General features: G+C 66.4%; 39 protein-coding genes and 1 other RNA gene (2 of these 40 running past the window's edge). 22 read left to right on the top strand and 18 right to left on the bottom strand.

Annotation, left to right across the window (positions count from 1 at the left end; genetic code table 11):
• The 3 genes in view from pheA to gyrA are tightly spaced (each overlapping or abutting the next) and all read right to left on the bottom strand, a layout consistent with a single transcriptional unit that may run on beyond the window.
• Nucleotides 1–682, bottom strand: partial view of a prephenate dehydratase gene (gene pheA / locus AC6CR5_RS27905; protein ID WP_020924595.1) — the 5' portion only. It extends 404 nt beyond the left edge of the window; only the first 682 of its 1,086 coding nucleotides appear in the window; it begins with the start codon at nt 680–682; its stop codon lies beyond the left edge, outside the window.
• Nucleotides 675–1,805: a 3-phosphoserine/phosphohydroxythreonine transaminase gene (gene serC / locus AC6CR5_RS27900; protein WP_498085096.1), complete on the bottom strand. Its 1,131-nt coding sequence runs from the start codon at nt 1,803–1,805 to the stop codon at nt 675–677. The genes pheA and serC overlap by 8 nt, the downstream gene beginning before the upstream one ends.
• Nucleotides 1,805–4,474 (bottom strand): DNA gyrase subunit A, encoded by a 2,670-nt coding sequence (gene gyrA / locus AC6CR5_RS27895; RefSeq protein ID WP_006388256.1) that lies wholly within the window; start codon nt 4,472–4,474, stop codon nt 1,805–1,807. The genes serC and gyrA overlap by 1 nt, the downstream gene beginning before the upstream one ends.
• Before the next feature lie 413 nt (nt 4,475–4,887).
• On the opposite strand from gyrA, the gene ompA reads away from it, so the two are divergent.
• The 5 genes from ompA (at nt 4,888) to ssrA (ending at nt 9,107) form a co-directional block, all read left to right on the top strand.
• Entirely contained in the window at nt 4,888–5,481 is a 594-nt protein-coding gene (ompA, locus tag AC6CR5_RS27890; protein WP_006388255.1) for an outer membrane protein OmpA, read from the top strand.
• 146 nt (nt 5,482–5,627) lie between these two features.
• Nucleotides 5,628–6,356 carry a bifunctional 2-polyprenyl-6-hydroxyphenol methylase/3-demethylubiquinol 3-O-methyltransferase UbiG gene (gene ubiG, locus AC6CR5_RS27885; protein WP_006388254.1) on the top strand — a complete coding sequence of 243 codons (729 nt, stop codon included), beginning with the start codon at nt 5,628–5,630 and terminating at the stop codon, nt 6,354–6,356.
• Entirely contained in the window at nt 6,353–7,027 is a 675-nt protein-coding gene (locus AC6CR5_RS27880; RefSeq protein WP_006388253.1) for an HAD-IA family hydrolase, read from the top strand. Before ubiG ends, AC6CR5_RS27880 begins: the two co-directional genes overlap by 4 nt.
• Before the next feature lie 380 nt (nt 7,028–7,407).
• Nucleotides 7,408–8,583 carry an MFS transporter gene (locus tag AC6CR5_RS27875; RefSeq protein ID WP_006388252.1) on the top strand — a complete coding sequence of 392 codons (1,176 nt, stop codon included), beginning with the start codon at nt 7,408–7,410 and terminating at the stop codon, nt 8,581–8,583.
• Between the two features lie 135 nt (nt 8,584–8,718).
• Nucleotides 8,719–9,107, top strand: a transfer-messenger RNA (tmRNA) gene (gene ssrA / locus AC6CR5_RS27870).
• A 61-nt stretch (nt 9,108–9,168) separates the two neighbouring features.
• On the opposite strand, the gene AC6CR5_RS27865 is transcribed toward ssrA, so the two are convergent.
• On the bottom strand, nt 9,169–10,062 hold the full coding sequence (locus AC6CR5_RS27865) for a cation diffusion facilitator family transporter (RefSeq protein ID WP_498085095.1): 894 nt from the start codon (nt 10,060–10,062) through the stop codon (nt 9,169–9,171).
• Between the two features lie 488 nt (nt 10,063–10,550).
• Between AC6CR5_RS27865 and wecB the strand changes: the two genes are divergently transcribed.
• From wecB to AC6CR5_RS27810, 11 genes are read left to right on the top strand one after another with little or no spacing between them, the layout of a single operon-like run.
• Nucleotides 10,551–11,711, top strand: a complete 1,161-nt coding sequence (gene wecB, locus AC6CR5_RS27860; RefSeq protein ID WP_026383728.1) for a non-hydrolyzing UDP-N-acetylglucosamine 2-epimerase — start codon at nt 10,551–10,553, stop codon at nt 11,709–11,711.
• A 32-nt stretch (nt 11,712–11,743) separates the two neighbouring features.
• The gene (locus AC6CR5_RS27855; RefSeq protein WP_448684746.1) at nt 11,744–13,954 is read left to right on the top strand and encodes a hypothetical protein; all 2,211 of its coding nucleotides are present in this window, start codon (nt 11,744–11,746) and stop codon (nt 13,952–13,954) included.
• 18 nt (nt 13,955–13,972) lie between these two features.
• Nucleotides 13,973–15,670 carry a glycosyl transferase family protein gene (locus AC6CR5_RS27850; protein WP_448684745.1) on the top strand — a complete coding sequence of 566 codons (1,698 nt, stop codon included), beginning with the start codon at nt 13,973–13,975 and terminating at the stop codon, nt 15,668–15,670.
• Nucleotides 15,667–18,405 carry an NfrA family protein gene (locus AC6CR5_RS27845; RefSeq protein ID WP_498085094.1) on the top strand — a complete coding sequence of 913 codons (2,739 nt, stop codon included), beginning with the start codon at nt 15,667–15,669 and terminating at the stop codon, nt 18,403–18,405. The genes AC6CR5_RS27850 and AC6CR5_RS27845 overlap by 4 nt, the downstream gene beginning before the upstream one ends.
• Nucleotides 18,406–18,442: 37 nt before the next feature.
• On the top strand, nt 18,443–19,441 hold the full coding sequence (locus tag AC6CR5_RS27840) for an alginate O-acetyltransferase AlgX-related protein (RefSeq protein ID WP_006384425.1): 999 nt from the start codon (nt 18,443–18,445) through the stop codon (nt 19,439–19,441).
• A 4-nt stretch (nt 19,442–19,445) separates the two neighbouring features.
• Nucleotides 19,446–20,546: an alginate O-acetyltransferase AlgX-related protein gene (locus tag AC6CR5_RS27835; RefSeq protein ID WP_269888203.1), complete on the top strand. Its 1,101-nt coding sequence runs from the start codon at nt 19,446–19,448 to the stop codon at nt 20,544–20,546.
• A gap of 6 nt (nt 20,547–20,552) precedes the next feature.
• Nucleotides 20,553–22,133, top strand: a complete 1,581-nt coding sequence (locus tag AC6CR5_RS27830; protein WP_448684743.1) for an MBOAT family O-acyltransferase — start codon at nt 20,553–20,555, stop codon at nt 22,131–22,133.
• A gap of 25 nt (nt 22,134–22,158) precedes the next feature.
• Nucleotides 22,159–22,398, top strand: coding sequence for an acyl carrier protein (locus AC6CR5_RS27825; RefSeq protein WP_054445434.1), 240 nt, complete (start codon nt 22,159–22,161; stop codon nt 22,396–22,398).
• 21 nt (nt 22,399–22,419) lie between these two features.
• Nucleotides 22,420–23,895, top strand: a complete 1,476-nt coding sequence (locus AC6CR5_RS27820; protein WP_049054062.1) for an AMP-binding protein — start codon at nt 22,420–22,422, stop codon at nt 23,893–23,895.
• Nucleotides 23,892–24,572 carry an alginate O-acetyltransferase AlgF gene (locus AC6CR5_RS27815; RefSeq protein WP_054496661.1) on the top strand — a complete coding sequence of 227 codons (681 nt, stop codon included), beginning with the start codon at nt 23,892–23,894 and terminating at the stop codon, nt 24,570–24,572. Before AC6CR5_RS27820 ends, AC6CR5_RS27815 begins: the two co-directional genes overlap by 4 nt.
• Nucleotides 24,573–24,581: 9 nt before the next feature.
• A complete protein-coding gene (locus AC6CR5_RS27810) occupies nt 24,582–25,712 on the top strand; it encodes an acyl-CoA dehydrogenase family protein (protein WP_054471044.1) in 1,131 nt (376 codons plus the stop codon).
• Between the two features lie 12 nt (nt 25,713–25,724).
• On the opposite strand, the gene AC6CR5_RS27805 is transcribed toward AC6CR5_RS27810, so the two are convergent.
• From AC6CR5_RS27805 to AC6CR5_RS27785, 5 genes are all read right to left on the bottom strand, one after another.
• Nucleotides 25,725–26,597 (bottom strand): DUF4434 domain-containing protein, encoded by an 873-nt coding sequence (locus tag AC6CR5_RS27805; RefSeq protein WP_498085760.1) that lies wholly within the window; start codon nt 26,595–26,597, stop codon nt 25,725–25,727.
• Nucleotides 26,598–26,733: 136 nt separating this feature from the next.
• Entirely contained in the window at nt 26,734–27,147 is a 414-nt protein-coding gene (locus AC6CR5_RS27800; RefSeq protein WP_006384432.1) for a YidB family protein, read from the bottom strand.
• A gap of 119 nt (nt 27,148–27,266) precedes the next feature.
• Nucleotides 27,267–28,460, bottom strand: coding sequence for a lytic murein transglycosylase (locus AC6CR5_RS27795; RefSeq protein ID WP_047992251.1), 1,194 nt, complete (start codon nt 28,458–28,460; stop codon nt 27,267–27,269).
• The gene (locus AC6CR5_RS27790) at nt 28,457–29,173 is read right to left on the bottom strand and encodes an MOSC domain-containing protein (protein ID WP_241130972.1); all 717 of its coding nucleotides are present in this window, start codon (nt 29,171–29,173) and stop codon (nt 28,457–28,459) included. Before AC6CR5_RS27790 ends, AC6CR5_RS27795 begins: the two co-directional genes overlap by 4 nt.
• A gap of 4 nt (nt 29,174–29,177) precedes the next feature.
• Nucleotides 29,178–30,020, bottom strand: a complete 843-nt coding sequence (locus tag AC6CR5_RS27785) for a ferritin-like domain-containing protein (RefSeq protein ID WP_006389419.1) — start codon at nt 30,018–30,020, stop codon at nt 29,178–29,180.
• Between the two features lie 119 nt (nt 30,021–30,139).
• Between AC6CR5_RS27785 and AC6CR5_RS27780 the strand changes: the two genes are divergently transcribed.
• On the top strand, nt 30,140–31,279 hold the full coding sequence (locus tag AC6CR5_RS27780; protein WP_053498451.1) for a GNAT family N-acetyltransferase: 1,140 nt from the start codon (nt 30,140–30,142) through the stop codon (nt 31,277–31,279).
• A 4-nt stretch (nt 31,280–31,283) separates the two neighbouring features.
• Here AC6CR5_RS27780 and AC6CR5_RS27775 read toward each other — a convergent pair whose 3' ends face one another.
• Together AC6CR5_RS27775 and AC6CR5_RS27770 are read right to left on the bottom strand one after the other, a co-directional pair.
• A complete protein-coding gene (locus AC6CR5_RS27775; RefSeq protein WP_026383735.1) occupies nt 31,284–31,754 on the bottom strand; it encodes a cyanophycin metabolism-associated DUF1854 family protein in 471 nt (156 codons plus the stop codon).
• Nucleotides 31,755–31,768: 14 nt separating this feature from the next.
• On the bottom strand, nt 31,769–34,054 hold the full coding sequence (locus AC6CR5_RS27770; RefSeq protein ID WP_020924614.1) for a cyanophycin metabolism-associated ABC transporter: 2,286 nt from the start codon (nt 34,052–34,054) through the stop codon (nt 31,769–31,771).
• A gap of 260 nt (nt 34,055–34,314) precedes the next feature.
• Between AC6CR5_RS27770 and cphA (AC6CR5_RS27765) the strand changes: the two genes are divergently transcribed.
• The 5 genes from cphA (AC6CR5_RS27765) (at nt 34,315) to AC6CR5_RS27745 (ending at nt 40,991) form a co-directional block, all read left to right on the top strand.
• Entirely contained in the window at nt 34,315–36,930 is a 2,616-nt protein-coding gene (gene cphA / locus AC6CR5_RS27765; protein ID WP_241116725.1) for a cyanophycin synthetase, read from the top strand.
• Between the two features lie 62 nt (nt 36,931–36,992).
• Nucleotides 36,993–39,563, top strand: coding sequence for a cyanophycin synthetase (cphA, locus tag AC6CR5_RS27760; protein WP_006389414.1), 2,571 nt, complete (start codon nt 36,993–36,995; stop codon nt 39,561–39,563).
• A gap of 620 nt (nt 39,564–40,183) precedes the next feature.
• Nucleotides 40,184–40,384, top strand: coding sequence for a CsbD family protein (locus AC6CR5_RS27755; protein WP_006389412.1), 201 nt, complete (start codon nt 40,184–40,186; stop codon nt 40,382–40,384).
• A 26-nt stretch (nt 40,385–40,410) separates the two neighbouring features.
• Complete coding sequence (locus tag AC6CR5_RS27750) at nt 40,411–40,575, top strand: DUF1328 domain-containing protein (RefSeq protein WP_006389411.1); 165 nt, start codon at nt 40,411–40,413, stop codon at nt 40,573–40,575.
• A gap of 77 nt (nt 40,576–40,652) precedes the next feature.
• On the top strand, nt 40,653–40,991 hold the full coding sequence (locus AC6CR5_RS27745) for a BON domain-containing protein (RefSeq protein ID WP_006389410.1): 339 nt from the start codon (nt 40,653–40,655) through the stop codon (nt 40,989–40,991).
• Between the two features lie 181 nt (nt 40,992–41,172).
• Here the strand turns inward: AC6CR5_RS27745 and AC6CR5_RS27740 are convergent, their stop codons facing one another.
• The 7 genes from AC6CR5_RS27740 to AC6CR5_RS27710 all read right to left on the bottom strand — a co-directional run.
• A complete protein-coding gene (locus tag AC6CR5_RS27740) occupies nt 41,173–42,045 on the bottom strand; it encodes a PhzF family phenazine biosynthesis protein (protein ID WP_020924617.1) in 873 nt (290 codons plus the stop codon).
• A 109-nt stretch (nt 42,046–42,154) separates the two neighbouring features.
• The gene (locus tag AC6CR5_RS27735) at nt 42,155–42,406 is read right to left on the bottom strand and encodes a hypothetical protein (RefSeq protein WP_131727212.1); all 252 of its coding nucleotides are present in this window, start codon (nt 42,404–42,406) and stop codon (nt 42,155–42,157) included.
• Nucleotides 42,407–42,789: 383 nt separating this feature from the next.
• Entirely contained in the window at nt 42,790–43,530 is a 741-nt protein-coding gene (locus AC6CR5_RS27730; protein ID WP_131728060.1) for a hypothetical protein, read from the bottom strand.
• Nucleotides 43,527–53,516 (bottom strand): hemagglutinin repeat-containing protein, encoded by a 9,990-nt coding sequence (locus AC6CR5_RS27725; protein WP_498085093.1) that lies wholly within the window; start codon nt 53,514–53,516, stop codon nt 43,527–43,529. The genes AC6CR5_RS27730 and AC6CR5_RS27725 overlap by 4 nt, the downstream gene beginning before the upstream one ends.
• Nucleotides 53,517–53,541: 25 nt before the next feature.
• Complete coding sequence (locus tag AC6CR5_RS27720; protein ID WP_020924619.1) at nt 53,542–55,263, bottom strand: ShlB/FhaC/HecB family hemolysin secretion/activation protein; 1,722 nt, start codon at nt 55,261–55,263, stop codon at nt 53,542–53,544.
• Between the two features lie 170 nt (nt 55,264–55,433).
• Nucleotides 55,434–56,831, bottom strand: coding sequence for a 4Fe-4S binding protein (locus AC6CR5_RS27715; protein WP_047992323.1), 1,398 nt, complete (start codon nt 56,829–56,831; stop codon nt 55,434–55,436).
• A gap of 48 nt (nt 56,832–56,879) precedes the next feature.
• On the bottom strand, nt 56,880–57,671 hold the 3' portion of the coding sequence (locus AC6CR5_RS27710) for an FTR1 family iron permease (RefSeq protein ID WP_006389403.1). The gene runs 54 nt beyond the window's last position; 792 of the gene's 846 nt are visible here — the last part of the coding sequence; the start codon falls outside the window, past its right edge; it ends in the stop codon at nt 56,880–56,882.

Here is a 57,671-nt window from a genome sequence, read left to right as displayed (position 1 = left end):
CAACGCGCGCGGCCTCGGAATTGCTGGCGGCGGCCACCCGTTCCAGGTCGGGATAGTTGCGCGTCAGCCAGCCCTGGCACTGGGCCAGCGCCTGCGGATGCGCGGAAATCGTCTTGATGCCGTCCATCTTGCCCGACTGCGACATCAGGCAATGGCGGATCACCAGCGAACGCTCGCCCAGGATGCGCAGCGGCGTGTTCAGCAGCAGGTCCAGGCTGCGGTTGACCGCGCCTTCGGTGGAGTTCTCGACCGGCACCATGCCGACGTCGGCCTGCCCAGCCTCGACGGCGCGGAAGACCTCGTCGAACGACACGCACGGCAGCTTCTGCACCGCATGGCCGAAATGCTCCAGCGCGGCCTGCTCGGAAAACGAGCCCTGCGGCCCCAGGTAGGCGACGGTCATGCCGCGCTCCAGGCCGCGGCAGGCCGAGATGATCTCGGTCCAGACCGAGGCCACGCCGGCCGCCGGAAACGGGCCGGGATTGAGTTGTTGCAGCCGGCGGATGACCTCGGCTTCGCGCTCGGGGCGCAACACCGGACCGTCGGCATGGGCGGCATGCTTGGCCTCGCCCACTTCCTGCGCGGCGCGGGCGCGCTGCGAAAGAAGATCCAGGATTTGCGCATCGATGGCGTCGATGCGGTCGCGCAGGGGGCGCAGCTTGCGCTGCAGGTCATCATCCATAGCGGCGCTCGAATTCCTTCAGGTACTCGACCAGCGCGGCCACGGCGGCCAGCGGCACCGCGTTGTAGATCGAGGCGCGCATGCCGCCCACGCTCTTGTGGCCCTTGAGCTGCGTCAGGCCGGCGGCGTCGGCGCCCTGCAGGAAGGCGTCGTTGAGCGATTCGTCGCGCAGCACGAACGGCACGTTCATGCGCGAACGCACGGGGGCGTGGATCGGATTGCGGTAGAAGCTGGTGCTATCGAGGTAGCCGTAGAGCAGTTCGGCCTTGGCCTTGTTGGCCGCTTCCATGCCGGCCACGCCGCCATTGGCCTTGACCCACTTGAACACCAGGCCGGCGATGTAGATCGCGAAGGTCGGCGGGGTGTTGTAGCGCGAATGCTCGGCGGCCACGTTGGCGTAGTCGAACGCCGACGGGCAGATCGGCAGCGCGTGGCCGATCAGGTCGCGGCGGCAGATGGCCATGGTGACGCCGGCCGGGCCAGCGTTCTTCTGGGCGCCCGCGTACATCATGCCGCAGCGGCTCACGTCCATCGGACGCGACAGGAAATGCGAGGAAGCGTCGACCACCAGCGGCACGTCGGGCGCGCCGAGCGCGGCCGTGTCGGGCCAATCCAGGAATTCGACGCCGCCGATGGTTTCGTTGCTGCACAGGTGCAGGTACGCCGATTCCTTGCGCACCTTCCAGGTGTCGACCGACGGCACCCAGGTGTACGGCGCCTGCTCACGGCCGTCCAGCTGCGTCGCCTGGCCGCTGGTGGCCGCGACCTGCGCGTCACCGTAGCGGCAGGCTTCCTTGTGGGAACGCGACGACCAGTGGCCGGTCACGACGAAGTCGGCCGCCGGCGTGCCGCGCCGTCCCATGAGATTCATGGGAACGATGGCGTTCTCCCCGGAACCTCCGCCCTGCATGAACATCACCGCGTAGTCCGGGGACAAGCCGAGCAGATCGCGCAGGTCGCTTTCCGCTTCGTCGCAGATCTGCACAAAGTGCTTGCCGCGATGACTCATTTCCATCACGGACATGCCACTGCCGTGCCAGTCCAGCATTTCCGCAGCGGCTTGCTGCAGTACCACCTCGGGCAAGGCCGAGGGGCCTGCCGAGAAGTTCCAGGGGCGGGCCATTATTGCTCCGTAGGTTCCGTCGAATCCGTTGCACCGGCGTCGCCGTTGCCCTCTTCCTGACCCTCTTCCTGGCCGTCGTCCAGGTCTTCGCTGTCATCGTCGGCATCGCTTTCGACGACGCGGCGCACGCCGGACAGCGAACTGCCGTCATCGACGTTGATGAGGGTGACGCCCTGCGTGGCGCGGCCCATTTCGCGGATTTCCGCGACGCGGGTACGCACCAGCACGCCGCCGGTGGTGATCAGCATGATTTCATCCGAAGGCATCACCAGCACGGCACCGACCACCTTGCCGTTGCGCGAGCTGGTCTGGATGGCGATCATGCCCTTGGTGCCACGGCCGTGGCGCGTGTATTCGGTGATCGGGGTGCGCTTGCCGTAGCCGTTTTCGGTGGCCGTCAGCACGCTCTGCGTTTCATCCCCGGCCACCAGCAACGCGATCACGTTCTGCGTGTCCTCGAGCATCATGCCGCGCACGCCGCGCGCATTGCGGCCCATCGGACGCACGTCGTTCTCGTCGAAGCGCACGGCCTTGCCGGCGTCCGAGAACAGCATGACGTCGTGCTTGCCGTCGGTGAGGTCGGCGCCGATCAGGTAGTCGCCGTCGTCCAGGTCGACCGCGATGATGCCGGCCTTGCGCGGGTTGGAGAAGTCGGACAGCGGGGTCTTCTTGACCGTGCCGCGCGAGGTCGCCATGAAGACATAGTGGTCTTCGCTGAATTCCTTGACCGGCAGCACCACCGTGATCTTCTCGCCCTCGGCCAGCGGGAACATGTTGACGATGGGCTTGCCGCGCGAGTTGCGCGTGCCTTGCGGCACTTCCCAGACCTTGAGCCAGTAGACCCGGCCGCGGTTCGAGAAGCACAGCAGGAAGTCATGGGTGTTGGCGATGAACAGCTGGTCGATCCAGTCGTTTTCCTTCATCGCCGTGGCCTGCTTGCCGCGGCCGCCGCGCTTCTGCGAACGGTACTCGGACAGCGGCTGGCTCTTGATGTAGCCGCCGTGCGACAGCGTCACGACCATGTCGGTGGGCGTGATCAGGTCTTCGGTGTCGAGTTCGGTCGCGTTCAGCTCGATTTCCGAGCGGCGCGTGTCCTTGGCGCCGGTCGAGAACTCGGCCTTGATCGCCTGCAGTTCCTCGCCAATGATGGTGGTGATGCGCTCGGGACGGGCCAGGATGTCCAGCAGGTCGGCGATGGTGGACATGATGTCCTTGTATTCGCCGACGATCTTGTCCTGCTCCAGGCCGGTCAGGCGCTGCAGGCGCATGTTCAGGATTTCCTGGGCCTGGGTATCGCTCAGGCGGTACAGCCCGTCGCCCTGCAGGCCGAACTCGGCGCCCAGGTCGTCCGGACGGAAGGCCGCGCGGCCTCCCGGCGTGTCGCCGTCGGCGCGCGACAGCATTTCGCGCACCAGCGAGGAATCCCACGACTTGGCCATCAGTTCCTGGCGCGCGACGGGAGGCGTCGGCGCGGCCTTGATGATGGCGATGAAGTCGTCGATGTTGGCCAGCGCCACGGCCAGGCCTTCCAGCACGTGGCCGCGTTCGCGGGCCTTGCGCAGCTGGAACACCGTGCGGCGCGTGACCACTTCGCGGCGATGCTGCAGGAAGTAGTCGATCATCTGCTTCAGGTTGAGCAGGCGGGGCTGGCCGTCGACCAGCGCCACCAGGTTCATCCCGAAGGTGTCCTGCAGTTGCGTGTTCTTGTAGAGGTTGTTCAGCACCACCTCGGGCACTTCGCCGCGCTTGAGCTCGATCACCAGGCGCATGCCGTCCTTGTCGGACTCGTCGCGGATGTCGGAGATGCCTTCGATCTTCTTGTCGTTGACCAGCTCGGCGATGCGTTCCTGCAGCGTCTTCTTGTTGACCTGGTAGGGAATCGCGTCGACCACGATGGCCTGGCGGTTGCCCTTTTCCATGTCTTCGAAGTGGGTCTTGGCGCGCATGATGACGCGGCCGCGACCGGTGCGATAGCCTTCGCGCACGCCCGACATGCCGTAGATGACGCCGCCCGTGGGGAAGTCCGGCGCCGGGATGATCTCCATGAGTTCATCGACCGAGCACGCCGGATTGCGCAGGCAGTACAGGCAACCGTCGACCACTTCCTGGAGGTTGTGGGGCGGGATGTTGGTGGCCATGCCGACGGCGATGCCCGAACTGCCGTTGACCAGCAGGTTCGGCAGGCGCGAGGGCAGCAGCAGCGGTTCCTGCTCGCTGCCGTCGTAGTTGGGACCGAAGTCGACCGTTTCCTGGTCGATGTCCGCGAGCAGCTCGTGGGCGATCTTGGCCAGCCGGATTTCGGTGTAGCGCATCGCCGCGGCGTTGTCGCCGTCGATGGAGCCGAAGTTGCCCTGGCCGTCGACCAGCATGTAGCGCATGGAGAAATCCTGCGCCATGCGGACGATGGTGTCGTAGACGGACTGGTCGCCGTGGGGATGGTACTTACCGATGACGTCCCCGACGATACGCGCCGACTTCTTGTAGGCGCGGTTCCAGTCGTTGTTGAGCTCGTGCATCGCGTAGAGCACGCGCCGGTGGACGGGCTTGAGCCCGTCCCGCACATCCGGTAGCGCCCGCCCGACGATCACGCTCATCGCGTAATCGAGGTAACTGCGGCGCATCTCTTCTTCCAGCGATACCGGAAGCGTCTCCTTGGCAAAGGAATCCATATATATAACGACAGAATCGTGTAAGGAGGAACCCGGGCCGGGTAAACAGGAAATTCTATCATTCGATTGGGATCGCGGCCCCAAGGGCCCCGAGCGGCCATCGGCGCGGCCCCGCAACCGGATGTCGGCGGCAAGCGGCACCGACGCGTTCGCCAAGGTCCCGCGAGCCTGTTGTCAAAAACCAACATGGCAAACGGATGGAGCGCGGAAAACGTCATATCCAGCACCAATGCGGCTGTCCAGGGAAGCCAAAGCCCCCCAAATGCCTTAAGATTGTTTCCAGCACGCAGGAAACCCAGTAGCTATTCCTTTGAACCAGCTCTTGGCGTTGCTATACTGGCCCCGTTTTCCTGATATGCGGCGGGGGTTCGCTGCGAGTCACTTATCCAGCTTCAAGCTCAACGAGGAGAAACATGAACAAACCCTCCAAATTCGCTCTGGCGCTCGCCTTCGCCGCCGTCACGGCCTCGGGTGTAGCCTCGGCCCAGACCTATCCCCAGACGGTGGACAACTGGCGCAATCCGTTCGGTAACGTTTGGAAGAACGGTACGAACGAACTGTGCTGGCGCGATGCGTTCTGGACCCCGGCCACCGGCATCCCCGGCTGCGACGGCGTTCCGGTTGCTCAACAAAAGGCGAAGCCGGCCCCGATGGCGGCCAAGGTCGTGTTCAACGCTGACACGTTCTTCGACTTCGACAAGTCGACGCTGAAGCCCGAAGGCCGTCAGCTGCTGGACCAAGTCGCCCAGCAAGCTCGCGGTATCGAGCTGGAAACGATCATCGCCGTTGGCCACACCGACTCGATCGGTACGGACGCCTACAACCAGAAGCTGTCCGAGCGTCGTGCCGCTTCGGTCAAGGCCTACCTGGTCAGCAAGGGCATCGATCCGAACCGTATCTACACGGAAGGCAAGGGTGAAAAGAACCCGATCGCTTCCAACAAGACGAAGGAAGGCCGCGCCCAGAACCGTCGCGTTGAAATCGAAATCGTGGGTAGCCGCAAGTAATTGCCGGACTAGCTACAATAAAGGGCCTCGCATAGCGAGGCCCTTTTTTTCGCCTGGCTTGCACCAATGCGGTGCAATCACCCCGGCGCCCACCGGCGCCGCCGTCCCGCTCTATATATAGAGTGCCGCCTTACGCTGGACCGCCCATGAGCACCCACACCTCCGATACCGCCCAAGCCACCGTCAACGCCGACCAGGCCGAACTGGACAAGTTCGGCGCGCTGGCCAGCCGCTGGTGGGACCCTGAAAGCGAGTTCAAGCCCCTGCATGCCATCAATCCGCTGCGCCTGGAATGGATCCAGGAAAGTGTGGGCAGCCTGGCCGGCAAGAAGGTACTGGACGTCGGCTGCGGCGGCGGCATCCTGTCGGAGGCCATGGCGCGCAGCGGCGCGCAGGTCACCGGCATCGACCTGGCCGACAAGTCGCTCAAGATCGCCAAGTTGCACGGGCTGGAATCGGGCGTGAAAGTCGAGTACCGCAAGGTGCCGGTGGAACAGCTGGCGGCCGAGCAGCCCGGCCAGTACGACGTGGTCACCTGCATGGAGATGCTGGAACACGTGCCGGATCCCGCCTCCATCGTGCGCGCCTGCGCGGCGCTGACCAAGCCGGGCGGCTGGGTGTTCTTCTCGACCCTGAACCGCAACCCCAAGTCGTTCCTGTTCGCCATCATCGGCGCCGAATACGTGCTGCGCCTGCTGCCGCGCGGCACCCACACCTACGACATGTTCATCAAGCCGAGCGAACTGGCCGCCGCCGCCCGCGGCGCCGGCCTGGAACCGGTGGGCATGCGCGGCATGGAATACAACCCGATCACGCAAATCTATTCGCTGACGTCCGACACCTCGGTCAACTACCTGATGGCTACCCGCAAATGAGCGCCTTGATCCTGTTTGACTTCGACGGCACGCTGGCCGACACCGCCCCTGACCTGGCCGCCGCCGCCAACCAGCAGCGTACCCGCCGCGGCCTGGAGCCGCTGCCCTACGAAACGCTGCGTCCGGTTGCCTCGCAGGGCGCGCGCGGCCTGCTGCGCGTGGCGCTCGGCCTGAAGCCGGGCGACGACGAGTACGAACCGACCCGCCTGCAGTTCCTGGAAGACTACGCCGCCAGTTCCACCGTCCACAGCAAGCTGTTCCCCGGCATCGAGGCGCTGCTGGCCGACATCCGCCAGCGCGGCCTGTCGTGGGGCATCGTGACCAACAAGGTCACCTACCTGACGCTGCCGATCGTCGAGCACCTGAACCTGACCCGCGACAGCGCCGTGCTCGTCTGCGGCGACACCACCGCCCACGCCAAGCCGCACCCGCTGCCCCTGCAGCACGCCGCGCGCGAGGCCGGCTTCGCCACCGACCGCTGCGTCTACGTCGGCGACGACCTGCGCGACATCCAGGCCGCGCACGCGGCCGGTATGCCGGCGGTCGCGGCAGCTTACGGCTACGTCGGCGAAGACGACGACATCATCAGCTGGGAAGCGGAAACCTGCGCCAACACGCCGGCCGAGCTGTGGTCCGCGATCGAGCCGCTGCTGCCGCGCGATCTGCGTTGATGTACCGGCATCCGCGCCGACCCCCCGCGACCCGCATCGCCGCCCGTCACGGCGACGCGCGGCCCGGATGACAAGGGTTCGGTCGGATTGGTTGACCTGACCGAACAATTTATCCGGTGCAAAAGGGTTTATCCCTACCCGCCGGTGAATTAAAGTACGTTTCATGCAAGGCAATCCGGGTGCCTCCCGATTGCCTTTCCCGGCCAATGCCGGATGCCGCGTGGCAACGCTCGCACGGCATTTCTCGTTACGCATCGACGGTTTGCCGCCCTCATGCGCCCGCGCGCCGACGTCTCCCCGGCGCGCAACCTAGACCTGTTAGACCATTCATCCGCCCACCGCGCGTTGCCTCACGGCGTCGCGCGCACCTGGAATTGCCTATGCTTTTGCCCATCCTGCTACTTTCTGCCGCCGGTTTCACCATTCTGACCACCGAATTCCTGATTGTCGGCCTGCTGCCCAGCCTGGCCCGCGACCTCGACGTGACGGTATCGCAGGCCGGGCTGCTGGTGTCGCTGTTCGCCTTCACGGTGGCCGCCACCGGTCCGCTGCTGACCGCGCTGATGGCCAACATCGAACGCAAGCGCCTGTTCATCAGCGTGCTGGTGTTGTTCGGCCTGTCCAACGCCCTGGCGGCGGCGGCGCCGAACATCTGGGTCATGGCGGTGGCCCGCTTCGTTCCCGCCCTGGCGTTGCCGGTGTTCTGGTCGCTGGCCAGCGCCACGGCGGTGGAACTTGTCGGGCCGGCCCGCGCCGGACGCGCCATCTCGATGGTGGCGTTCGGCATCGTCGCCGCGACCGTGTTCGGCATTCCCATCGGCGTGCTGATTTCCGATGCGTTTGGTTGGCGCGCGGCCTTCGGCGTGCTCTCGGCGGTGGCATTCGCCAAGGCGCTGTTGCTGCTGCTGGCCTTCCCCAGCACCCGCATCCGCGCCGAGAGCGTCAAGCTGGTGACGCAGCTGCGCATCCTGCGCAACCCGATCGTGGTCGGCCACGTGCTGCTGTCGCTGCTGGTGTTCACCGGCATGTTCACCGCCTACACCTACCTGGCGGACATGCTGGAGCGGTTGGCCGGTTTCAACGGCCAGATCGTCGGCTGGACCATGATGGCATTCGGCGCCGTTGGCCTGGTCGGCAACACGCTGGGCGGCCGCATGGTCGACCGCAGCCCGCTGGGCGCCACCGCGCTGTTTTCGTCGCTGATGGCGGCGGGCCTGGCATTCGTGGGCCCGGTGATGCAGTCGCATGGCCTGCTGGCCGTGGCCTTGACGGTCTGGGGCATCGCCCAGGCGGCGCTCTTCATCGTCTGCCACGTGCGGCTGATGAAGTCGGCCCCCGAGGCGCCCGCCTTTGCCGCCTCGCTCAACATCTCCGGCGCCAACATCGGCATCGGCCTGGGCGCGGTGGTGGGCGGCCACGTGATCGACCAGTACGGCCTGGCATCGCTGGGCTGGGCGGCGGCGGTCATCGTGGCCCTGTCGGTGGCCCTGGCCTTCGCGCTGATGGCGGCCTCGCGCGCGCGGCCTGCCTCCAAGGCGGCCTGCGCCAACGCTTGAAGCGTGGCGCCAGCCACCTGCTCCACCCATGCGCCCTCCCGTGCGGGACGGCGTTGAGGCATCCGCGCCACGCTCGGGCGGGCGGGCGCGGAAAGGCAGCGGACTATCGCGTTTACCAGTACAATAGAAGTTCTTGGGGCCGATCCGGATTCGACGTGGGTCGCGAAACAACTCAGGGCATGCCGAGCACCAGTACGCTCGTTAAACCACTGGAACACTACAAACGCCAACGACGAGCGTTTCGCTCTCGCCGCTTAAGCGGTGAGCCGCTGCACTGATCTGTCCTTGGGTCAGGCGGAGGAAGGCAACTTCCCAGGGGGGCAACCCTCGAACCGCAGCAGCGACATTCACAAGGAATCGGTTTGAACTGGGGTCACACGGTTCAAATTTAAATTACGTGAATCGCTCTGGTCCGGCCTGTCGGTTGGCTAAGTCCAGGGTTAAAACCAAATAGATCGACTACGCATGTAGAACTGGTTGCGGAGGGCTTGCGGACGGGGGTTCAATTCCCCCCGGCTCCACCAAATTTCCGCCATAGCGCCAAATGGCCGACCTTCACGGGTCGGCCATTTTTTTTCGCGTCGCTCAGTGGATGTGTTCCTGCTCGGAACGATCCGAACGTTCGACCTGCAGCGTCGTGTGGTGCAGGTCGAAATCTTCCTGCAGGCGTCGCTCGATCTCCAGGCGGACGGTTTCGCCGTCGGCGCCCGTCGCCAACACCACGTGGCCGGTCAGGAGCGGCTGCTTCTGCGTGATCGCCCACAGGTGAATGTCATGCACGCTGGCGACGCCGTCGGTGCCGGCGATGGCGTCGCGCACCGCGCTCAGGCTCATGCCGGGCGGCACGCCTTCGAGCAGCAGGTTGATGCATTCGCGCAGCAGCACCCAGGTACGGGGAAAGACCATGAAGCCGATGGCCACGGCCAGCGCCGAATCCACCCAGCGCCAGCCCGTCAACCAGATGATCACGGCCCCGGCGATGACGGCGACCGAGCCCAGCATGTCGGCCCAGACTTCGAGGTAGGCGCCCTTCACGTTCAGACTGTCGTCCTTGGAACCGGCCAGCAGCCGCATCGACACCAGGTTGATCGCCAACCCCGCGATGGCCACGCCCAGCATGCCGGCGGACTGGATATCCGGCGGCGCCTCCAGACGGCGCCAGGCTTCGTACAGGATGTAGAAGGCCACGCCCAGCAGCACCAATGCATTGATCGCGGCAGCCAGGATCTCGAAGCGGGCATAGCCGTAGGTGCGCATCAGATCGGCGGCCTTGCGGCCAGCGCGGATCGCGATCAGCGCCAGCAGCAGCGCGATGGCGTCCGTCATCATGTGCATGGCATCGGAGATGAGCGCCAGGCTGCCGGTCCAGAGACCTCCGACGATCTCGATCACCATGAACGTGCCGGTCAGCGCGAAGGCGATCCAGAGACGCGATTCGGGCAACGCGCGCACGTCACCGTGTTCGTGATTGCCGCTCATGCGCGGCCTCGGCGCCGCGCTGCCGGCGTGGCCGGCATGGCGCGGACATGCGCGCCGCGAGTGCGGCGCTGACCGCCGGCGGATCGTGGTTTCGATGGCTTCATATGACAGGCGCTCCGGGTTGCTGCCGCGCCGGCCAGGAGATGAGGGCGCGCCGGATGTATGTAAAAGCGTGAAGCCGCTACGGGGTCAAGGCATTTTCGACTTCGCCTTCAAGGAATCACGTAGATGCACACGACCTGTCGTGTTCGTAACCAAAGGAAACTCGCAGGGACATGGGGCGATATGTCATAGACAGCATATTGAAAGATGATGTGACCCCATTTTACGGGTCGAGAGAGTGGGCCGCTTTCATCTTCCCCCGGGGCGCTTCGATAAATCACTGTCAGCTGAACGGAAGTCCGGGAAATACTCCGACACATATTACGAATACTTTCAAGACATAATAAACGCAAGAAAATGCCACCGGCTCCGGCCGCTTGATTGCGATGAAGATACTTTCCATATTCGGAACGCGTCCTGAAGCCATCAAGATGGCTCCGCTGGTCGCCGCGTTGCAGGAAGAATCCCAGATCGACAGCGTGGTCTGCGTGACCGGACAGCATCGCCAGATGCTGGACCAGGTGCTCGCACTGTTCGATCTGCGCGCCCGGCATGACCTGGACATCATGGTGCCCAACCAGACCTTGAACGGTCTGTATGCGCGGTTGATCAGCCAAGTGGACGGGGTATTGGAAAAAGAACAACCGGACTACGTGCTGGTGCATGGAGACACCAGCACCGCGTCGGCTTGCGCGCTGGCCGCATTCCATCGCCGGATACGCATCGGCCATGTCGAAGCGGGCTTGCGCACCGGCAACCTGGCCATGCCCTTCCCCGAGGAAATGAACCGCCGCGTGGTCGATGCGATCGGCGACGCGCTGTTCGCCCCGACCGCCGAGTCGCGCGCCAATCTGTTGCGCGAAAACCTAGCCGGGCGCATCACGGTGACCGGCAATACCGTGATCGACGCGCTGGCGCTGACCTGCGCCAAGCTGGCGCCGGACGGGCCGCTGGCGCGCGGACTCGAGGCCCGCTACCACTGGCTCGATGCGCGGCGCCGCCTGATGCTGGTCACCGGCCACCGGCGCGAGAGTTTCGGCGGCGGCTTCAAGAACATCTGCGCCGCGCTGGCGGAACTGGCCAGGCGCGAGGATCTGCAGATCGTCTATCCCGTGCATTTGAATCCGCAAGTGCGCAACGTCGTGATGAAGGACCTGGCGGGACTGGAACGCGTACACCTGATCGACCCATTGGATTACCTGGACTTCGTCTGGTTCATGCAACGCGCCTATTTGATCCTGACCGACTCGGGGGGCGTGCAGGAAGAAGCCCCCTACCTGGGCAAACCCGTGCTGGTGATGCGCGATGTGACCGAACGCCCCGAGGCCGTGCAGGCGGGCACGGTGGCGCTGGTAGGCACCGACACGCAGCGCATCCTGACCGAGGTCAACCGGCTGCTGGACGACCCCGCCCTGCATGCCTCGTTTTCGCGCCGCATCAATCCCTACGGAGACGGCAAGGCCAGCGGGCGCATCGTCGACGCGCTATGCGGCCGGCCGGTTTCGGAATTCGATCCTCATGGCCCGGCCGCCGGCACCGCGGCCTGACGCCCTGCCCTGCATATCCGCCCGGAGTTCCCATGCCAAAACCCTCTTCCTTTTCCGCCCTGACGCTTCGCCGCGCGCTGATGGCCGCCGGCCTGTTGCTGCCGCTGGGGACGCTGGCCAGCCCGGCCGGCGACGCACTGCGCCAGTTGCAGGGCGACGATTGGGTGACGCGCAACACCACGCTGGCCGATCTGGGCATCAGCGAGCCGGTGGTCCTGAGCAACAGCGACGCGCGCCATGAGTTCTACGTGCCGGTGCCGCGCGGCGTGCCGATCGCCGACGCCACGCTGAACTTCGATGCCAAATACACCAAGGGCGAGCCGGGCCGTACCAGCCTGGTGCTGTGGGCCGACGGCGTGCCGCTCAATGCGCAACGCATCGCCGACGGCGACGGCAGCATCGCGCACGGCTACACGGTGGACCCGCGCCGCCGCGAGACCGGCTTCCTGCGGGTGGGCGTGGACTGGCAATCCGAAATCGCGCTGCGCCACTGCGAAAGCAACCGCGCCACCGCCAACGCGCTGACCATCTCGCCGCAGACGCGCCTGACCTACCGCTACGATGCCTCGGCCATCGGCAACCTGGATGATGCCTGGGGCACGCTGCCCGGCAAGCCGACCCTGATCGTGGCCGGCGCCAAGCTGGACCAGCAGGCCTTCGACAGCGCCTGGCGTGTCGGCGTGGCGCTGGAACGCGCCGGCAAGCGCGTCGCGGTGCGCGCCTTCCCCTCGGTGGGCGACGAGATCGACACGCGCGGCCTGCAGGCGCCGGCCGGGCTGGCGCAGGTGCCGGCCTTCGCCGCGCTGGCGGACAACGGCAAGCACAAGATCGCCAATGCCGCCGAGATCGGCGCTTTGCTGGTGATGGGCGCGCCCGCCGTCGCCGGTGACGTGGTGATCGCCGATGCCACGCTGCGCGGCAAGTTGAACGAAGCGCTGGACGCGTTGCAATCGCAGCTGGCCAACGATGCCGACGCCGCGGCGGCCTTCAAGTCCTGGCGCGAGCGGCGCGTGCCGCTGGCCAACGCCGACATGCAGTCCAAGGAAATCCGCCTGGCCGCGATGGGCCGCCAAGCCGTGATCGCATTGGCCGCCGATGCCGGCGCGCAGGGCGCGGGCGCGTTCGACACGGCCTGGCGACGCATCCTGGTGACGCGCCAGGTGCGGGTCAAGGCCGCGATGCCGCCGGAAACCTTCAAGGACGGCGGCCTGCGCCTGACGGCGCTGGGCGGATCGCCCAACAGCTTCAACGTGGTCGCCAGCGGCGACTGGACCACGACGTTCCCATTGGCCGCTGTGTCGGCGGACGGCCGCATGCCCGGCGAATTGGTCATGGACGTCTCGGCCGCGCCCGGCGCCTCGTCGACGCGCCCGGTGGCCTCCGTCTTCTGGAACGGCATCCTGCTGGCCGCCAAACAGCTGGATGCCGACGGTCGCCCCGAGCGTCTGACCGCCCGGGTGCCCGGCTACGTGCTGGGGGTCACCAACGCCGTGCGCGTCACGTTCCAGCGCCAGCCGGTGTCGGTGGACTGCAACGAGATCCCGCAAGGGTATCCGGTGAACGTGCTGCCGACCAGCTACGTCAAGCCGGAAAAGGCCGAACCGGACGGCACCTTCGTCGGCCTGCTGCCGCTGCTTGCCGGCACGCCACAGGTCGTCGTGCCCGACAGCTATCTGGCAAGCGCGCCCGACAACCTCAAGCGCTTGATCGGCATCGCTTCGGCCAGCGGCATTTCGACGACCCGCGCCGAACTGTCCGTGGCCGCCGGCGGCCAGGCCTTCAAGCCGACGCGCCCCTTCCTGGCGATGGAAGTGCCGGTGGAAGGCGCCAAGCCGATGGTGACGGTCACCGATCGCAAGCAACTGCGCGTGGACGGCAAGGACACGACCTGGCTGGACATATCGGGCCTGGAGCAACTGAGCTCGGCCGAGGTGGTCAGCGCCGCGGGCCAGGACGGCGTGTTGTGGCACACCCTGGGGCAACGCGCCGGCATGCTGGACGCGCCGTTCGTGCTGAACCGCGGCAACGTCGCGCTGATTGGCGCCGCCGGCCCGGTGGCCTGGATCGACAGCGCCAACCCCGACGCCAGCCATCCGCCGGGCGCCGGGGAAAGCGCTTTCTTCGAATGGCGTCGCTACATCTCGTGGAGCGTGCCCGCCGTCAGCGTCGGCCTGCTGGTGCTGCTGCTTATCCTGATTGTCGCGATGCGCGTCAGCCGCAGGAAGAACAAGGAAACCCGATAAACCCGGATCGGCCCGCCCATGTCTTCGCTCTACTGGCCCTATCTCATCGCCGACTACTACCGCGGCCTTGAGATCGTGACCGCCGTCGTTGGCGTGATCATCCTGCTTTCGAGCCTGGATGACCTGTTCATCGACGGCTGGTACTGGGTGCGCGAGCTGCGGCGCGCCTTGACGGTCAAGCGCCGCTACGCGCCGTTGACGGCAGCGCAATTGCGCGCCAAGGAAGAACAGCCGCTGGCGATCATGGTGCCCGCCTGGCTCGAGTACGACGTCATCGCCTCGATGCTCGAGACGATGGTGTCGACGCTCGAATACAAGAACTACATGATCTTCGCCGGCACCTACCAGAACGACGAACGCACCATCAAGGAAGTCGAGCGCATGCGGCGGCGCTATCGGCAACTGATACGGGTGGAGGTGCCGCACGATGGCCCGACCTGCAAGGCCGACTGCCTGAACTGGATCGTGCAGGCCATCTTCGCGCAGGACGCCCGCCAGCCCGTGCCGTTCGCCGGCGTCATCCTGCACGACAGCGAGGACGTGCTGCACCCGCTGGAACTGAAGTACTACAACTACCTGCTGCCGCGCATCGACTTCATCCAGCTGCCGGTGACGTCGCTGGAACGCCACTGGTACGAGCTGGTGGCCGGCACCTACATGGACGAGTTCGCGGAATGGCACACCAAGGACCTGGTGGTGCGCGAGAGCCTGTCGAAGATGGTGCCTTCGGCCGGCGTGGGCACCTGCTTCTCGCGACGCGCACTGGTCGAACTGGCCGCCGAGACCGACAACCAGCCCTTCAACACCGACACGCTGACCGAGGACTACGACATCGGCGCGCGGCTGGCGCAGCGCGGCATGCGGCAGATCTTCGGCAAGTTCGGCGTCGAGTACGTGACGCGGCGCCGCGCCTGGTTCGGACTGGGCAAGGAGAAGGTGTCGACCATCCACATGCCGCTTGGGGTGCGGGAGTATTTTCCCAACACCTTCCGCACCGCCTACCGGCAGAAGGCGCGCTGGACGCTGGGCATCGGGCTGCAGGGCTGGCAGCAGGTCGGCTGGACCGGTTCGCTGGCGACCAAATACCTGCTGTTCCGCGACCGCAAGGGCCTGGTGACCTCGTTCATCGCGATCCTGGCATACCTGCTGCTGGCCAACTTCTTCCTGTTCTACCTGGCCGACCTGTTCGGCTGGTGGACCGTGTATTACCCGTCCTACTTCCGCCCGGGCGGCTGGCTGGTGACGCTGATGTGGATCAACGCGGTGGCCTTGCTGCTGCGGGTGGTGCAGCGCGCCTATTTCGTCGGTCGCATGTATGGCTGGGAACACGCGATCCTGTCGATCCCGCGCATGATCGTCGGCAACTTCATCAATGCCATGGCCGCGGCGCGTGCCTGGAAACTGTTCATCGGCCACTTGATCACGGGCAAGCGGCTTGCCTGGGACAAGACCATGCACGATTTCCCGTCCACCGACCAGCTGGCGCAACAGCGCCAGCGCCTGGGCGAGCTGCTGCTGTCCTGGCAGGCGATCGACGAGGACAAGCTGGCGCGGGCGCTGGAGATCCAGTCGCGCGACAAGCGGCCGCTGGGCGAAATCCTGATGGAACAAGGCTGGCTGGACGAAGGCACGCTCAGAGAGGCGATCCACTTCCAGCAAGGCGGCCAGGCCGATATCGCGCCGACGCACGGCGAAAACAAACCCGCGACTCCATGAAGCCATTGACCCGTTCCTTCCTGCTGTCCGCCGCGCTGGCCTGCGCCGGCCACGCCGGGCCCGCCGCCGCGCAGTCGGCGCCGCGCGCCGCCGAGGCGCCGCTGGAGGGCGCCGCCTATCAGTTCGCCGACGAGGGCTACAAGAGCTACGACGCGGGCAACTACGCACAGGCCCAGCAGCAGGCCGAATCGGCCATCGCACTGCGGCCGGACGTGGAGCGGCTGCGCCTGCTCCTGATCTACGCACTGCAGAAGCAGGGCAAGCTGCGGGAGGCGGACAAGGCCGCCGCCGACGCCATCGAGAGCGGCCTCGATACCCCCGCCTTGCGCCAGGCGCGCGCCAATCTGCGACCGCGCACCGCGCCGGCCGCCGCCGCGGGCGGCGGCGCGCCCGGCACCACCGCCGCCTATCGTCGCGGCTTCCCGATAGCCACGCGCGCCTACGCCGACTACAACCGCGGCGACTACGTTGCCGCGCAGCGCGGCGCCGAGCAGGCCTTCCGCATCGACCCCAAGCAGGGGCCGTGGGCCATGTTGTGGCTGGATGCGCTGGAAGCCCAGGGCAAGTACGCCGAGGCGCAGGCCGCCGCGGACAAGGCCATCGCGCTCGGCGCCCCCAACAAGAACGACCTGACCGCGCGCCGCGCCACGATGCAACGCCGCCTGGCCATCAAGCCCGCCGAACAGGGCTACCAGGCGCTGATCGCAAACCGTCCCGGCGACGCGGTGCCGCTGGCGCGCGAGGCCGTGGCGCTGGCCCCGGATACCGCCAGCCACCGTCTGCTGTTGATGACCGCGCTGATGCTGGACAACCAGCTGGGCGCGGCCGAGGACGCCGCCACCGACGCGCTCGGGCAGGATGACGAGAACACGGTGGCGCTGGTGATGCGCGCCTACCTGCGCCAGCGCCAGGGCAAGACCGACGAGGCCAATGCCGATTTCGATGCCGCGCTCAGGCAGGACTGGCTGGACGACGACCAGCGCCGCAATGTGCGCCTGATCGCGGCCGACGCCGCGCTCGCCGGCGGCGAGACCAAGCGCGCGCTGGCGCTGCTGGAGCCGCTCGGGGCCAAGGACGAAGCCGCCGCAGCCCGTATCAAGCGGGCGCGCTCGGCGCCCACCGTGCCGGCTACGCTGACGCTGGCCAACTACCCGGCGCCGCTGCAGGATTGCCGCGATACGCCTTACGGCACGTCCTGCGAACTGCTGCCGTCGGACGCCGCCGGCAGCGGCGGCCCCGCGGCGCTGGCCTACGCCGCCTATGCGCGCGAGGACTACCAGGAAGCCATTGCGCAGGCGCGCAAGGCCGCCGAGCAGGATCCCGCCAACAAGGAATTGCAGCGCCTGCTGACCACCACGCTGGCCGCGGGCAACGCGGCGCAATTGGCCGACGCCGAGAAACGCATGGGCGAAGCGCTGGCCGCGCAGCCCGACGACCCCGCCCTGCTGATGCAGCGCGGCTACCTGCACCAGCGCATGGGCAAACCCCGCCTGGCGCTGGAGGACTTCCAGGCGGCCCGCGCCACCGGCAAGGCGCCGCCGACCGTGATCCTGGACGAGGGCTATGCGTTGTCGGGCGTCGGCGACAAACGCGGCGCCGTGGAGAAACTGAAACAGGCCATCGACGAGGCCGATGCCGGCAAACTGGAACTGACACCGCAACAGCGCTACGACACGCGCAGCGGCATCGCCGGCCTGTCGCGCGAATGGGGCGGCTACGTTTCCGCCGGTTATCGCGGCGCGCGGCCGGCGTCTTCCGGGCTGGGGGGCGCGGCGATCACGGTGCCGGGCGATGCGGTATTCAGCACCGCCGAGATTTTCTGGCGGCCGTCCGACTTCCTCAATTCATCGACACGCACGTTCGAACTGTATGGACGGCTGTCCAATACGCTGTACGACAACGGCAGCCGCACCAAGAGCCAGACCGTCAGGAACCGTTGCGGCGAAGGGGTGATCGATGTCGCGGGCCAGAGCAACGACGGCATCGCCGGCATCCCCACCACCGTCGGCTCGCTCGGCATGCGCTTCACGCCATCCACCGAGGTGGGGCTGACCTTCGGCCTGGAGCGCCAGTTCAACCTCGGAACGGCAACGCGCACCGGCATCCTCACTCCGCGCTCGACCGATACGTTCTGCGGCCTGAACAGCGCCAACCAGACCGCCCACTACAAGGCGGACGCGGGCAGCGGGGGCTGGCTCGCCTACGTCACCTACGGCCTGTACGAAGGCACGACGTTGCGCATCGATCGGCCCGACTGGTTCACGATGGAAGGCTATGTGCAGGCCGGGTATTCCTGGCAGGACATGCCGGCCCGGTTCTGGGTGCGCGACAACGCCACCGGCAAGGACTCGGACAGCGTCCGCGGCAAGCTCAAGCGCGACCAGGCGTTCGGCGCGGGGGAGTTGCGGATCGGGCGCAGTTATCGCCTGGACGCCATCAGCGAAAAGCTGGTGTTCTTTCCCTATGGGGTGATCGGCGCCGACTGGCTGTGGACCAACAACAAGGTGACGGGTGTCCAGCTGGGCGACAGCAGCACCCATCCGCTGCAAGGCAACGGATCGAGCTGGTCGCTGGGCGCGGGCCCCGGCTTCAACCTGCGCTACTGGTTCCGCGAGGATCACTACAACGCGCCACGGTCCTACCTGGACCTGACCACCCAATACCGTTTCAACATCGGCGGCGGCCAGGCCGACCGGGCCAAGGGCCTGTTCATCAACCTGACCCTGTCCTACTGAGCCCCGCCGATCCGTATCCATGAAGGAATCCGCAAACATGACTACCGCTATCCGCCCCCTGCCCCGCCGCCCGCGCCTGGCGTCGGCCCTGTGCGGCTTGCTGCTGGCGCTGGCCGCCGCGGGCGCCCAGGCGCAGCGAGCCTCGTCCATCGTCATCCAGGGCAAGGACAACTGGCTGTTCCCGGGCTGGGGCAGCCTGACCCAGGTGGATACGCGTGGCATCGACGCCGCCACCCAGCTGGTGCGCGAAACCCGCGACGCGCTCGCCGCCAGGGGCGTCCAGCTGGAAGTGCTGGTACTGCCAGACAAAACGCTGTTCTACCAGGACAAGCTGCCGGACGGCACGACGCTGAGCGCCGATGTCAGGAAGCGCTACCAGACCATACAGGACAAGCTCAAGGCCGCCGGCATCTCCACCATCGACGACGAGGCCGTGCTGCGCCGCCTGAAGGATGGCGGCCAGGATGTGTTTTATCGCACGGACCAGCACTGGACCCAGGCCGCCGCCGACGCCACCGCCGAGGCCCTGGCCCAGCGCATCAGGCAGGACGTGAAGACGCTGGCCGGCAAGCCGGGCACCGGCATGGCGCTGGGCAGCGTGGTCAACGAACGCCGCTATGGCGATCTGGCCGAACTGTTCCTGACGCCCGAACAGCGCAAGCAGGCGGGGCGCGAGACCTTCACCGTGCGCCGCCAGGCCGACAACCAGAGCCTGATCGATGACGCGCCCGCCCCGGTGCACGTGACCGGCCACAGCATGGTGCAACCCTACTTCGGCTTTCCGCAGAAGCTGTCCAATCTGCTGGATCGCCCGGTTTCCGTGAATTGGAAGCCCGGCAACGTCGGCCACTGGATCATGCTGCTGGAATACCTGGAGTCGCCCGCCTTCAAGCAGAACAGGCCGCAGGTGCTGGTGTGGCAGATGTTCGAGCCCACCTATGCGCAGGGCCCCGATGCCAAGGGGCTGTGGGACAACGCCTCCATCATGACCGCCGACGCCTGGCGCGGCCGCATGAAGGCGGCGGTGGGGCAATAGCGCCGTGGCGCAACCCGACAAGGCGGCGCCGCCCGAGACGGGCCATCGGCGCAACGCGATCGTGATCGGCGTGCTGCTGGCGCTCGGCCTGGGCTGGGGCGCCTGGTGCCTGGCGCAAGCCAGGCTGGGGGCCGCCGACGTCGCGCCCACGGCCTGGATGAACGGCACCGCGGGGACCGTGCTGAACCAGTCGCTGCGGCTGCCGGCGCAGGGCGCGGTCAACACCTGGAATGCCGCGATCCGCTACCGCCTGCTCGGCGACCTGGGCGAGCAGGTGGCCATGGGCTGCCCGCAATGGCTGTTCTACCGTGACGGCCTGCGGCCGCAACCCGGGGTGCATGTCTTCGATGAGCGCCTGCGCCTGATGCGCCACTGGGTCGAACAACTGCGCCAGCGGCAGGTGCGGCTGCTGGTGGTGGTGGTGCCCGACAAGTCGCGCATCGAGGCCGATCACCTGTGCGGCCAGACCGTCTCGCTGCCGATGCGGCGCACGCTGGACGACTGGAATGCCGCCCTGCATGCGCAGGGCGTGCCGTTCGTCGATCTGCGCGACGCCCTGGCACAGGCCGAAGCGCCGCGCTACTTCCGCACCGACGTGCACATGAACGCCGCCGGCGCGCAGGCCGCGGCCGCGCGCGTGGCGCAGGCCGCCCTGCCGCTGCTGGGCGGCTCCGGCACCCAGGCCTTCAAGGAAGATCCCGCGGGTGCGCCGCAGCCGCGCATGGGCGACCTGATCGTGCTGGCAGGGCTGGAGCAGGCACGACCTGGCTGGCGTCCCGAGCTGGACCTGGCGGCGCCGCAGAAGATCGAACCGGTGCGCGGCGGCGGGCTGCTCGATGACACCCCACCGGTGGAGGTGTTGCTGGCCGGCAGCTCCAACGGCCGCCGCAGCAATTTCGCCGAGCGGCTGGGCATGGGACTGGGGCGCGAGGTCTGGAACCTGAGCCTGGATGGCGGGCAGTTTTCCGGGGCCTTGCTGGTGGCCCTCAAGCAGCGCGAGCAATGGCCCAAGAGCCTGAAGCTGGTGATATGGGAGTTTTCGGAAATGGCGCTGTCGCTGCCGCTGACCGACGACGAGAAATCCGTGCTGGCCCGACTGCCCTGACCGAAGATGCTATTCAACTCCTACCTGTTCCTGCTGATCTTCCTGCCCATCACGCTGGCCGTGTACTACGGCGCGGGCCGCTTCAATCTGCGGTTGGCGGCATTGTGGCTGTGCCTGACCTCGTTCGTCTTCTACGGTTGGTGGAACCCGCAGTTCGTGGTGCTGCTGGCGGGTTCGATCGCCTTCAACTTCCTGGTCAGCCTGCTGATCCTGCACACCGCGGCACGGCCCCGGTTGCAGGGGCTGATCGTGGGACTGGGCGTGGGCGCCGACCTGGCGCTGCTGTTCCACTACAAATACTTCGCGACGCTGCTCAATTTCCTGACCGACCTGGGCATGACCAGTTCGACCATGGACGCGATCATCCTGCCGCTGGGCATTTCGTTCTTCACCTTCACCCAGATCGGCTACCTGCTGGATTGCCGCGCGGGCGTGGTCAAGGAACGCAGCCTGCTCAGCTACGTGCTGTTCGTGACCTTCTTCCCGCATCTGATCGCCGGCCCGATCCTGCATCACAAGGAGATGATGCCGCAGTTCGCGCAGCCCGAGAATTACCGCTTCAAGGCCGAGAACCTGTCGGTGGGCGGCATGCTGTTCGTGATCGGCCTGGCCAAGAAAGTGCTGCTGGCCGATGGCATCGCGCCTTACGCCGATGCCGGTTTCGCCGCGCCTGGCGAACTGCAGTTCTGGGGCTCGTGGGGCGCCAGCCTGTGCTATGCCTTGCAGTTGTATTTCGACTTCTCCGGCTATTCGGACATGGCGCTAGGCCTGGCCAAGATGTTCGGCATCCGCTTCCCGCTGAATTTCAACTCGCCCTACAAGGCGGGCAGCATCATCGAATTCTGGGCGCGTTGGCACATGACACTCACACGCTACCTGACCGCCTATCTCTACTACCCGGTGGCCATGGCCATTTCGAAATGGCGCGCCGATCGCAATCTGCCCGTCGGGGCGCAGGGCGTGGCCACGGTGGGCGGCTTCCTGGCCAGCATCGTCACGCCGACGCTGTTCACGATGGCGCTGGCCGGCGTCTGGCACGGCGCCGGCTTCCAGTTCCTGGTATTCGGCCTGCTGCACGCCATGTACCTGTCGGTGAACCACGCCTGGCGCATCTTCGTGGTGGGCCGCAAGCCCGCCGCCGCGCGCAACCTGAACGTGGTCAAGCGAGCCGCCTGCGTGCTGCTGACCTTTGTCGCGGTGCTGGTGGCGCAAGCGTTCTTCCGCGCCCACGGGGTCGGCGACGCCATGCTGCTGATGCAGGGCATGATCGGCCTGCGCGGCATGGAAACGCTGGACCTCGCCACCCACGTCAGCGGCCTGGCCTGGGGCGATGCCTGGCGCGTGCTGGTCGGCCACCACCTGCAGTTGATCTATGCTGTGGTGCTGCTGGGCATCGCCTGGTTCGCGCCCAATGCGCACCAGATCCTGGGCCGCTACTCGCCGGCGCTGTTCAAGCCGCAGGAAGCGCCTTCGCCCTGGATGCGCTGGCGTCCCAACCTGCCCTGGCTGGCCGCGATGCTGGCCCTGCTGTTCTTCTGCCTGGTCAACCTGCACAAGGAAACCCGGTTCCTCTATTTCCAATTCTGACCGCGGCGCGGTCGCGGAGTACGCTATGGACATCAACGATATCGAAGCCAAGGTGGCCGACCTGATCGAAGGCATCATCCTCACCAAGGTCGATCCCGATACCCTGCTGATCGAATCCGGGCTGGTGGATTCGCTGGCCGCGGTGGACGTGGCGTTGGCGGTGGAACGCCAGTTCGGCTGCAAGATCCCGCCGACCGAGATCGACGTGCACCTGGAGTCGGTGCACACGCTGGCGACCTTCATCGCGGAGCACGCGCGCGCCTGACGTCTTCCTGGGGGCAGCATCATGCGTTTCGATTTCAACGCCTACGATTTCGCCGATACGGCCGTCGCTGCCGACGCCATCGCGGTGGTCGACGCGCAGGGCGCGTTGACCTGGGCAGCGCTGCGCGCCGCCACGCAGGCCTGGGAACAGGACGCGCTGCGCGCCGGGGTCACCGCCGGCGTGCCGCTGGTGATCTCCGGCCACAAGGAAGCCGCCTTCCTGGTGGCGATCCTGGGGTGCCTGCGGCTGCGGGTGCCCTTCGTGCCGGTCGACGTCATCAACCCGCCCGAACGCATCGCCCGCATCGGCGAACTGGTGCGCGCCGGCCTGCGCTACGACGCCCAGGCCAACACCTTCGCCGCCGGTTGCGCCAGCCCCGCGCCGCTGGCCGAGGCCGGACTGGCCTACATCATGTTCACCTCGGGCAGCACCGGCGACCCCAAGGGTGTGCAGATCGGCCGCGAAAGCGTCACCCTCTTCGCAGGCTGGATCCGCGACTGCCTGAACCTCGGCCCGGCGCCCGCGTTCATGGACCAGATGCTGTTCAGCTTCGACTTCTCGCTGTTCAACTGGGTCGGCGCGCTGGAACTGGGCGGCGCCTGCGTGCTGTGCCCGCGCGAGACGATCGCGCAGCGCGACCGCTTCGTGCAATACCTGGCCGACACCGGCATCAACGTCTGGGCCTCGACGCCGTCGTTCGTGCGCCAGCAGCTGTTCAACCCGGATTTCGACCACGCCCACCTGCCGCGGCTGCGCGCCTTCGTATTCGGCGCCGAGTCGCTCACGCCGACGCTGGCCGAGGAACTGTGGCAGCGTTTTCCGGACGTTCGCATCATCAACTCGTACGGCCCCACCGAGGCCACCTGCTCCACTACCTGGGTCGAGATCGACCCCGCCCTGCGTGCCGAAGCGCCCAACCCTTTTCCCATCGGCCGCGCCAAGCCGTATGCCGAGGTCTTCATCGAGAACGGCGAAATCAGCATTGCCGGCGACCACGTCATGCGCGGTTACCTCAATCGCCCGGACCTGAACGCCTCGCGCATGTTCACGCGCAATGGCAAGCGCGGCTATCGCAGCGGCGACCTGGGCGAGATCGATGCGCGCGGCCTGGTGACGTTCCGCGGCCGCATCGACGACCAGATCAAGTTGCACGGCTACCGCATCGAACTGGCCGAGATCGATGCCGCCATCGCCGCCCTGCCCGGCGCGCGCGCGGGCGCCACGGTCGCGCTGCGGCGGCCCGATGGCGCTATCATCCGTCTCATAGGATTCGTCGAACCGGCCGAGCCCGGAGCCGCGGGCCTGCAGCCGCTGCCCGCCGCGCTGGCGGACTGGAAAGCCCTGTTGGGCCGCAAGCTGCCCCCCTACATGATCCCGTCCGAACTGGTGGCCTGCCACCGCTTCCCGACGACCAGCACCGACAAGGCCGACCGCAAGCAGCTCGAGCGCATGTATCTCGACGCCCGCCTCAGCAAGAAACCGGAGCCGCAAGCATGATCCGTCGCACCCATTTCCCCATCCTGGCATTGACGCTGGCGCTGGCCAGCGCCAGCGCCGCCACGCAGGCCGAAGGCGTGCTCGCCCAGCTGTATGCCGCCCGTCCGCCGGCCGGCTCATCGTTCGTGCGGGTCGTCAATCCCGAAACGGGTCCCGTGCGCGTGCAGATCGCCAACGGTCCGTCGCAGGAAATCAGCCCGACCCAGCCCGCCAGCACCTACGCCATCGTCAAGGGCAACCAGCCGTTCAACCTGCTGATCGACGGCAAGCCGGCGGCCAGCCTGCAGGTCAAGCCCGACACCTTCACCACGCTGGTGGTGCGGCGCGACGGCGTCAATGTCAGCTACACGGCCATCGACGACAGCAATGGCGCCCAGGACGCGCTCAAGGCCGAGCTGCGCTTCTACAACCTGGCGGCCGATTGTCCCGGCGCCAAGCTCGAGGTGAGCCCGACCGGCCCCACGCTGTTCCAGGACGTCAAGCCGGGCGCATCGATGGCGCGCGCCATCAACCCCGTCAGCGCCACGCTGGCGGCGGGCTGCGGCACCGTGCTCTCGCCCTCGCTGGCCCTGCCGGCCCTGCAACCCGGCGATCACTACAGCCTGTTCCTGACCGGCAGCGCCACCGCGCCCACCCTGCACGGCCAGGCCAGCGCCACGGACCCCTACGGCAAGTAAGGAGGCCGCATGCGCCGCGTATTCCGGGACGACCACGAACTCTTTCGCGACCAGGTCCGGCGCTTCGTCGCCCAGGAGATCGCGCCGCACTACGCCGAATGGGAAAAGGCCGGCATCGTGCCGCGCTCGCTGTGGCGCCGCGCCGGCGCGGAAGGCCTGCTCAACTGCGCCCTGCCCGAACCCTACGGTGCCGGCGGCGATTTCGGCCATGCCGCCGTCGTGATCGAGGAACTGGCGCGCGCGAATTTCCTCGGCATCGGATTCTCGATCCATTCCGACATGGTGGCGCCGTATCTGGACGCCTTCGGCACCACCGCGCAGAAGGAACGCTGGCTGCCCGCCATGGCGCGCGGCGACATCATAGGCGCGATCGCCCTGACCGAACCGGGCGCGGGCAGCGACCTGAAGGCGGTGCGCACGCGCGCGCGCCGCGACGGCGACCACTACGTCCTGGACGGCCAGAAGACCTTCATCACCAACGGCGTCAATGCCGGCCTGGCGATCGTGCTGGCCAGCACCGATCCCGACCTGGGCGCGCGCGGCCTGTCGCTGTTCTGCGTCGAGGAAGGCCAGCCCGGCTTCACCAAAGGCACGCCGCTGAGCAAGATCGGCCAGCATTGCCAGGACACCTGCGAGCTCTATTTCGACGGGCTGCGCCTGCCCGTCGATTGCCTGCTGGGGCGCGAGAACAACGCCTTCGAATACCTGACCCAGGAACTCGCGCGCGAGCGCCTGGCGATCGCGCTGCGCGCCGGCGCCTCGCTCGAAGGCATGATCGACGAAGCCGCCGAGTACACCCGCAACCGCAAAGTCTTCGGCCGCCGCGTCATCGACTATCAGAACTCGCGCTTCAAGCTGGCCAGCGCCCGCGCGCAGGCCACCATGCTGCGGGTGTTCCTGGACGACTGCCTGGAAATGCACATGGCCGGCGAACTCGACGCCACGCGGGCGGCGATCGCCAAGCTCAATGCCACCGAAATGCAGGGCGCCATCCTGGATGACCTGCTGCAGCTCTATGGCGGCTATGGCTACATGGCCGAATACGGCATCGGCCGCGCCTGGGCCGACGCGCGCGCCCTGCGCCTGTTCGGCGGCACCAGTGAAATCATGCGGGAAATCATCGGCCGCGGCTTCGCCTGAAGCCGCGTGGCGTCAGACGCGCGCGGCCATCCAGGCGTCTATCAACGCGCGGGCCTCCGGCGTGTCGCCGATGACCCAAGGGTCGAGGGTGAATGCCACGATGCGCTTGGCGCCGTAGCCGCGGGCCACGTCCCATTGCTGCCTGACCCGGTTGAAATCGGCCGAGCGCGCCTTGAACGTGGTGCCGTCCGTCTTGCCCGACGGCAATTCCTCGAACAGCTCCATGACCAGGTCGAACGCGGCGCGGCGCTTGAGCAACATGTCGTGCAGCGGCTCCAGCGCCTGGTAGTTGGCCAGGCCCGCCACGCCCACGCCGTCCTGGATCATCGGATGGATGCGCACTTCGTCCAGCACCCGTGACCACAGTTGCATCAACGAGCCGGTGCCGCCGAGCCGGCTATGGTAGGTCGAGACCGACGGGATGCGATGGCAGCTGGCCAGCGAGGCGCGGGTGAAAGCGTCCAGCCATGGCACCAGCAGCGCCTGGCGCTCCGGCCGGGCCCAGTTGTACTGCTCCAGTTCGTACGGCACATACCAACCGCGGAAATTGCGGCGCTCGGGCCAGGCGGCCGCGCGCATGTAGGCAACGCCGCGATCGCGGGTGTGGTCAAGGTAGGCCGCCAGCGCCGCGTCGTCGGGCGCGGCCAGCATGTTCCACCAGCGCTGATCGTAGGGCAGGCCCACATGCACGCCCAGGCCGCTACGGTCGGCTTCGTCGAAGATGGCATCCAGCATCGACCGCGGCGCCATCCAGTCATCTGGCCGGCCGCCTTCCAGGCCGACCCATTGCAGGAAAATCTCGCGGCAACCCAGCCGCCGGTAGATGGCGATACGGCGCCGCCATTCATCGCGCGTCAGGTCGAGATGGCTGAGCCACAGTTGCAGAAAGGTCGCGTTCAGCGAGATCGGCGGCGCGCAGGCCGCCAGGGGCGCAAGCGCGCCCAGCGCCGCCGCCTGCAGCAGGCGGCGGCGCGCCAGCGATTGAAGCCGCGGGCGCGTCAGGGAAAGGCCCCTTGCCGGATCAGCCGCGATTGCCGAACAGGCCGGACAGCGAAGCCAGCAGGTCGGTCGGATTGAAGGACTGGCCCGGCTCGACGGCGCCCTCGGGCGTGGCCTTGTCGACCAGCTGCGGCAGCAGCGCGGACAGCGAGCCCAGCACCGAACCGGTGTCCTGCCCGGTCTTGGCGGCCAGTTCGTTGACCACGCCGGGATCCAGCACCCGGCCAAGCTGATCGGCGCTGACCGGCAGGTTCTGGCCCTTGCCGATCCATGACGCGACGATTTCACCCAGGCCGCCCTGCTGGAAGCTGGCGATCAGGCCGGACAGGCCGCCGGGGTATTTGTTCAGTTGTTCGATCAAGGCCGGCAGCAACGAGGCCGAGCCCCCTTGCTGACCGCCGCCAGCCATCGAGGCCAGGGTATCCAATAGACTCATCGCCGTGCTCCAGGAAAATCGGAAATCCAGTATAGGCCCATGACGCCGCGCATTCCGTCATCCAAAGGATACCGGCCCCGATCTTTGCAAAACTTGTCCTTTGGCGCGCCGGCCGCGCCTCAGGCCGCCTCGCGCAGGGCCCGCAGCGCCTTCTGGCCGGCGCGGCCATCGGCCGGCAGGCCCAGGGCGCGCTGCGCCGCCCGCAGCGCCTCGCGCGTGCGTTCGCCGATCATGCCATCGGGTTCGCCCAATTCATAGCCACGGGCAATCAGCAGCCGTTGCAATTCGCGCCGCTCGGCCCGCGACAGGCCGGGATCGTCCGTCGGCCAGGCCTGCGCCAGCGGCCCGCCGCCGCGCAGGCGGTCCGACAGGTGCGCGATCGCCAGGGCGTAGCTCTCGGCCGCGTTGTACGAGTACAGCGCATCGAAGTTGCGCGTCACCAGGAAGGCCGGCCCCGTGGGCCCGGCCGGCAGCAACAGGCCTGCCGGGGTCTCTCCCGGCGGCAACGGCGTCCCGTCGACCCGCGTCACGCCCTGGCCGCGCCAGGACGACAGCGGCCGCTTGTTCTTGCGCCCGGCGCCGGCCGTGGCCAGGCCCGCGGGCAGCCTGACCTCATAGCCCCAGTCCAGACCGCTGTTCCAACCGGCCCGCTTGAGGAAATTGGCCGTGGACGCCAGCGCGTCCGGCACGCTGTCGATCAGGTCGCGGCGGCCGTCGCCGTCGAAATCCACCGCCAGCCGCAGGTAGGTCGACGGCATGAACTGGGTCTGGCCAAAGGCCCCCGCCCAGGACCCCTTGAGCTTGTCTGGGTCGATGTGCTCGTCCTGGATGATCTTGAGCGTGGCGTAGAACTCGCCGCGGAAGTACGCCTGCCGGCGGCCGAAGCACGACAGCGTCGACAGCGACGTCAGCAGCGGCCGGCCGCCCAGCGTCCGGCCGTAATTGCTCTCGACGCCCCACACCGCCGCGATGGTGGCGGGATCCACGCCATAGCGCGATGCGGCGCGATCGAGTTCGGCGCGCCAGCGCGCGATACCTTCCTTGCCGTCGGCGACGCGCTCGTCGTCGACCAGCGCCGCCATGTAGTCCCAGATCGGCGTCTTGAATTCCGGCTGGGCGTCCAGCAGGCCGATCACGGCCATGTCGGGCGCCAGGTTGGCGGTGTGCGTGGCGAAAGTGGCGCCGGACACGCCGGCCTTGGCCGCGGGCGCGCGCAGGCCGGCCAGGCAGGTCGCGAACGCGTCGGCGGCCTGCGCGGAAGTGGACAGCGTCAGCGCCAGGGCGGCCAGCGACGCGGCGTAGCGGATTTTCATGTCGAAGGAGTTCCCGTGGAAGCGTCGGCCGGGTCGCCCTGCAGGCGCCGCTGCCAGTCTTCGACCTGGCCCAGCCGGGCGCGCTTCTCGAACAGCGCGCGCCAGTTGGGCGACAACGCCGGCAGCGCCGCCAGCTCGGCCAGCGTCGGCACGTCCAGCACCCGGCGGTTGAGAATGTCCTGAATGCGGGCCAGCGACCATTGTGGATGGGGGCGGTCGCGCAGCGACAGCGTATCGCCCGGCGCCAGCCAACCCTCGCGCAGCACGCGGTAGTACCAGCCGGTCTTGCCGCTGGCCTGCACCTGGGCCGACATGCCCGGGTGCGCGAAACGGTGGTTCAGCTTCCAGCATGGCTGGCGTGCCTGGGATACCTGTATCAGCGCCCCGCCCAGCGCGTACGTGTCGCCCACGCAGACGTCTTGTTCGGTCATGCCGTAAGTGGAGAGATTTTCACCGAACGCGCCCGGGGCGCGCAGGACGGCGCGTTCGCCCAGTTCCCGCAGCCATGCGGGATAGTGCTCGCGGGCATAGTGATGCAGCGCCTTCTCCGGGCCGCCGTGAAAGCGGCGGTCCGCCTGTTCGTCACCGCGCAACCCCTCCAGGCCGAGCCACAACGGCCCTTCGACCGGATGCTTGTCGATGCCGCTGTCGCGGCCGGAATCCCCCAGCGGGCGCACCGCCCCCGCCAGCAGCGCGTCGATCACGATTTCCATGCCGTCATCCTCGATCCGCCTGCAGGGCAGCCAGTTCGGCCTCGTCGAAACCCGCGGCGCGGCGCGCCGCCAGGTTGAAGGGGCCGCGCAAGCGCGGCGCGTTGTAGCGGCTGGCCAGTTCGGCGTAACAGGCGACCGGCTCCCTGCCCTGCCGCGCGCACAGCAGCTTGTACCAATGATTGCCGATCGCCACGTGGCCGATCTCGTCGCGCAGGATGATGTCGACGATGGCCGCGCTGCGCGCGTCGCCGGCGCCCGCCAGCTTGTTGCGGATCAGTGGCGAGGCGTCCAGCCCGCGCGCCTCCAGCGTGCGCGGGACCAGCGCCAACCGGGCCAGCAGGTCGTCGCGGGTACGTTCGGCCATTTCCCACAGCCCGTCATGGCCGGGAAAATCGCCGTAGGCGTAGCCCAGGTCGGCCAGGCGCTGGTTCAGCAGCTCGAAGTGGGTGGCCTCTTCGCGCGCCACGCGCAGCCAGTCGCGGTAGAAGGCGTCCGGCATGCCGGCGAAACGCCAGAGGATGTCCAGCGCCAGGTTGACCGCGTTGAATTCGATATGCGCCAGGGCGTGCAGCAGCGCCGCGCGGCCCTCGAGCGTGGCCATGGAACGCTGCGGCACCTCGGACGGCGACACCAGCACGGGCACGGCGGGCCGCCCCGGCAGCGCGCCATGGGCAACGTAGTGGCGCGCGCAATCCAGCGGCGCCTGGTCGCCGATGGCGCGCACCCGCGCCAGCTTGTCGGCCCAGCCGACGGCGGCCAGCGCCTCCAGCGCCGCCGCCCGCAGGCAAGCCATGCCGCCTGCGCGAGGTTCATTGCCGCCCGGGGCGACGATTGAATTGCTATCCATGAAAATTTCCGCCGCGAAACGGCTCGGGGCCGCACGCAAGACCATGACCATACGCAATAACCCTGCGCGCTCATCAGGTGCCGCGCACCGCGCGCCAGTGAAGACTTTATCATTCGTGCATGGATTCGCCGCTACGCCTGACCATCGAGACCGACCTGTCCCGCATCGACGCCCGCCAGTGGGACGCCCTGGCAGGCGACCAGCCGTTCCTGCGGCATGCCTTCCTGCATGCGCTGCACGACAGCGGCTGTGCCGCGCCGCGCACCGGCTGGTCGCCGCACTACCTGATGCTGTGGCGCGGCGATGCGCTGGCGGGCGCCGTGCCGCTCTACCTGAAATCGCATTCGCGCGGCGAGTACGTGTTCGACTACGCCTGGGCCGACGCCTTCGAGCGCCACGGCCTGCGCTACTACCCCAAGCTGCTGGCGGCGGTGCCGTTCACCCCGGTCTCGGGCCCGCGCCTGCTGGCCGCCAGCGACGAGGACCGCGACACGCTGGTGCGCGGGCTGGTCGCCTTCGCCGAAGAAATCCAGGTGTCGTCGCTGCACCTGCTGTTTCCGGCCGCGGACGACCTGCGCGCCCTGCGCGAGGCCGGCTTCATGGTGCGCGAAAGCGTGCAGTTCCACTGGACCAACCCCGGCTACGCCGACTTCGACGCCTTCCTGGCCACCATGAGCCACGACAAGCGCAAGAAGATCCGCCAGGACCGCAAGAAGGTGGCGCAGGCCGGGCTGGCGTTCCGCTGGCTGCGCGGCGCGCAGATCGACACGGCCGAACTGGATTTCTTCCACCAGTGCTATTGCCACACCTACTTCAACCACGGCAATCCGCCCTACCTGAGCCGCGAATTCTTCCTGCGCGCCTATCGCGACCAGCCCGACGCCTTCGTGCTGATCCTGGCCGAACGCGACGGCCAGCCGGTGGCGGCGGCCCTGAACCTGGCGGGCGGCGACACGCTGTACGGAAGGTATTGGGGCGCGACGGAATACGTGCCGGGGCTGCACTTCGAAACCTGCTATATGCAGGCCATCGCCTACTGCATCGCCCACGGCATGGCGCGTTTCGAGGGCGGCGCGCAAGGCGAGCACAAGATGGCGCGCGGTTTGCTGCCCACGCCCACCTGGTCGGCGCACTGGGTCGCCGATCCGCGCTTCGCGGCCGCGATCCAGCACTTTCTCGATGAGGAAACCGCCGCGGTCGACGACTACCTGGGCGAACTCGAGGCCCACACGCCGTTCAAGCGCGCGGCGGCGGATTGACCGCTCAAAGGAAGCGGTCCAGCAGTTTGCGGCTGTGCTTGTCGAGCGACAGGATGTCGCGCACCAGGTAGAAGATGCCGTGGCTGTCGGCAATCAGCAGCGTCTGCGGGTTCAGGCGCCGGATGTCCTCCTCGCCGCGCAGCGTGAAACTGGTGGGGCCCTTGTCGGTCTCCACCTTCCAGACGCTGGGCGTGGCGAAGGTGGACACGCTGGCCAGCTTGCGGATCTCGGGCATGAATTCCCGCCCGGCCAGTTCCTCTTCGATCAGGGCGCGTTCGGCGGCGGGCACGTCGGCCAGCCGCTCGATCCACAGCAGTTCGCGGCCTTCGCCAGTCACCAGCGACAATCCGCGATCGGCCTCGCTGATCGGAAAGGCCCGCACCGGAATCACGCCTTCGTGCGCGACGCCGTCGGCGCCCTGGAACACCAAACGCCCGAACGCATTGCGTCGCAGCTGGAAAACGGGAAGCGTCATGACGGTTATCTCGCTCAGGCCACGGCGGCCATGTCTTCGCTGCCGGAGGCCTGCGCGTCGGCCTCGTTCTGGCGCGCCTGCGCCTGGTACAGCCGGTAGTAGGCGCCTTCACGCGCCATCAGTTCCTCGTGCGGGCCCTGCTCCACGATCTGGCCGCGGTCCAGCACCACCAGCCGGTCGGCCTTGCGCAAGGTGCTCAGGCGGTGGGCGATGGCGATGGTGGTGCGCCCGCGCACCAGATTGTCGAGCGCCTTCTGGATTTCCTTCTCGGTGGTGGTGTCCACCGACGACGTGGCTTCGTCCAGGATCAGGATGCGCGGATCGATCAGCAGCGCGCGCGCGATCGAGATGCGCTGGCGCTCGCCGCCGGACAGCGCCTGGCCGCGTTCGCCGACCAGCGAATCGTAGCCATGCGGCAGCCGCAGGATGAATTCATGGGCATGGGCGGCGCGGGCCGCCGCCACGATCTCGTCGCGGGTGGCGTCCGGCTTGCCGTAGGCGATGTTCTCGGCGATGGTGCCAAAGAACAGGAAGGGTTCCTGCAGCACCAGCCCGATGTTGCGGCGATAGTCGGCCACCCGCACCGAACGGATGTCGGCGCCGTCCACCAGGATCGCGCCTTCCGACACATCATAGAAGCGGCAGATCAGGTTGATCAGGGTGCTCTTGCCCGAGCCGCTGTGGCCCACCAGGCCGATCATCTCGCCGGGCGCGATGCTCAGGTCCAGGCCGCGGATGACCTGGCGGTTGCCGTAGCGGAAACCGACGTCGCGCAATTCGATGCGGCCGTTGATCTGCGGCAGCTTGGCCGGGTTCTGCGGCTCCGGCACGCTCGACACGTGATCCAGGATGTCGAAGATGCGCTTGGCGCCAGCGGCTGCCTTCTGCGTCACCGACACGATGCGGCTCATCGAGTCCAGCCGCGTGTAGAAGCGCCCGATGTACGCCAGGAAGGCCGCCAGCACGCCCACCGTGATCTGCTTCTGCGACACCTGCCAGATGCCGAAGATCCACACCACCAGCAGGCCGACCTCGGTCAGCAAGGTGACCGTGGGCGAGAACAGCGACCAGGTGGTGTTGACGCGGTCGTTCACCTCCAGGTTGCGGTTGTTGGCCTCGCGGAAACGCGCCACTTCGCGCTTTTCCTGGGCAAAGGCCTTGACCACGCGGATGCCGGGAATGGTGTCGGCCAGCACGTTGGTGATCTCCGACCAGATGCGGTCGACCTTCTCGAAGCCATGGCGCAGGCGGTCGCGCACCGCGTGGATCATCCAGATGATGAACGGCAGCGGCACCAGCGTGACCAGCGCCAGCCACGGATTGATCGACACCAGGATCGCCGCGGTCATGGTGATCATCAGGATGTCGTTGGCGAAGTCCAGCAGGTGCAGCGACAGGAACACGCAGATGCGGTCGGTCTCGCTGCCGATGCGGGAAATCAGGTCGCCGGTGCGCTTGCCGCCGAAATACTCCAGCGACAGCTGCTGCAGGTGCTCATAAGTGGTGGTGCGCAGGTCGGCGCCGATGCGCTCGCTGACCCAGGCCAGGATGTAGGTGCGGGCCCAGCCCAGGCCCCACGCCAGGATGGCGGATCCAAGCAGTCCGCCCAGGTACAGGCGCACCTTGCCATAGTCGATCGGCGCGCCGTTCTGGAACGGGATCAGCACGTCGTCCATCAGCGGCATGGTCAGGTACGGCGGCACCAGGGTCGCCGCGGTGCCCAGCAGGGTCAGCAGGAAACCGGCCAGCAACGGCAGGCGGTATGGCCGCGCGAAACGCCACAGGCGCAGCAGCGCCCAGGTGGTGGATGGGGATGCCTGTTCCTGGTTGCAGGTGGGGCATTCGTCCTGGCCGGCGGGAATGACGTTATTGCAGATGGTGCACTGGCGTTCGCCCGGCGCCGCCTCCTGGTGGCCGGACAGGCGGATGGCCTGCTGCGCCTCGAACTGGCCCAGCAGCCGCAGCGCGGCCGGATTGCAGGCCAGGGTGAAGCGCCAGACGCCCAGGCGGGCGCTGTCGTCGTGCAATTCCAGCACGGCGGCGCCGGCGTGGTCGGAAAGATTCAGGGACAGTTGAGGGCCATAGGGCCAGGCTTCCCAGCCGGTATCGGCGGGATTGCGGGCGATCAGGCGGCGGTCGGTCACCGCGACCAGGCCCGGACGGAACTTCAGGCGCTGGTCCAGGTCTATTTCGAGCCAGGCCAGCAGGGTTTCGCCCTCCGCCAGTTCTGCGCGGAATTCATCCCGCCAGCGGGCAGGAAAGGCTTCGGCTAGGCCGGAAAGCAGGTGTGTTTTTTTCATTGGAACGCATACCGGGCCAGGACTCTGCCCTACAAGGCGGCGACGGCTTCCCAACCCCGGGTTGGAAACGTGTCCCTTCCTTACAACACAACGAGTTCACGCCTTTGAAGGCGTCGTATAGTATCAGCCGATTTTTCTAATTAGGAATATCTGGGATCCCCCACTCGTTGGCATTATTCTTAAGGCGCAACCCCAATAAATTCGCGGTCTTGCATAGGGGCGTCCGCGCGTGCCAACCTGCTTCTCAAGTAAATTAAAACATGAAAAAGAAAGACATTGAATTTCTCGATGTCGTGGCTTTGCGCGGCCCGAACATTTGGACGTACCGTCCGGTACTTGAGGCGTGGGTGGACATCGGCGAGCTGGAGGACTACCCCTCCAACACGATCCCCGGCTTCTACGAGCGGCTGACCGCCTGGCTGCCTACCCTGATCGAGCACCGCTGCAGCCCGGGCGTGCGCGGCGGTTTCCTGTCGCGCGTCAAGGAAGGCACCTGGCCCGGCCACATTCTCGAGCATGTCACCCTGGAATTGCAGAACCTCGCCGGCCTGCGCGGCGGTTTCGGCAAGGCCCGTGAAACCTCCACCCGCGGCGTCTACAAGGTCGTCGTGCGCGCCTGGCAGGAACAGGTCACCCGCACCGCCCTGAACGAAGGCCGCGACCTGGTCATGGCCGCCATCGAAGACCGCCCGTTCGATGTGGACGCCGCCGTGGCGCGCCTGCGCCGGCTGGTCGACAAGCACTGCCTGGGTCCCAGCACCGCCTGCATCGTCGATGCCGCCGACGACCGCGACATCCCCTACATCCGCCTGTTCGAGGGCAACCTGGTGCAGTTCGGCTACGGCTCGCGCCAGCGCCGCATCTGGACGGCCGAGACCGACCGCACCAGCGCCATCGCCGAAGGCATTTCGCGCGACAAGGACCTGACCAAGGAACTGCTCTCGACCTGCGGCGTGCCGGTGCCGGAAGGCCGGCTGGTCGACAGCGAGGACGACGCCTGGTCAGCCGCCGAGGACATCGGCCTGCCGGTGGTGGTCAAGCCGTACGACGGCAACCACGGCCGCGGCGTCTTCACCAACCTGACCACCCGCGAAGAAGTGGTTTCCGCCTACCGCGTCGCGGTCGACGAAGGCAGCGGCGTCATCGTCGAACGCTTCGTGCTGGGCAACGAACACCGCCTGCTGGTGGTCGGCAACCGCATGGTGGCCGCCGCCGCCGGCGAGCCGGCCTGGGTCACGGGCGACGGCAAATCCACCATCACCGAACTGATCGACAGCCAGATCAACACCGACCCGCGCCGCGGCCGCACCGAAAACCACCCGCTCAACCCGGTGCGGCTGGATTCGGCCGCGCGCCTCGAGATCGCCCGCCAGGGCCTGTCCGAAGACAGCGTGCCGGCCGATGGCCAGCGCGTGCTGGTGCAGCGCAGCGGCAACGTCGCCTTCGACGTCACCGACCGCGTGCACCCCAGCGTCGCCGCCACCGTGACCCTGGCGGCCCGCGTGGTCGGCCTGGACATCGCGGGCGTCGACCTGGTGGCCGCGGACATCTCACGTCCGCTGGACGAACAGCGCGGCGCCATCGTCGAAGTCAACGCCGGCCCCGGCTTGCTGATGCACCTGAAGCCGGCCGACGGCACCCCGCGCCCGGTCGGCCGCGCCATCGTCGATCACCTGTTTCCCGAAGGCGACGCCGGCCGCATCCCCATCGTCGGCGTCACCGGCACCAACGGCAAGACCGTGGTCGCGCGCCTGGTCGCGCGCCTTCTGCACCTGTCGGGCAAGCGCACTGGCCTGGCCTGCAGCGAAGGCCTGTACCTGGACCGCCGCCTGGTGCAGAAAGGCGACCGCGCCGACTTCGCCTCCGGCACGCGCGTGCTGATGAACCGCAACGTCGATGCCGCCGTCATCGAGAACGACAGCGGCGTGATCCTCGGCCAGGGCCTGGCCTACGACCGCTGCCAGGTCGGCGTGGTCACCAACATCGACGACGCCGACCATCTCGGCGACTTCGACATCAATGAAACGGAACGCATGTTCAACGTGTTCCGCACCCAGGTCGACGTGGTGCTGCCGACGGGCGCCGCCGTGCTCAACGCGCGCGATCCGCGCGTGGTGGAAATGGCCGAGCTGTCCGACGGCGCCGTGATCTTCTTCGGCATCGATCCCGCCCTGCCCGCCATCACCGCCCACCTGCAACAGGAGGGCCGCGCCGTGTTCGTGCGCGACGGCGGCATCGTGCTCGCCCAGGGCGCCCACGAAGAGCGCCTGGCCGACGTCGCCGCGATTCCGCTTACCCATGGCGGCCGCGTCGCCTTCCAGGTCGAGAACGTGCTGGCCGCCGTCGGCGCCGCGTGGGCGCTCGACATTCCGGTCGAACTGATCCGCGCCGGCATCGAGACCTTCGACATCGACCAGGCCGACGCGCCCTGGCAGTTCACGCTGTTCGAGCGCAACGGCAGCACCGTGGTGGTGGACGACGTCCACAACGCCTCCGCGCTGCGCCCGCTCATCGCCGCCATCGACCAATTCCCGTCGACCACGCGCGCCGCCGTCTATTCGGCCGGCGCCGACCGCCGCGACGCGGACCTGATCGAGCAGGGCAGGCTGCTGGGCGACGCCTTCGACCGCGTGGTGCTGTACGACGACGCCACCGTCACCAGCAAGCGTCCCGCCGGCCAGGCGCGCGCGCTGCTGCGCCAGGGACTGGAACAAGGCAGCCGCGTAAAGCAGATCATCGACGAGCCGGACCACGGCAAGGCCATCGAGAGCCAGCTGTCCGGCATCGCCGCGGGCGACTTCGTGCTGCTGCAATCCGACGAAGCCTTCTCCGGCCCCACCATCGATCTCGTCCGCCGCTGGATCCAGCAACACTGACATCATCGCGCGCGCCACGGCCATCGCCGCCGGCGCGCGCAAGCTAGACAGGAATACCTGCCATGGAAGTTTCCCGTATCCGAGCGCTGCGCGGCCCCAACCTGTGGAGCAAGAACACGGCGATCGAAGCCATCGTGTCGTGCGCCGACGCCGAATGCTCCATCGACAACCTGCCCGATTTCGAAGCGCGCCTGCGCGCGCGGCTGCCGCAGACCGGCCTGCTGCGTCCCGAGGGCCACCAGGGCGCCGTCTCGATCGCGCATGTGCTGCAGATCGTCGCCCTGACGCTGCAGGCCTACGCCGGCTGCCCCGTCACCTTCGGCCGCACCTCATCCACCATCGAGCCCGGCGTGTTCCAGGTGGTGGTGGAATACAGCGAGGAAGAAGTCGGCCGCCTGGCCATGGACCTGGCGCAGCAGCTGGTGCAGGCGGCGCTGGACGATGCGCCGTTCGACCTGGCCGACGCCCTCAAGCGCCTGCGCGAGCTGGACGAGGACGTGCGCCTGGGCCCCAGCACCGGCTCCATCGTCAACGCCGCCACCGCCCGCAACATTCCCTACCGCCGCCTGACGCAAGGCAGCATGGTGCAGTTCGGCTGGGGCAGCAAGCAGCGCCGCATCCAGGCCGCCGAAACCGACCTGACCAGCGCCATCTCCGAATCGATCGCGCAGGACAAGGACCTGACCAAGATGCTGCTGGACGCGGCCGGCGTGCCCGTGCCGCTGGGCCGCTCGGTCACCACGGCCGAAGACGCCTGGGCCGCGGCCCAGGAGCTGGGCGGCCCGGTGGTGGTCAAGCCGCGCGACGGCAGCCAGGGCCGCGGCGTGGCGGTCAACATCGAGACGCGCGAGCGCGTGATCCAGGCTTTCGAAGTGGCCGAGGAGATCAGCTCCGAAGTCATCGTCGAGCGCTACATCCCCGGCCACGACTTCCGCCTGCTGGTGGTGGGCGGCGCGCTGGTCGCGGCCTCGCGCCGCGATCCGCCGCAGGTGACCGGCGACGGCGTGCACACCATCCGCCAACTGGTCGACCAGGTCAACGCCGACCCGCTGCGCGGCGACGGCCACGCCACGTCGCTCACCAAGATCCGCTTCGACGACATCGCGCTGGCCACGCTGAAAAAGCAGGGCTTCGACGCCGATTCGGTGCCCGCCCCGGGCACCCTGATCTTCCTGCGCAACAACGCCAACCTCAGCACCGGCGGCTCGGCCACCGACGTGACCGACGAAGTGCACCCCGAGATGGCGGCGCGCGCGGTCTCCGCGGCCCGCATGATCGGCCTGGACATCTGCGGCGTCGACGTGGTGGCCGAAAGCGTGCACTACCCGCTCGAAGACCAGAACGGCGGCGTGGTGGAAGTGAACGCCGCGCCCGGCCTGCGCATGCACCTGAACCCCTCCTTCGGCAAGGGCCGCGCCGTGGGCGAAGCCATCATCGCCAACATGTACGCCGATGGCGACGACGGCCGCATCCCGGTGGTGGCGGTGGCCGGCACCAACGGCAAGACCACCACGGTGCGCCTGACCGCCCACATCCTGGGCACGGCCGGCAACCGCGTCGGCATGACCAACTCCGACGGCGTCTACGTCGACAACCTGCGCATCGACACCGGCGACTGCAGCGGCCCGCGCAGCGCCCGCAGCGTGCTGATGCACCCGGACGTCGACGCCGCCGTGTTCGAGACCGCGCGCGGCGGCATCCTGCGCGAAGGCCTGGCCTTCGACCGCTGCAACGTCGCCATCGTCACCAACATCGGCATGGGCGATCACCTCGGGCTGGGCTACATCAGCACCGTCGAAGACCTGGCCGTGGTCAAGCGCGTGATCGTGCAGCACGTGCATCCGAGCGGCACCGCCGTGCTCAACGCCGCCGATCCCATCGTCGCGGAAATGGCCTCCAGCTGCCCCGGCTCGATCACCTACTTCGCCGAGGACCGCAACCACCCGGTGATGGCCACGCACCGCGCCCAGGGCCTGCGCGTGGTCTACCGCGACGGCGACGCCATCGTCGCGGCCCAGGGCGGCGAGGAAACCCGCTTCCCGCTGGCCGAGATTCCGCTCACGCGCAACGGCACCATCGTGTTCCAGGTCGAAAACGCCATGGCCTCGATCGCCGCGGCCTGGGCGCTGGGCCTGGACTGGAGCATCGTGCGCCGCGGCCTGGCGACTTTCGTCAACGACGCCCAGACCGCGCCAGGCCGCTTCAACGTGTTCGACTATCGCGGCGCCACCGTGATCGCGGACTACGGCCACAACCCGGATGCCATCCTGGCGCTGGTGCGCGCCGTCGACGCCATGCCGGCCAAGCGCCGCTCGGTGGTCATCAGCGGCGCCGGCGACCGCCGCGACGAAGACATCCGCATGCAGACCGAGATCCTGGGCGAAGCCTTCGACGACGTGCTGCTGTACCAGGATCAATGCCAGCGCGGCCGCGCCGACGGCGAGGTGCTGGCCCTGTTGCAGCAAGGCCTGGTCAACGCCAGCCGTACTCGCCACATCGAGGAGATCCACGGCGAGTTCCTGGCCATCGACACGGCGTTGGCGCGCCTGAACGCCGGCGACCTGTGCCTGATCCTGGTGGACCAGGTGGAAGAAGCGCTGGCGCACATCGCCCAACGCATCCGCGAAGCCTGATCCCGGTCGCGGGACCGAATGAAAACGGGGCGCCTTGTGCGCCCCGTGTTCATTGCCCGGCCCTTCAGCCGCGGGCCGATAGGTCGGGTGCCGCCGCCTGGTACCGGTCCGTCACGTGGGTGCAACCGAGCGCCGCCATCGCGGCCAGCGCCAGCAGGATCGTGCCAAGGAATCGTTGCGTCATGCATGTCCTCTCTGTGTGAAGGGGGCCCGGCCACGCGGGCAGCAAACCCGTGCGTGGAACCTGCCCCAAATATACCGGTGCCCCGGCCACCCGGCCAGCCGCGGATGGCCCGTCTGCCGGCCTCAATTGCCGTCCCGCCCGAGGCGCGGGTCGGGTAGGCCTGCGTCGGGTAGGGGTCCGTTACCTGCCCCGCTCAAAACGGCTCAAGACGTTGCTCAGATGTAACGTCCCCTCCTGGTGCGCCTGCGCTACCTGCCGTCGAAAGACGCGCGCTTTGCCCCGTCCCCCGCCGTTACATTTGCCCACAGCGTCCTTTGACAGGGCTCGCGGACGGCCTGTACCTTGAACTCAAGCTGATCAGTGTCCAACTCAACCGCGAATGCACAAGCTTATCGGCCATAAGCCGCCGCATCCGCCACAACGAAGAGAGGTCACCATGAATAACGACATCATCGCTGGCAAGTGGAAGCAACTTACCGGTAAGGCCAAAGCGGCCTGGGGTGAACTCACCGACGACGAGTTGACCCGTACGGAAGGCAACGCCGAGCGCCTCGCTGGCCTGATCCAGGAGCGCTACGGCAAGACCAAGGAACAGGCGGAAAAGGAAGTGCGCGATTTCTTTGATCGCAACCCCTGATCCCCACGCCACCAGGAGAAGCTGACATGTTGCACTACGCCGTAGTTTTTTTCGTTATTGCGATCATCGCGGCTGTCCTGGGCTTCGGCGGCATTGCCGCCGGCGCCGCGGGCATCGCCAAGATCCTGTTCTTCGTCTTCCTGGTTCTGGCGCTGCTGTCCATCCTGGGCGGCGCATTCCGCAAGAAATAGAAGAACATCGCACCCCGAGAATTTTCGCTTAGCCGTTGCGTCCCGAACGCGCTGAACCACACACAAGGAGCACCACTATGGAAATTCGCAAGCTGATCGCCGCCGCCGCACTGGGTACGGGCGCTGTCTTCACTTCCATGGCCTTTGCCGCCAATGACGGCAAGCCCAAGCAATCCGTGGGCGAATACGCCTCCGACGCGACCGTGACCACCAAGGTCAAGGCCGCCTTTGTGGCCGACAAGCAACTGAGCGCGCTGGACATCGCCGTTGAAACCACCGATGGCGTGGCCAAGCTGACCGGCACCGTCGGCACCGCCGCCGAAGCCGACCACGCCGCCACCGTCGCCCGCGGTGTCGAGGGCGTGAAGCAGGTGATGAACAACATCAAGGTCGACCCGGCCAAGAACAAGAAGTAACCCGCCGGGCCTTGATGGCCATCCAATGAAAAACCGGCGCCTGTGCTCACACACAGGCGCCGGTTTTTCATTGGGCGCGGGATCGCGGCAGCCCGAAGCGCGCGCCAGACCGCTTTGCCGCCAGCGCTACTGCGGCCCGCCTGACAGGCACAGTCCGGTCATGCCGGACCCGCGCGAACACTCAGACGTCCACCGTGCCGCGCCCGATCTCCAACGCGCGGCCGCCCACCTGGATGCGGCCATCGGCCTGCACGTCCAGCAGCAACCGGCAAGGACGGCCCATCTGGTCGCCCTGCTCCACCAGGAAACTGGCGGGCAGCGCGTGCTGCCGATGCCGCAGCCAGCCCCCCAGGTTGGCGCAGGCCGAGCCGGTGCCGGCATCTTCCTGCACCCCGCCGCCGGGCTTGGCGTAGAAATAACGCGTCACCACGACGTCGCGCCCGTCCTGCCGGCGGTTCGGGTCGAAGGCGAACAGATAGCAGACCTTGCGCCCCAGGCTGTTGGCCTGCCAGCGCTCCAGCTGCGAAGCATCCGGATGCGCGCGCCGCAACGCGTCGACGTTCTTGAGCGGCACCAGTAGCTGGTCCGCGCCCGTATCCACCCAGATGGGATCATCCGCCAGGTCGTCCAGGTCCAGCCCCATCAGTCCGGCAACATCAGCGGCCGGCAGCGTCGGCGCCGCCGTGCGCACGCCGTTCGGGCAAGGCGCGGTGAAAGTCCAGGCGTCACCCTGCGCGGTGACCGGCACGACGCCGGCCTTGAATTCCAATGTCAATGCATCGCCACGCTTGAGCAGGTCGCGCACCACCTGCGACGTGCCGATGGTCGGATGGCCCGCGAAACCCATCTCGAAGCCGGGGGTGAAGATGCGCACCCGCGCATCGGCCACGTCGGACGGCAGGATGAAAGTGGTTTCGGAAAGATTGAACTGCGCCGCCAGCTCGCGCATGGTGGCATCGTCCATGCCACGCGCGTCTTCGAATACACAGAGGGGATTGCCGGTGAAGGTGCTGGAGGCGAAGACGTTGAGAAGACGGAATGCGTAGGTGGCCATGGGCTGCGGGAGGTTGCCGTGGGGAGGAAGGCCAATACTTTATCGCAACGGCCGGCCAAGAGACGCTCCCAGTGCTGCCTGGTCCGCCCTCACCCCGAATCAATAAAAATTAATGATTATTGGCCAAATCAAGTGCAATCAACATCTCTAAATTTCTTAACCTACCTCTTAATTTCTTTGAATACTCAAAAACCGAACTATTCTCCACCCCACAAATAATTCCCGAGATTCTCTCAACCTCAAAACGCACAATAAAACGGCCATTAATTAAAATATGATATATATCCTCATCCTCACCAGGCGTACACACAAAAACGTGTGCTGAATCAATTTTTCCATAATTTTCTCGCAAGAACCTCATGATCAATTCATTTTTCTTTATCGACAAATCGGACGCTATCAGTTGATTCCTGATCGTCAATTCCGTACGAGTTCCTCTCAGCCTCACCCATCTCTCCCGGGTTACCGTAATTTCACGCCCAACACGGCCTATATGAAGATTTTCACCTAATAAAAATCATCATCCAACACCCCTTCCGATTTCAGAATGGCTATAAATTTCTCAGAGGCAACCTTATCCAACTCCAGCAGATCATCCAACAAATTCTCCTGACTACCTCGTTATTGAAGATCGGGTTGATGCTGCCGTCGTTCGCGTGCGCCGCGTCACGGTCACCTACATGCCAGCTTCAGCACGCAGCCTGTAGCCAGGGCAGATGATATTGACAACCCATGCCTTTCTCGCTACTTACCGGAATAGTTGTAGGACGCCGGCAATTCATAGTCCTCTGGAATGTCGGCCCATGGCCTGTCGTCAGCCCACCCGATATTTTCAATGTCATCACAAATACGCTCAAAGAAGTCCGAAAGCGCCCTCGAGGAAGATCGAGCCATCGCTAGTGCGTACTTAACCGCCACCAAGTCATTAATTCTTACAGCCTCGTCCAGGGCATCCAAATGCATCTGAAAGTCCGCCACTTCACCACTAAATTCACCATCTAGATTCGACGTGTAATCAATCTTCCAATTTTCACTGAAAAACCCTTTTTTTAAACCTGACAACTCATACAGGCAGGGCATTACAAATTTAAGCTCGTTGAATCCTTTAAAATCAAACATGTAACTTTTGCATAACTCATAAATCTCAGGAACAGCAGATGTTTTTGGCACATCGCGCAGTCTCCCTCCCTCGGACCAACCAACCCGGTCGAGGTCTTCCACGATATTCGCAAAGAATCCCTCGGCAATATTTGAGCGCCCCCTCACCCTCACCAATGCACACATGATCGCAGGGAGATCAGACTTCCGCACAGCCGCGCTCAGGAAATTTATCGCCAAACCAAGCTCTGCAACATCCTCATTAAACTCATCATCCAAATTTAAACTATAGTCAATGCTCCAATCAGCGCCCACAAAATCGCCACCAATTCCGGACATAACATGCAATTTCGGCAACATTAATTTTATTTTATTTATATTAATCATTTCAAACTCCTCCCGCGCGCCGCTCTCGTCTTACGATCATTAACAGAACCATCCAGGTTTAAAACATACCGAAAATTTCCGTGCTTATCAAAAACCTCAATATGATCCATATGCGTCCCATCCAAATAGAATTTGTCGCCTTTTCTAATATTATTACCAATACGACGATCCGCTTGATAAACAGTCTGTCCGTGGTAGTGCTGGCTCGTTTTCCGGGAGGCGTCTTTTATTTCACTACCGAACCCAGGCCGCTCTAGAAATTCCGCCGCCTTTCCAACTGCGTCCTTATTCGGCTGGTATCGGACATTTTCTTTGTGATCCTCACCTGCTTTGCCATGTACCGAATGGCTCTTTGCCGGTGACTTCCCCCCCTTCCCCACCCCGCCGGTAATTGCCCCCAGCACCGCCCCCGACAGCAACTCGGCCCGCTCTTTGTCGATGCCATAAGTGCGCGCTAGCCGTTCTGCAAACTCGGTACTAGATACAACACCTTCGGCGTCTATCTGCTGCGACAGCAAAGGCCCCATATCCGCCTTCATCTGCCATGGGATATCGCTGTCTCCCAGCACACGATCTATCGCATCGCGGATCAGCATGCTGTTTGCCGGGATATCGCCATACTCCTTCCGGCACGCATTTGGATCGGTGGCGCAGACCGAGATCAACCGGTCCTGCTGCGCAACACTCAGCCGCTCCATCTCCTCGATGACTTGATGGCAATCGCCGCGAGCGCCGCAACCTCGTGCGCGCTCCGCGAACTCGTCCAACTGAGGTGCGTTCAGATTGTTATTCTCGACCGCATTCCTGCCCGCCTGCGCGCCAGTCACGCCGCCGGCCGCATCCCCCGTGGAAAGGCCCCCCGCAATTCCCGCCGCCAACTGGCTCAGCGCGCTTACCTGCTGCTTCTCGGTTTCGCTCAGCGCGTCGGGGTCTTTGCCCGGGAACAGCTGCCGCGCGATCACCCGCGCCGCCAGTTCGCCGCCGCCCGCGCCCAGGCCGCCGGCCAGCGGCGATTGGCCGTTCAACTGCGCCGTCACCGCGCCCAGCACCGCATGCGCCATGACGTTGGCCGCGGGATTGTCCTCGCCGATCCGCCGCTTGATTTCGGTCGCCAGGTAGGGCGCCGCGGCGTTGCCCAGTGCGCCGGCCAGGTTGTCGCCCGCCAGCGCCGTCAGCGCGCCGGTCACCGCCTGCGCCGCTTTCTGCAGGTCGCTGCCGGTGCCGTAGTGCTTCATGGCATTGGCGTACGCCCTGTCCATCACGTCCGCATCGGTGTAGAGCCGGCCCTCCTTGCCCAGCTGCGCCCTCGCCTCGGCCAGCGCCTTCGGGTCCGTCTGCGCCTTCAGGCCCGCGATATCGCCCTGCGTGCGGATGACGTCCATCGACTGGCTGCCGATCTCGCCGATCAGCTGCACTTGCCTGAGACGGTTCTGCTCTTTCTCCTTGTTGAAGATCGGGCTGATGCTGCCGTCGTTCGCGTGCGCCGCGCCACGGTTCAGTTCCGCCACGTCCTGGCGCTGGTTGGCCTGGTCGCGCACGCGTAAACCGCCTTCGCTCACCGCCGCCTGGGTGGTGCCCGACGCATGCCCGCCGTGATTGGCGCCGGACAACATGCCGCCGGCCGCATTGGTCAACAGGTCCTTGCCCACCGGCCCGCCGGTTCCCATCGAACCGCCGCTGTGCCGCGCCTGGAAGTCCGCCCGGTTGTCGATGTCGCGCCAACCCAGCGTGCCGGTATCCAGCAGGTTCTGGTCCGGGCCGGCCGTGCTTGCGATCACCGCGCCATCCAGCTGGGTGTGATGGCCCACGTTGATGTCGTAGCCGCCCTGGCCCGCGAACAGGCCCGTCTGCTCCTTGACCGAATCGAAGTCGCTGCGCAGTTTGTCCTGGCTGGCGCTGATGTTCGCCGTGCCATTCATCGAGCCGAAGCTGAAGCTGCCTCCCGCGCTGATGTCGCGCTGGCGCGCGGAATAATGGTCGCTGTCTTGCTCGCTCTGCAGCGTCAGATTGCGGTCGGCGTTGACCTCGATGTATTCACCGCCGACCTGCGCGCCCTTGAGCAGCGTGTCCCGACCGCTGGCCAACATCACCGTGCCGCCCGCGTCCAGCGTGGTCTCGGTATGGGTCAGCCCACGTCCTTTTTCGCGGCCTTTGCCCGCATTGACGCCGGCCGACACATTGATGCCGTAGCCTCCAGCCCCCGCGCCGATGCCAATGCCGACATTGCCGCCGTGGCTGCTGCTTGTGCCGTCGATGCGCTCGACGTTCCGCGCCGACAGCAATTCAATATCGCGGTCGGCCGAAAGCAGCACATCCCCGCCGGCCTTGACCTGGGTGCCGGCCAACACGACATCGCCGCTGTCGGCCCCCCTGCCCGCGCCGGTGGCGGTGATCGAGATATCCCGCCCCGCATTCAGCGTGCTGCCCTGCGCGCGCCGGCTCTCGCTGCGCGTTTCGGTCTTGGACGACTGGCTGCCATAGGAAATGTTGACGCCGATCGTGTTGGTCGCCCCCTGCACCGCATCCTTGTCGCCGGCGCTCAGGCCCGCCGCGGTGTTTTTTGCATCGGCGGCTTGCGTCTGCAGATCGTCCCGCTCCAGCGCCTGCGCGGCCTGGACGCCGGACAGCGCCGCCTTGGCGCCCTGCAGCGCCCGCAACCGCCCGTCGCTCTCTTGCCCAGCCTGCCGGGCCGCGCTGACCGCGGTGTTGAGCGCGCTGCCCACCGTTCCCGACAGCGCGATGGTCAGGCCGCGTTGTTTCGATTCAAAGGTCTCGTGGCGGGTACGCTCGTCATAGCCCGGGTCGATACGCACGCTGTCGCCAGTGATGTCCAGGTCCGTCCCCGCCACCAGGTCGGCGCCGCGGACATGCACGCGGTTTTCCGCAGTGATGGTCACGTTGCCCTGGGTACTGCCTATGGTGCTGGCGCTCTGGCTCTGGATGACGCCGTGCTCGTCCACTTCGTGACGCGAGGACTGGTTGCCGAGGGTGAAGCCGATGCCGCCGCTGTCCAGCAGTCCGCTCTTTTTCTTCTTTTCCAGCAGGTAGTGGGATTCGGTTTCGGTGGCCGCTGAAATATCGACGTCGCGCCCCGCGCGCAGATTGACGTCGCGGTCGCCGACAATGGCCGAACCGGTCACCGTCAGGTCATTGCCCGCCACGATGCTGACCCGATCTCCGCTCAGCACGCTGCCGGCCTCGCGCGTCATGCGGTCGTCCTTGACCGTATCGCTGCTGCTTTTGCGCAGGAAGCCTTTTTTCTCGGCGTGTTCCCGCGACTGCCGCGTCTCGCTCTCGGTGCTGCTGGCGATCCGCACATCCTGCCGCGCCTGCAGGGCGAGATCCCGCTGCTCGCTGTGCAGCGTGCTGGCCGTCACGGCGATATCGCCAGTGCGGGCGACGATCGTTATGCCATCCTGGCCACTGAGCGTGCTGCCGGTGGCTTCATTGCGCGACGATTCCATCTCGCGCCAGCCCTTGGTCTTGCCGTCACGCGTATGCTCGACGTCCTGATCGGTCACGCGCCGACGCGCGCTGCCGACGGAGACGTCGTTGGCCTCCAGGCTTATGTGTCCCTGCCGACTGTCGACCTGCGCGCCTTCCAGCACGGCGGCGTTGCCCGCCAGTACTGTGACGCCTTTATCACCGCTCACGCTCGCCAGGCTCAAGCGCTGCTCTTCCCGCTGGTTGTCGACCGAAGACGTGCTGCTGCCGGCCTTGAGCCGGGTCGTGTTGGTGGTGGAGGCCGCCGACAACCGCACATCGCCCTCGGCCTGCAAGTGCGCCGAACCGCCCGCGGCGACCTGGCTGCCCTGCAGGACCAGATCCCGCCCCGCCGTCACGCTGACGTTGTTGCCCGCCTTCAGGCCGCTGCCCTGCGACTGCTGCCATTCGCCGCTGACTTGCGCCATCCGCTGGCCGGCGGTTTCCATGCCCGAACGGGTGCGGTTGCCCATGGCGCCGGAAATCACGTCGACGCTGGCAGTGTGGCGGCTCTGCGCGACGCCGATGTCCAGGCTGTCACGCGCGCTCAGGTTCAAGTCGTGCGTGGCGTCCAGCCTGGCGCCCCGCAAACGGATGTCACCGCCACTCAAGGCAATGTCGGTGGCGCTCATGCTGGCCTGGCGCAACGCGTCCTGCAGATTGCTGCTGATTGCCAGGTGATCCGCCTGTATATCGATGCGGTCGGCCTTGATATCACCGCCTCGATGCAGGAACTGGTCCGCATCGATCCCGAGCGCCCGGTCGGCGAAGAGATTGCCCGCGTTATCGACGCTGCCTGCCGACAGCTGAAGGGCGCCGCCGCCAACCAGCGCGCCATCGCCAGTAAGGCGCAGCGTGGATGCGGCCAGGTAGACTTTGGGCACCCATACGGTCTGCGGACCGGTAGCGGTATCGACCGATTCGCTCACCATCCACACGATATCCTGCTGCAGCGCCGCGATCTGGGCAGGCGTCAAGGCCACGCCTGGCACCAGTTGCAGGTCTTGCGCCGTTTTTGCGCCATTGGCCATCAACGCCTGGTACTGGTCCATCGCGCTTTCACCGCGCACGGACGGCCGCCCGGTCAATTGCAGCACCTGTTCCCGCACCAGGCGCTGTTCGTAGAAGCCATCCCCCAGGCGCTTGTGCGCCCGCGCCGGATCAAACCCGACCTGCTTCAGCAGATAATCACTGCTGATGAATCCGCTGCGGCTGGTGAAGCGGGCATCGGTCACGACCAGGTATGGGCTGTCCTGGGCCGCGGGCTGGCGGAACAGGCCGTTGTCCGGAATCGAGGTCGCCACGCGGCGCAAATGCCGCTTCTGCGTCAACGCCTGTTCGGCGGGCAGGAGCGGACGGTCGCTCGCCAATTGTGTATCGCCGTCGATGCGGTCCGCGTCCGGCACCGTGACCGCCAGCGGGTTGCGCTCCCATTCGGCGCGTTCGGCCTGCACGGCCTCGAATACGGCGGCCACGTCGCTGATCTGCGCCTGCGCGACTGTGGTGTTGGTGATACTGGCGCCGCGGATGGTGACGTCGCCATTGCCGCTGATGATGCCATCGACGGTACTCAGCGCCGTGGTGACGTCGCGGTTGAAGGTCGGATACCAGTGCACCGTATCCTTGTCGTAGTGGTCGACAATGATTTCCTGGCGCCGCTCATTCACCGAATACCCGCGGTTGTCGACCACGCCGTCATCAGGGATATCGAGGTTGCCGTTTGCGGTGATGACGCTGGCGTCGTTCAGCAGGCTGCCGGAGATGCGCAACGCCATGTCGCCGCCCGCCAGGATGCGGGCGCCCGTGCCTTCGGATACCAGGCTGTCGCGCGTGACGGTGCTGGTGACGGTGCGCTCGCGGAAATTGCTGTAATCGGTCACGAAAGGCGCGGCGGCAATATCGACGTGCCTTTCCGGATCCCACTGTTCCAGGCGCCCCCAGTCGAACTCGCGCCAGACGGTGTTTTGATACGGCGTCGGCACGAGGCCCTGCCGATGCCCGCGCGTTTCGTAGAAGGTCATGGCATAGCTGCCATCCGCGCCAGGCACCAACGCCAGATAGTTGACCCATAGGTCGGTCAGCTTCCCCCATCGGTTGCGGACCCGCAGCTGTGCGCGTTTGGCCGGCGCATCGATCGCCAACAGGGTGCCGTACGGGTTGCTTTTGGCGGCATCCTCGTCCTGGAAGGTCAGGCGTTGCGTGGTGGGGGCCACGCTGCTCCGGTCGGGGTTGACCTTGGAGCCGTAGGAACGCCAGTAGTAGTTGTAGCGTTGCCAATTGGTGGCGGGATCTGTCTGCGCGTCCCGGGCGATCACCAGGCCTTCGCGCAGGTTCTCCAGGCGCTTGGCTTCGATCGCCACGTCGCCATCGGCCTCAATGATGCTTGCACGGTTCTCCAGCAGGTCGCCACTGCCCAGGTTCAGCGCGCCGCCGCTATACAGCAGGCTGCCGTCCCGGTTGCTCAACCGTTCCCGGGCCTGCAACGACAGCTGCTGCGTCGCGGCGACCACGCCATCGCGGCCATGGTTGTCGATCACACGGCCACGCACGGCGACGTCATCGCCCATCACGCTCGCGGCGTTGTCCAGCGTATCGACATCGAGCGCCATGCGGTCGGCTTCCAGCCGCCCCTGGTTGCGCAAGGCGCCCGTCGTCACTTGCAAGTGCCTGGCCGCCAGGGATCCCTGGTTGGTCAAGTGCGTGGAGTGCACGACAAGATCGCCCGGCAACAGCCATTCGGCCTGGTTGTTCAACGTGCCATCCACGGCAAGCGTGACCTGGGCATTACTGCTGATCGTGTCACCGGCCTGGTGGGTGTAGTCCTGCCCGATCGAAAGGGACAGCGCGTCCTGGCTGCGCAGGGTGCCCGCCCGGTTGTCCAGGGCATGGGCATCGATGGCCAGCGTGCCAGCGCTTTCCACCAACCCGTCCTGGTTGAACAGGAACAGCGCGGAAGGCGAATCCGCTTCGTCCGCCTGGATCCGCAGCGCCCCGTTGGCCCGGATGCTGCCCTGTCGATTGTCCAGGCTCGCCAGTCCCGACAGCGTGAGGCTGCCGACACTCTGCAAACGTCCCGACGTGTTGTCCACCGAGCGGGCCGCCACGCCGGTATGGATTGCCCCCAGCAACAGGCCGCCATCGCTATTGTTCAACCAATCTGCCGTGATGTTCAGCCGCTCCTGGCTGGTGATATTGCCGCGCCCGCTGTTGTCCAGCCGCGCCGCATCCAGCAGGAATGTCCTGGTGGCAACCAACTGGCCGGCCTGATTGTCCAGTTGCTCGCTGTTCAGCGTCAGGGCATCGCCGCTGTGCATCTTGCCTTGCCGGTTATCCAGCATGGCAACGCGGTAGTCGCCCGCCCCCTGGCTGATGAACATGCCATCGGCGTTGTTCAGGTGATCGGCGACCACGGCCAGCCCGCCCCGGCTGCTGAACACGCCAGCCCGATTGCCGACCCGGGCAGCAACGATCCGCTGATCACCATTGCTGCGCACGGCTCCACGGTCATTGCCCAATCGTCCGACAATGCGTAGATCGAGCTCGCGCTGGCTGTCGATTGCGCCGCCTTCGTTCAGCACCTGTCGCGCATCGAGTTGCAAGGCCTCGCCGCTTTGCACGTGGCCGTCGCGGTTGTCCAGCGATTCGCCCAGGTCGAGCCGCAGTTGGCGCTCGCTGTGAATCAGGCCCTGCCGCGTGTTATCCAGGCCTTGCGCGGCCAGCGCCAATCCCGCGCCGGTCGATATCCGCCCCGCGGCGTTATTGAGGGCGCCGGCGCGGGCGCCCGCCTCGGCGCCTTGCACGTCCAGCCGCCCCCCGACGCTGATGTCGCCGGCCTGGTTATCGATGTCCTGCGCAACGCGCAGCGTCAGATTTGCGGCCGACCGCAGCGCGCCCTTGCCGTTGTCCAGGGCATTCGCGGCAAGCGTGGCGTCGCCCAGCGTCTGTATCGACCCGTCCCGATTGCTGAACGCGCCACCGACGGCGGACCACTCCCCCTGGCTGCCCATCCACCCTTGCGTATTGAGGATGTCCTGCGCATGCAACTGCTGGCTTTCGCGGCTGAAAATACGGCCATCGCGGTTGTCCAACGCGCCCGCGAACCAGAGATCCAGGCTGGCGAGCGACTGGATGCTGCCTTGCGCATTGCGCAACTGCCCGGCACGAACCGCCGTCTGGCCGTGGCCGGTCAGCATGCCGCCCTGGTTGTCCAGCGTTCCGTCCAGCGTCAACGCCAACGCCTGCTGGCTCAGGACGACGCCTTGGTGGAGATTGCGCAGCGCTCCTCCCGTCAACGACATGGCGCCGCCGCTTTGCAGCGAGCCCGCGCCGTTGTCGAGCAGGCTTGCCGCGCCGCCCTGCCAGGTCAGCGCTTGCCCGGCCGTCAGGATGCCCTGCCGGTTGACGAGATCGTGGAAGGTGCCAAGGCGCAGGTCGCCGCCCGATTGCAGCCTTCCGGCGGTGTTATCGAGCCCGTCCACCGTCACCCGGACCTGCTCGCCTCCCAGGGCGGTCGCGTCGCGGTTATCCCAATGGCCGCCTGCCTGGACCGACAGTGTCCGCCCGGCTTCGAGCCAGCCCTGCGCGTTATCCAGCGCCTGCCGCGCCGTCAGGCGCAGGTCGCCCTGGCCAATGAGCTGCCCTTGCCTATTGCGGACGCGCTGCGCCGTCACATCGACCTGCGCGGCGGCAATCATTCCGCTGGCATTGTCGAGCACGCCCTGGGCATTCAATTTCAGCCCCTTGCCAACCCGCAGCGTGCCTTCGCTGTTGTGGAAATCGCCACCTGACACAACGTCCAGCGACTCCGCGCTGGAGATCATGCCGGACCGGTTATCCATGCTTGCGGCGCTCAGCGCCAGGTCACCATTGCCGCCCAGTTCGCCGCCGCGGTTATCCAGCAGGCCAGCGATGCGCCCATGTGATGCGCCACCGCCGAGCATCACCAGGCGTCCCTGTCGGTTGTCCAGGGAGCCGGCATCCAGCTCCAATTGGCGGGCTTCGATCACGCCGCCGCTGTTGTCCAACGCCCCCGTCAAGGCGAAGCGGCTTTCTCCGTCTTCCACCTGGGTCCAGACGGCGGCCTGGTTGAGTAGGCTGTTGCCACCGACCCGCCAGCTGCCGGCGCGGACCTTGGCCTGTTGCGCATCGATGGCGCCGGTGGTGCCCAACGCCAACCGGCGGCTGTCGATCGTGGTTTGCCGCAGCGCGATCTCGCCGTCTTGCGCGTGGATCCGCAATTGGTCTGCCGCAAGCGTGCCCTGGCTCAGGTCGATGCGGTTTCCCTTTATATCGATTGATTTCCGGCTCAGCAGATTGCCGCTGGCCCGCACGTCCTGCTGGCTGGTCAATACCAGGTCCGCCATCCGAGTCAGCGAGCTGTTGATGTCGCTGCCGGCCAGCAGGTTGCCGCGGCTCTGGATGCCCTGCCCGGCCGTCAGCCGGACGTCACCCGCGGCCGCCAGCGTGCCGGATTGTTCGATGTTCCCGGTCCGGCTTGCGACCGACAGCGCGCCGCCGCCATACAGCTTGCCGTGATGCTCGAGGCCGTCCCGCGCGGCCAGGGAAATATCACCACCCGCCTGGGTCACTGCCTCGGTGGAACCCGATAGCCAGCTGAGCCTGCCTTCGCTGCTGACCGTCAGCGTTCCCGCCGCCTGCAGATGCCCGCCCTGATTGCGCACTCCCACTCCGGCCTCGGTGCCAATCATGCGGATGTGGCCGCTGTACATGCCGCCCAGCTGGCCCATGTCTATCGCCAGTTCCGGCGTCATGGCTTCAGCGCCCAGCGGCGCGACCGTTTTCGCATCGGCGCTGACGCGGTTGCGCCCCGCTATCACCGACACGGCGTCCCTGGCCCAGACGCCGGCGTTTATTTCGACCGCGCGCGCCAGGATGTCCACATAGGCGGTGTCATGGCGCGCATCGCCGTTCAGGCCGCCGCCTTCGATGCGCACGACGCCCCGCTCGACCCGGAATCCCGCCAGGCTGCCGTCGGCGTTGCGCTGCGGACTGCCGGTGCTTAGCGTCATGCGCCCCGCATTGATCGTGCCGCAGCCATCGCACACAATGCCCGACGGATTGGCCACGATGACCTGCGCCTTGTCGCCCGCCACCTCCATGAAGCCGCGCAGCACGCTGGGATTGCTGCTGTTGATCTCATTGAGAATGACACGCGCCGTGGCGCCGTTCGGACCGAAGTTGGGATTGCCCTGGATCATCCCGGCCAACCCGGTGGAGGTCATCGTGGCCGCGTTGTTCAGAATCGCGCCACGCCGATCCACGTCGAACCGCAGGTACCGGTTGTGCGACAACCCGCCCTGATCGGGCGCGGCAATGTTGACTTGCGGCAGACCATTCTGCGTGGTCACCACCTGCGGGCGCTGCCCGGTTGGCGCCGCGCCGTCGGCAACGATTCCGTCCGCGGCCGCCGGCCTGCCAGGCATGACCAAACCCGCCAGCCAGACGGTCCACAGGATGAAAGCGAAACGGTAGCGGTATTGCATGAGCCAGGTCTTTGAAAAAGCGGGATCAGATTTCCAGATTCATGCTGAATCCGATCGTCATTGCCGCGGTGTGGAAATCACGCGGCTTGTAGAGGGGCACGCCGGCAAACAGGTCATAGCCAAGTTTTTTCCAGAGCGCGCCCCGCACGCCCAAGGCTGCGCCCGCCAACTGGCGTCCGACCAGATATCGGGCGCCCTGGCCGCCTACCCGCCCATAGTCCAAAGCCACATACAGCGCATCGCTGGATGAAAGCCCGTTCCAGGCCAGTTCATTGCGCCAGAGCAGGCCGTTCTCGCCGGACAGTGTCTGCTCGCCGTCAAAGCCGCGCACCGTATAACGGCCGGCAATGGCCATGCGTTCCTGTGGCGTCAGCGCGTCCGGGCTCCATTGGCCCCGGACGATCGCCAGATATCGCCAAGGCTGCTTGCCCCAGGCGAAGGGTTGATTGAGGCTTACGTCGCCCGACAGCACACCGCCGCGGGCACTGCCGCTACGCGACGCTTCCTCGGGCGCCGCGAGGGCGCCGAATGCGCCGGTGCCGTGGCGCCAGCCCAGGTTGGCATCCAGCGTGGCGCTTCCGAGATAGCTGTGCTGGTTGACGCCGAACTCCCATCCAGCCGTGCGGCGCCGCTGCTGCTCGATGGCGATGTCATTGACGGCATTGGTGGAGTATTTGCGATACACACGCAGGTTGAGCGTGGTCTTGTGGGACTGGTCGCGATACGCCAGCCGTGACACGGCGGCCTGAAGGCTCGCGCTTTTTCCGCTGTACCGGAGTACTTCGTTGGCGCTGGGGATGTTCTGGTGATAGGCGTAGTTGTTGTAATTGACGGAGTAGGCCCAATAACCAACCGGGAATACGTAGTTCAAGGCATGTGAACGGTTGCCGAGCGGCGCATGCTGGAACAGATCCCTGCCGACGTTGGCGTAGAACAGATCGTTGTGCGCGAAGGGAGCATCCACGGCCAGGGTGGCCGAACCCAGGTAACGCCCGGTGCTGTCCGAACCGCTATCGTCCAGGCCGAGGCTCAGCCGGATGGGTCGGCTTTCCTGCCAACTCACCAACAGGTCGCTGGTGGCCTCGCGCTGCCCTGGCGTGATCCGGATATCGGCGGCCGCGCTGGGGACTCGCTTGAGATTCTCCAGGCCCTGCTCGATATCGCGCAGATTGAGAATATCGCCGGACGATGCCGGGATGGCATTCCATAACCGGCCGCGCCACGACACTGGCTGGTCGAAGCGGATATCGCCAACGCGACCGGGCAGCAGCGTCAACGTCAGAAGGCCGCGGGTCAGGTCCTGCTCGTGCGCCATCACGCGTGTCGTGACGTAGCCTTTGGCCAGAATGGCGTTCTGCACCCGGTTGATGGCCGCCGTGATGCCCTGGCCGCCCAGGCAGTGGCCTATTGCGTCGGCGGCGGCATCGAGCGCCCATTGAAAGCTGGCGGCGGAATCGCCGCTCAGCCGCAGGGCATCGATGACGAAGCAAGGGCTTTCATCGGCGGGATAATCGGATGGGGAGGCTTCAGGACGAGGAAGGCGCTCGTCGACCCGCGGGGTATTCTGCTGTTGCAGGACACGTTCACGCTCTTGTTGGCGCAACTGCTCGCGGGCATCGATGGAGATTGCTGGCGGTGTCGGCGCCTCTGGCACCGAGGCGCCGAAAACCGGTGAAACGACGGCGGCGAGAACCAGAAACCCTGGCCCCAGGAAAAACAACAGCTCACCGCGACGACCGCACCGCATCTCTGCTCCTTGATTGCGCGGAGCCAGAGTAGCAACGAATTACCAGCGTACGTAATTGTTAAATGGTCGTACAAATTCAAGCGCCGCCGCGGATGCGGGAAACGGCGCGCGATATTTCCCGCGCGTGACGCCGCGGTTTTTTCGCCTGCTTGCTTGTTATCTTGCGGGCTTTACCAGATGGCGAAGAACAGCACCCAGGACCAACAGAAAGGCGCCAGCCCGGCGGCCAGCACCAGCCATGCCGCGGTCTTCCTGAACACGCCGACCGGACGCTGGTTCAACAGGCGCGCGAACAGGCGCAAGGTCCACAGCACCGCCAGCGTCAGCAGCGTGAAGCGCACCGGCGCCGCCCAGGCGGCGCGCACGCCTTCGTGCTTGAGCAGGTTGATGGTGGTGGCGGACAGGCCCAGGAACACGCCGATGCCGGCCGAAGGAATCAACCCCTGGGCCAGCTTGTGCAGGCCCGGACGGAACCAGCGGTTCGCTTCCTGACCGGCGACCGGAGCGGCCGGCGCCAACCGGTCGGCGATCCACAATGACAGGAAGGTGGCGCCGCCCACGCACACGGTGGCGCCGACCACGAACATCAGGATGCCCGCGCCATCCAGCCACGAGAAACTGTCGTTCACTTCCGGATAGTGCGTCAGGATGAACCAGGGCGCGTTGTCCAGCAGCGGCCACATGATGTCGTGCTCGACCAGCCAGGTCGCGGCCCACTGCTTGGCGGTCACGTACCAGGGGCTGGCGCTCCAGAGGAAGGCGCCCATGGCGATGCCCATCAGGCCGAAGCACAGCAGCGCGGTCTGCCACGGTTCGCCATCGGTGACGCTGACGACCTCTTCCTCGGGCGAGCGCGGCGTCAGTGCGATGGCGCCGCGATAACCGCTGCAACGGCCGCATACATGGCAGTCGCCGGCGCCCTTCATGTGCCGCAACGGCACCAGCGGCGCACAGTTGATGGGCTCGATGCGGATAACCGGATGGCGCCACTTTTCCTCGTCGACCTTGAAGTGCCACGGCGCCAGCTTGGCCAGCAGATTGAAGACGCCGTTGACCGGACAGAGGTATTTGCACCAGACCCGCTTGCTGCGGCCGTAGCGCCAGCCGACGACCATGGCCGCCGCGGTGGAGCCGCCGAGCACCGCCAGCACCGCCAGCGGATACTGGTAGACGCTGACCAATTGTCCGTAGATGGTGGTCAGCGCGAAGGCCACGAACGGCCAGCCCCCCCAGCGCATCCACTTGGGAATGGCATGCCCCTGGCCGCGTTCGCTGGCCCATTCGGTGAGCATGCCCTCCGGACAGAACCAGCCGCACCAGGCGCGTCCCAGGATCGGCATGGAAATCAGCACGAACGGCCACCATACGCCCCAGAAGGCGAACTGGGCCACTATGGTCAGGTTGTTGAATACCGACGCCGAGTTGTCCGGCAGGGGCATGATGGCCGGAACGATCAGGAGGAAAGCGTATATCGCAACAATGCCCCACTGCAGCTTGCGCAACAGAGGGGCATGGTCTCGGAGAAAGTCGGCGATACGGGAGGTCGCCCTCCCGAGTGCAGCTGCCATGGTCAAACCTTCATTAATTCAGTCCGATCAATACGTCGGAGTCCGTGCTCAAGAGGTGGCGCGCGCCGCCACCGGCGCGGGCTTGCCGCCCACCCAGCGCAGCAACGCCCACACCACGATCCAGTAAGCAACCCACAACAATACCGAAATCAGGGCCGGCAGCGCACGATAGCCGGCAAAATCAGCCAGAACCTTGCCGAAACCGGTGCTGTCGCTGAGCAGCCACGAGCTGTCCCAGACCGGATCGATGATGGTCGGCAGCACGTCCAGCGAAATCAAATGATCCAGGCCGCCCACCAGCAGCGCCCCCGCCAGCAGCAGCAACAGGATTTCGGTCACGCGGAAGAAACGGCGCCAGGTGATGAGCTTGCCGCCCAGCTGCAGCAGCCAGAAGGTCAGCAGCGCCACCACGAAGCCGGCCACGCCGGCCAGCGCCAGCATCAGCATGTTGCCGCCGCCTTCGCCGGCCGCCACGGTGCCGTACAGGAACACCACGGTTTCGCTGCCCTCGCGGGCCACGGCGATGGCCACCAGCACGAACAGGCCCCACCAGTTGTCATTGGCCATCGACGAGCGGGCGCCGCTTTCAAGCTCGCCCTTGAGCGTGCGACCGTGCTTTTTCATCCACACGACCATCTGCACCACCAGCGCGCACGCCGCCAGCGACATGATGGCCTGGAACCATTCCTGGCCTTCGTCGCTGAGCCACGAAGATACGCCCAGCAGCACCAACGCCAGCGCCACGGCCAGCGCCAGTCCGGCGCCCACGCCGCCCCACAGATATTTCAGTCCGCGTTTGCCTTCGGGCGTCGAGCGCAGCCAGGTGTACAGGATGCCCAC

This window comes from Achromobacter sp. EG18 (assembly GCF_059759395.1).
The sequence above is the reverse complement of the archived record's forward strand: the minus strand, read 5'-3'. Positions and strand labels throughout refer to the sequence as shown.

Bases quoted from the DNA above. Each gene is read 5' to 3' on its own strand.
- AC6CR5_RS27840 (WP_006384425.1), top strand. From the start codon at position 18,443: ATGACTACCGCTATCCGCCCCCTGCCCCGCCGCCCGCGCCTGGCGTCG.
- AC6CR5_RS27740 (WP_020924617.1), bottom strand. From the start codon at position 42,045: ATGGCCACCTACGCATTCCGTCTTCTCAACGTCTTCGCCTCCAGCACC.
- AC6CR5_RS27795 (WP_047992251.1), bottom strand. From the start codon at position 28,460: ATGAAAATCCGCTACGCCGCGTCGCTGGCCGCCCTGGCGCTGACGCTG.
- AC6CR5_RS27745 (WP_006389410.1), top strand. From the start codon at position 40,653: ATGGAAATTCGCAAGCTGATCGCCGCCGCCGCACTGGGTACGGGCGCT.
- AC6CR5_RS27855 (WP_448684746.1), top strand. From the start codon at position 11,744: ATGCCAAAACCCTCTTCCTTTTCCGCCCTGACGCTTCGCCGCGCGCTG.
- AC6CR5_RS27850 (WP_448684745.1), top strand. From the start codon at position 13,973: ATGTCTTCGCTCTACTGGCCCTATCTCATCGCCGACTACTACCGCGGC.
- cphA (WP_006389414.1), top strand. From the start codon at position 36,993: ATGGAAGTTTCCCGTATCCGAGCGCTGCGCGGCCCCAACCTGTGGAGC.
- serC (WP_498085096.1), bottom strand. From the start codon at position 1,805: ATGGCCCGCCCCTGGAACTTCTCGGCAGGCCCCTCGGCCTTGCCCGAG.
- AC6CR5_RS27790 (WP_241130972.1), bottom strand. From the start codon at position 29,173: ATGGAAATCGTGATCGACGCGCTGCTGGCGGGGGCGGTGCGCCCGCTG.
- AC6CR5_RS27735 (WP_131727212.1), bottom strand. From the start codon at position 42,406: ATGAGGTTCTTGCGAGAAAATTATGGAAAAATTGATTCAGCACACGTT.
- cphA (WP_241116725.1), top strand. From the start codon at position 34,315: ATGAAAAAGAAAGACATTGAATTTCTCGATGTCGTGGCTTTGCGCGGC.
- AC6CR5_RS27865 (WP_498085095.1), bottom strand. From the start codon at position 10,062: ATGAGCGGCAATCACGAACACGGTGACGTGCGCGCGTTGCCCGAATCG.
- AC6CR5_RS27730 (WP_131728060.1), bottom strand. From the start codon at position 43,530: ATGATTAATATAAATAAAATAAAATTAATGTTGCCGAAATTGCATGTT.
- AC6CR5_RS27800 (WP_006384432.1), bottom strand. From the start codon at position 27,147: ATGAGTCTATTGGATACCCTGGCCTCGATGGCTGGCGGCGGTCAGCAA.
- AC6CR5_RS27845 (WP_498085094.1), top strand. From the start codon at position 15,667: ATGAAGCCATTGACCCGTTCCTTCCTGCTGTCCGCCGCGCTGGCCTGC.
- AC6CR5_RS27810 (WP_054471044.1), top strand. From the start codon at position 24,582: ATGCGCCGCGTATTCCGGGACGACCACGAACTCTTTCGCGACCAGGTC.
- AC6CR5_RS27875 (WP_006388252.1), top strand. From the start codon at position 7,408: ATGCTTTTGCCCATCCTGCTACTTTCTGCCGCCGGTTTCACCATTCTG.
- AC6CR5_RS27725 (WP_498085093.1), bottom strand. From the start codon at position 53,516: ATGCAATACCGCTACCGTTTCGCTTTCATCCTGTGGACCGTCTGGCTG.
- AC6CR5_RS27830 (WP_448684743.1), top strand. From the start codon at position 20,553: ATGCTATTCAACTCCTACCTGTTCCTGCTGATCTTCCTGCCCATCACG.
- AC6CR5_RS27720 (WP_020924619.1), bottom strand. From the start codon at position 55,263: ATGCGGTGCGGTCGTCGCGGTGAGCTGTTGTTTTTCCTGGGGCCAGGG.
- gyrA (WP_006388256.1), bottom strand. From the start codon at position 4,474: ATGGATTCCTTTGCCAAGGAGACGCTTCCGGTATCGCTGGAAGAAGAG.
- AC6CR5_RS27750 (WP_006389411.1), top strand. From the start codon at position 40,411: ATGTTGCACTACGCCGTAGTTTTTTTCGTTATTGCGATCATCGCGGCT.
- wecB (WP_026383728.1), top strand. From the start codon at position 10,551: ATGAAGATACTTTCCATATTCGGAACGCGTCCTGAAGCCATCAAGATG.
- AC6CR5_RS27815 (WP_054496661.1), top strand. From the start codon at position 23,892: ATGATCCGTCGCACCCATTTCCCCATCCTGGCATTGACGCTGGCGCTG.
- AC6CR5_RS27780 (WP_053498451.1), top strand. From the start codon at position 30,140: ATGGATTCGCCGCTACGCCTGACCATCGAGACCGACCTGTCCCGCATC.
- AC6CR5_RS27755 (WP_006389412.1), top strand. From the start codon at position 40,184: ATGAATAACGACATCATCGCTGGCAAGTGGAAGCAACTTACCGGTAAG.
- AC6CR5_RS27715 (WP_047992323.1), bottom strand. From the start codon at position 56,831: ATGGCAGCTGCACTCGGGAGGGCGACCTCCCGTATCGCCGACTTTCTC.
- AC6CR5_RS27775 (WP_026383735.1), bottom strand. From the start codon at position 31,754: ATGACGCTTCCCGTTTTCCAGCTGCGACGCAATGCGTTCGGGCGTTTG.
- ompA (WP_006388255.1), top strand. From the start codon at position 4,888: ATGAACAAACCCTCCAAATTCGCTCTGGCGCTCGCCTTCGCCGCCGTC.
- AC6CR5_RS27825 (WP_054445434.1), top strand. From the start codon at position 22,159: ATGGACATCAACGATATCGAAGCCAAGGTGGCCGACCTGATCGAAGGC.
- ubiG (WP_006388254.1), top strand. From the start codon at position 5,628: ATGAGCACCCACACCTCCGATACCGCCCAAGCCACCGTCAACGCCGAC.
- AC6CR5_RS27770 (WP_020924614.1), bottom strand. From the start codon at position 34,054: ATGAAAAAAACACACCTGCTTTCCGGCCTAGCCGAAGCCTTTCCTGCC.
- AC6CR5_RS27820 (WP_049054062.1), top strand. From the start codon at position 22,420: ATGCGTTTCGATTTCAACGCCTACGATTTCGCCGATACGGCCGTCGCT.
- AC6CR5_RS27785 (WP_006389419.1), bottom strand. From the start codon at position 30,020: ATGGATAGCAATTCAATCGTCGCCCCGGGCGGCAATGAACCTCGCGCA.
- AC6CR5_RS27880 (WP_006388253.1), top strand. From the start codon at position 6,353: ATGAGCGCCTTGATCCTGTTTGACTTCGACGGCACGCTGGCCGACACC.